53 protein-coding genes, 3 tRNA genes and 1 pseudogene are annotated in these 56,786 nt (G+C 41.5%); 30 read left to right on the top strand and 27 right to left on the bottom strand.

Features of this window, described 5'->3' with window-relative positions:
* Positions 1 to 136: 136 nt before the first annotated feature.
* A complete protein-coding gene (glmM, locus tag VB732_RS19740) occupies positions 137 to 1,609 on the bottom strand; it encodes a phosphoglucosamine mutase (protein ID WP_323232598.1) in 1,473 nt (490 codons plus the stop codon).
* Positions 1,610 to 2,179: 570 nt separating this feature from the next.
* Here glmM and VB732_RS19735 point away from each other — a divergent pair.
* Positions 2,180 to 2,896 (top strand): heme oxygenase (biliverdin-producing), encoded by a 717-nt coding sequence (locus VB732_RS19735; RefSeq protein WP_323232597.1) that lies wholly within the window; start codon positions 2,180 to 2,182, stop codon positions 2,894 to 2,896.
* A gap of 86 nt (positions 2,897 to 2,982) precedes the next feature.
* On the opposite strand, the gene VB732_RS19730 is transcribed toward VB732_RS19735, so the two are convergent.
* Positions 2,983 to 3,666, bottom strand: a complete 684-nt coding sequence (locus tag VB732_RS19730) for a tetratricopeptide repeat protein (protein WP_323232596.1) — start codon at positions 3,664 to 3,666, stop codon at positions 2,983 to 2,985.
* A gap of 102 nt (positions 3,667 to 3,768) precedes the next feature.
* Here VB732_RS19730 and cobW point away from each other — a divergent pair, with 102 nt between their 5' ends.
* Both cobW and VB732_RS19720 read left to right on the top strand, forming a co-directional pair.
* Positions 3,769 to 4,809 carry a cobalamin biosynthesis protein CobW gene (cobW, locus tag VB732_RS19725; protein WP_012407429.1) on the top strand — a complete coding sequence of 347 codons (1,041 nt, stop codon included), beginning with the start codon at positions 3,769 to 3,771 and terminating at the stop codon, positions 4,807 to 4,809.
* A gap of 104 nt (positions 4,810 to 4,913) precedes the next feature.
* Positions 4,914 to 5,378 (top strand): ABA4-like family protein, encoded by a 465-nt coding sequence (locus tag VB732_RS19720; protein WP_323232595.1) that lies wholly within the window; start codon positions 4,914 to 4,916, stop codon positions 5,376 to 5,378.
* Between the two features lie 43 nt (positions 5,379 to 5,421).
* Here the strand turns inward: VB732_RS19720 and VB732_RS19715 are convergent, their stop codons facing one another.
* The 3 genes from VB732_RS19715 to VB732_RS19705 form a co-directional block, all read right to left on the bottom strand.
* The gene (locus VB732_RS19715; protein WP_251957542.1) at positions 5,422 to 5,637 is read right to left on the bottom strand and encodes an acetyltransferase; all 216 of its coding nucleotides are present in this window, start codon (positions 5,635 to 5,637) and stop codon (positions 5,422 to 5,424) included.
* 277 nt (positions 5,638 to 5,914) lie between these two features.
* Positions 5,915 to 6,223 (bottom strand): DUF3181 family protein, encoded by a 309-nt coding sequence (locus VB732_RS19710; RefSeq protein ID WP_323232594.1) that lies wholly within the window; start codon positions 6,221 to 6,223, stop codon positions 5,915 to 5,917.
* Positions 6,224 to 6,342: 119 nt separating this feature from the next.
* Entirely contained in the window at positions 6,343 to 6,600 is a 258-nt protein-coding gene (locus tag VB732_RS19705) for a hypothetical protein (RefSeq protein WP_323232593.1), read from the bottom strand.
* Positions 6,601 to 6,721: 121 nt separating this feature from the next.
* Here VB732_RS19705 and VB732_RS19700 point away from each other — a divergent pair, with 121 nt between their 5' ends.
* Complete coding sequence (locus VB732_RS19700) at positions 6,722 to 7,393, top strand: Uma2 family endonuclease (protein ID WP_323232592.1); 672 nt, start codon at positions 6,722 to 6,724, stop codon at positions 7,391 to 7,393.
* Positions 7,394 to 7,503: 110 nt separating this feature from the next.
* Here VB732_RS19700 and moaC read toward each other — a convergent pair whose 3' ends face one another.
* Positions 7,504 to 8,013 (bottom strand): cyclic pyranopterin monophosphate synthase MoaC, encoded by a 510-nt coding sequence (gene moaC / locus VB732_RS19695; protein ID WP_323232591.1) that lies wholly within the window; start codon positions 8,011 to 8,013, stop codon positions 7,504 to 7,506.
* Positions 8,014 to 8,047: 34 nt separating this feature from the next.
* On the opposite strand from moaC, the gene VB732_RS19690 reads away from it, so the two are divergent.
* Positions 8,048 to 8,121, top strand: a tRNA-Arg gene (locus VB732_RS19690).
* A gap of 39 nt (positions 8,122 to 8,160) precedes the next feature.
* Here the strand turns inward: VB732_RS19690 and VB732_RS19685 are convergent.
* From VB732_RS19685 to VB732_RS19675, 3 genes are all read right to left on the bottom strand, one after another.
* A complete protein-coding gene (locus VB732_RS19685; protein WP_323232590.1) occupies positions 8,161 to 9,414 on the bottom strand; it encodes an MFS transporter in 1,254 nt (417 codons plus the stop codon).
* A gap of 128 nt (positions 9,415 to 9,542) precedes the next feature.
* Entirely contained in the window at positions 9,543 to 10,541 is a 999-nt protein-coding gene (locus tag VB732_RS19680) for a glycosyltransferase family 2 protein (protein WP_323232589.1), read from the bottom strand.
* Positions 10,538 to 11,260 (bottom strand): C40 family peptidase, encoded by a 723-nt coding sequence (locus tag VB732_RS19675; protein ID WP_323232588.1) that lies wholly within the window; start codon positions 11,258 to 11,260, stop codon positions 10,538 to 10,540. The genes VB732_RS19680 and VB732_RS19675 overlap by 4 nt, the downstream gene beginning before the upstream one ends.
* A gap of 9 nt (positions 11,261 to 11,269) precedes the next feature.
* Here VB732_RS19675 and VB732_RS19670 point away from each other — a divergent pair, with 9 nt between their 5' ends.
* Positions 11,270 to 12,202 (top strand): serine hydrolase, encoded by a 933-nt coding sequence (locus tag VB732_RS19670; protein WP_323232587.1) that lies wholly within the window; start codon positions 11,270 to 11,272, stop codon positions 12,200 to 12,202.
* 45 nt (positions 12,203 to 12,247) lie between these two features.
* On the opposite strand, the gene VB732_RS19665 is transcribed toward VB732_RS19670, so the two are convergent.
* Positions 12,248 to 13,903 carry a metallophosphoesterase family protein gene (locus VB732_RS19665; RefSeq protein WP_323232586.1) on the bottom strand — a complete coding sequence of 552 codons (1,656 nt, stop codon included), beginning with the start codon at positions 13,901 to 13,903 and terminating at the stop codon, positions 12,248 to 12,250.
* Positions 13,904 to 14,187: 284 nt separating this feature from the next.
* Here VB732_RS19665 and VB732_RS19660 point away from each other — a divergent pair, with 284 nt between their 5' ends.
* Positions 14,188 to 15,075 (top strand): alpha/beta hydrolase, encoded by an 888-nt coding sequence (locus tag VB732_RS19660; RefSeq protein ID WP_323232585.1) that lies wholly within the window; start codon positions 14,188 to 14,190, stop codon positions 15,073 to 15,075.
* A gap of 21 nt (positions 15,076 to 15,096) precedes the next feature.
* On the opposite strand, the gene VB732_RS19655 is transcribed toward VB732_RS19660, so the two are convergent.
* A complete protein-coding gene (locus VB732_RS19655) occupies positions 15,097 to 17,826 on the bottom strand; it encodes a zinc-dependent metalloprotease (RefSeq protein ID WP_323232584.1) in 2,730 nt (909 codons plus the stop codon).
* A gap of 718 nt (positions 17,827 to 18,544) precedes the next feature.
* On the opposite strand from VB732_RS19655, the gene gshA reads away from it, so the two are divergent.
* The gene (gene gshA, locus VB732_RS19650) at positions 18,545 to 19,684 is read left to right on the top strand and encodes a glutamate--cysteine ligase (protein WP_323232583.1); all 1,140 of its coding nucleotides are present in this window, start codon (positions 18,545 to 18,547) and stop codon (positions 19,682 to 19,684) included.
* A 143-nt stretch (positions 19,685 to 19,827) separates the two neighbouring features.
* Here the strand turns inward: gshA and VB732_RS19645 are convergent, their stop codons facing one another.
* Entirely contained in the window at positions 19,828 to 21,297 is a 1,470-nt protein-coding gene (locus VB732_RS19645) for a glycoside hydrolase family 13 protein (RefSeq protein ID WP_323232582.1), read from the bottom strand.
* A gap of 613 nt (positions 21,298 to 21,910) precedes the next feature.
* Here VB732_RS19645 and VB732_RS19640 point away from each other — a divergent pair.
* Positions 21,911 to 23,638 carry a S8 family peptidase gene (locus VB732_RS19640; RefSeq protein ID WP_323232581.1) on the top strand — a complete coding sequence of 576 codons (1,728 nt, stop codon included), beginning with the start codon at positions 21,911 to 21,913 and terminating at the stop codon, positions 23,636 to 23,638.
* 114 nt (positions 23,639 to 23,752) lie between these two features.
* Complete coding sequence (locus VB732_RS19635) at positions 23,753 to 24,049, top strand: hypothetical protein (protein WP_323232580.1); 297 nt, start codon at positions 23,753 to 23,755, stop codon at positions 24,047 to 24,049.
* 43 nt (positions 24,050 to 24,092) lie between these two features.
* Here the strand turns inward: VB732_RS19635 and VB732_RS19630 are convergent, their stop codons facing one another.
* Positions 24,093 to 24,464 carry a CU044_2847 family protein gene (locus VB732_RS19630; RefSeq protein ID WP_323232579.1) on the bottom strand — a complete coding sequence of 124 codons (372 nt, stop codon included), beginning with the start codon at positions 24,462 to 24,464 and terminating at the stop codon, positions 24,093 to 24,095.
* 146 nt (positions 24,465 to 24,610) lie between these two features.
* Here VB732_RS19630 and VB732_RS19625 point away from each other — a divergent pair, with 146 nt between their 5' ends.
* The 5 genes from VB732_RS19625 (at position 24,611) to VB732_RS19605 (ending at position 32,098) form a co-directional block, all read left to right on the top strand.
* On the top strand, positions 24,611 to 28,054 hold the full coding sequence (locus tag VB732_RS19625) for a caspase family protein (protein ID WP_323232578.1): 3,444 nt from the start codon (positions 24,611 to 24,613) through the stop codon (positions 28,052 to 28,054).
* A gap of 76 nt (positions 28,055 to 28,130) precedes the next feature.
* Positions 28,131 to 28,367, top strand: coding sequence for a hypothetical protein (locus tag VB732_RS19620; RefSeq protein WP_323232577.1), 237 nt, complete (start codon positions 28,131 to 28,133; stop codon positions 28,365 to 28,367).
* A gap of 637 nt (positions 28,368 to 29,004) precedes the next feature.
* Positions 29,005 to 30,294: a glucose-1-phosphate adenylyltransferase gene (locus tag VB732_RS19615; protein ID WP_323232576.1), complete on the top strand. Its 1,290-nt coding sequence runs from the start codon at positions 29,005 to 29,007 to the stop codon at positions 30,292 to 30,294.
* A gap of 54 nt (positions 30,295 to 30,348) precedes the next feature.
* On the top strand, positions 30,349 to 30,960 hold the full coding sequence (locus VB732_RS19610) for an AAA family ATPase (protein WP_323232575.1): 612 nt from the start codon (positions 30,349 to 30,351) through the stop codon (positions 30,958 to 30,960).
* A 118-nt stretch (positions 30,961 to 31,078) separates the two neighbouring features.
* Positions 31,079 to 32,098: a DnaJ C-terminal domain-containing protein gene (locus tag VB732_RS19605; RefSeq protein ID WP_323232574.1), complete on the top strand. Its 1,020-nt coding sequence runs from the start codon at positions 31,079 to 31,081 to the stop codon at positions 32,096 to 32,098.
* Between the two features lie 46 nt (positions 32,099 to 32,144).
* Here the strand turns inward: VB732_RS19605 and VB732_RS19600 are convergent, their stop codons facing one another.
* The 3 genes from VB732_RS19600 to VB732_RS19590 form a co-directional block, all read right to left on the bottom strand.
* Positions 32,145 to 32,810, bottom strand: a complete 666-nt coding sequence (locus tag VB732_RS19600) for a glutathione S-transferase family protein (protein WP_323232600.1) — start codon at positions 32,808 to 32,810, stop codon at positions 32,145 to 32,147.
* Between the two features lie 61 nt (positions 32,811 to 32,871).
* A complete protein-coding gene (locus tag VB732_RS19595) occupies positions 32,872 to 33,408 on the bottom strand; it encodes a peroxiredoxin (protein ID WP_323232573.1) in 537 nt (178 codons plus the stop codon).
* A gap of 154 nt (positions 33,409 to 33,562) precedes the next feature.
* Entirely contained in the window at positions 33,563 to 34,174 is a 612-nt protein-coding gene (locus tag VB732_RS19590; RefSeq protein WP_069068387.1) for a peroxiredoxin, read from the bottom strand.
* Between the two features lie 131 nt (positions 34,175 to 34,305).
* Between VB732_RS19590 and VB732_RS19585 the strand changes: the two genes are divergently transcribed.
* The 3 genes from VB732_RS19585 (at position 34,306) to VB732_RS19575 (ending at position 37,340) form a co-directional block, all read left to right on the top strand.
* Positions 34,306 to 36,480: an amylo-alpha-1,6-glucosidase gene (locus VB732_RS19585; RefSeq protein ID WP_323232572.1), complete on the top strand. Its 2,175-nt coding sequence runs from the start codon at positions 34,306 to 34,308 to the stop codon at positions 36,478 to 36,480.
* 195 nt (positions 36,481 to 36,675) lie between these two features.
* Positions 36,676 to 36,954, top strand: coding sequence for a hypothetical protein (locus tag VB732_RS19580; protein ID WP_323232571.1), 279 nt, complete (start codon positions 36,676 to 36,678; stop codon positions 36,952 to 36,954).
* On the top strand, positions 36,954 to 37,340 hold the full coding sequence (locus tag VB732_RS19575) for a type II toxin-antitoxin system VapC family toxin (RefSeq protein ID WP_323232570.1): 387 nt from the start codon (positions 36,954 to 36,956) through the stop codon (positions 37,338 to 37,340). The genes VB732_RS19580 and VB732_RS19575 overlap by 1 nt, the downstream gene beginning before the upstream one ends.
* Before the next feature lie 154 nt (positions 37,341 to 37,494).
* On the opposite strand, the gene VB732_RS19570 is transcribed toward VB732_RS19575, so the two are convergent.
* The 5 genes from VB732_RS19570 to VB732_RS19550 all read right to left on the bottom strand — a co-directional run bounded on the left by VB732_RS19570 (position 37,495) and on the right by VB732_RS19550 (position 42,541).
* Positions 37,495 to 37,713, bottom strand: a complete 219-nt coding sequence (locus VB732_RS19570; RefSeq protein WP_323232569.1) for an Arm DNA-binding domain-containing protein — start codon at positions 37,711 to 37,713, stop codon at positions 37,495 to 37,497.
* Positions 37,714 to 37,848: 135 nt separating this feature from the next.
* Positions 37,849 to 37,922: transfer RNA gene (locus tag VB732_RS19565), tRNA-Met, on the bottom strand.
* Positions 37,923 to 38,087: 165 nt separating this feature from the next.
* Positions 38,088 to 40,409: a peptidoglycan DD-metalloendopeptidase family protein gene (locus VB732_RS19560; protein WP_323232568.1), complete on the bottom strand. Its 2,322-nt coding sequence runs from the start codon at positions 40,407 to 40,409 to the stop codon at positions 38,088 to 38,090.
* Between the two features lie 789 nt (positions 40,410 to 41,198).
* A complete protein-coding gene (locus tag VB732_RS19555) occupies positions 41,199 to 41,660 on the bottom strand; it encodes a tRNA (cytidine(34)-2'-O)-methyltransferase (RefSeq protein ID WP_323232567.1) in 462 nt (153 codons plus the stop codon).
* Positions 41,661 to 42,121: 461 nt separating this feature from the next.
* Complete coding sequence (locus VB732_RS19550; protein WP_323232566.1) at positions 42,122 to 42,541, bottom strand: fasciclin domain-containing protein; 420 nt, start codon at positions 42,539 to 42,541, stop codon at positions 42,122 to 42,124.
* A 154-nt stretch (positions 42,542 to 42,695) separates the two neighbouring features.
* Here VB732_RS19550 and VB732_RS19545 point away from each other — a divergent pair, with 154 nt between their 5' ends.
* The 4 genes from VB732_RS19545 to VB732_RS19530 all read left to right on the top strand — a co-directional run bounded on the left by VB732_RS19545 (position 42,696) and on the right by VB732_RS19530 (position 44,186).
* Positions 42,696 to 42,932: a DNA-directed RNA polymerase subunit omega gene (locus tag VB732_RS19545; protein ID WP_073645038.1), complete on the top strand. Its 237-nt coding sequence runs from the start codon at positions 42,696 to 42,698 to the stop codon at positions 42,930 to 42,932.
* Positions 42,933 to 43,142: 210 nt separating this feature from the next.
* Entirely contained in the window at positions 43,143 to 43,682 is a 540-nt protein-coding gene (locus VB732_RS19540; protein WP_323232565.1) for a hypothetical protein, read from the top strand.
* A 14-nt stretch (positions 43,683 to 43,696) separates the two neighbouring features.
* A complete protein-coding gene (locus VB732_RS19535; protein WP_323232564.1) occupies positions 43,697 to 44,062 on the top strand; it encodes a DUF1818 family protein in 366 nt (121 codons plus the stop codon).
* Between the two features lie 50 nt (positions 44,063 to 44,112).
* Positions 44,113 to 44,186: transfer RNA gene (locus VB732_RS19530), tRNA-Pro, on the top strand.
* 244 nt (positions 44,187 to 44,430) lie between these two features.
* Here VB732_RS19530 and VB732_RS19525 read toward each other — a convergent pair.
* Positions 44,431 to 44,934, bottom strand: coding sequence for a HugZ family protein (locus tag VB732_RS19525; RefSeq protein ID WP_323232563.1), 504 nt, complete (start codon positions 44,932 to 44,934; stop codon positions 44,431 to 44,433).
* Between the two features lie 247 nt (positions 44,935 to 45,181).
* Here VB732_RS19525 and VB732_RS19520 point away from each other — a divergent pair, with 247 nt between their 5' ends.
* Both VB732_RS19520 and VB732_RS19515 read left to right on the top strand, forming a co-directional pair.
* Positions 45,182 to 46,666 (top strand): CIA30 family protein, encoded by a 1,485-nt coding sequence (locus VB732_RS19520; protein ID WP_323232562.1) that lies wholly within the window; start codon positions 45,182 to 45,184, stop codon positions 46,664 to 46,666.
* Between the two features lie 72 nt (positions 46,667 to 46,738).
* Complete coding sequence (locus tag VB732_RS19515; protein WP_323232561.1) at positions 46,739 to 47,086, top strand: hypothetical protein; 348 nt, start codon at positions 46,739 to 46,741, stop codon at positions 47,084 to 47,086.
* 260 nt (positions 47,087 to 47,346) lie between these two features.
* Here VB732_RS19515 and VB732_RS19510 read toward each other — a convergent pair whose 3' ends face one another.
* Entirely contained in the window at positions 47,347 to 48,165 is an 819-nt protein-coding gene (locus VB732_RS19510; RefSeq protein WP_323232560.1) for an alpha/beta hydrolase, read from the bottom strand.
* Positions 48,166 to 48,389: 224 nt separating this feature from the next.
* Entirely contained in the window at positions 48,390 to 48,767 is a 378-nt protein-coding gene (locus tag VB732_RS19505) for a hypothetical protein (RefSeq protein ID WP_322676131.1), read from the bottom strand.
* A 128-nt stretch (positions 48,768 to 48,895) separates the two neighbouring features.
* Between VB732_RS19505 and VB732_RS19500 the strand changes: the two genes are divergently transcribed.
* Positions 48,896 to 49,084, top strand: coding sequence for a hypothetical protein (locus VB732_RS19500; RefSeq protein WP_323232559.1), 189 nt, complete (start codon positions 48,896 to 48,898; stop codon positions 49,082 to 49,084).
* 17 nt (positions 49,085 to 49,101) lie between these two features.
* On the opposite strand, the gene tmk is transcribed toward VB732_RS19500, so the two are convergent.
* Positions 49,102 to 49,737 carry a dTMP kinase gene (gene tmk, locus VB732_RS19495; RefSeq protein WP_323232558.1) on the bottom strand — a complete coding sequence of 212 codons (636 nt, stop codon included), beginning with the start codon at positions 49,735 to 49,737 and terminating at the stop codon, positions 49,102 to 49,104.
* 288 nt (positions 49,738 to 50,025) lie between these two features.
* Between tmk and VB732_RS19490 the strand changes: the two genes are divergently transcribed.
* Positions 50,026 to 52,116 carry a hydantoinase/oxoprolinase family protein gene (locus VB732_RS19490; RefSeq protein WP_323232557.1) on the top strand — a complete coding sequence of 697 codons (2,091 nt, stop codon included), beginning with the start codon at positions 50,026 to 50,028 and terminating at the stop codon, positions 52,114 to 52,116.
* A 5-nt stretch (positions 52,117 to 52,121) separates the two neighbouring features.
* Here the strand turns inward: VB732_RS19490 and VB732_RS19485 are convergent, their stop codons facing one another.
* Positions 52,122 to 52,604: a GNAT family N-acetyltransferase gene (locus tag VB732_RS19485; RefSeq protein ID WP_323232556.1), complete on the bottom strand. Its 483-nt coding sequence runs from the start codon at positions 52,602 to 52,604 to the stop codon at positions 52,122 to 52,124.
* Positions 52,605 to 52,756: 152 nt separating this feature from the next.
* On the opposite strand from VB732_RS19485, the gene VB732_RS19480 reads away from it, so the two are divergent.
* Positions 52,757 to 54,313, top strand: a complete 1,557-nt coding sequence (locus VB732_RS19480; protein WP_323232555.1) for a hydantoinase B/oxoprolinase family protein — start codon at positions 52,757 to 52,759, stop codon at positions 54,311 to 54,313.
* A 318-nt stretch (positions 54,314 to 54,631) separates the two neighbouring features.
* Here the strand turns inward: VB732_RS19480 and VB732_RS19475 are convergent, their stop codons facing one another.
* Positions 54,632 to 54,847 (bottom strand): hypothetical protein, encoded by a 216-nt coding sequence (locus VB732_RS19475; RefSeq protein WP_323232554.1) that lies wholly within the window; start codon positions 54,845 to 54,847, stop codon positions 54,632 to 54,634.
* A gap of 153 nt (positions 54,848 to 55,000) precedes the next feature.
* Between VB732_RS19475 and VB732_RS19470 the strand changes: the two genes are divergently transcribed.
* From VB732_RS19470 to VB732_RS19460, 3 genes and pseudogenes are all read left to right on the top strand, one after another.
* Entirely contained in the window at positions 55,001 to 55,141 is a 141-nt protein-coding gene (locus VB732_RS19470) for a hypothetical protein (RefSeq protein ID WP_323232553.1), read from the top strand.
* A 3-nt stretch (positions 55,142 to 55,144) separates the two neighbouring features.
* Positions 55,145 to 55,300 (top strand): annotated as a pseudogene (locus VB732_RS19465) (GntR family transcriptional regulator); the annotation flags it as partial.
* A gap of 108 nt (positions 55,301 to 55,408) precedes the next feature.
* Positions 55,409 to 56,605: a PLP-dependent aminotransferase family protein gene (locus VB732_RS19460; protein ID WP_323232552.1), complete on the top strand. Its 1,197-nt coding sequence runs from the start codon at positions 55,409 to 55,411 to the stop codon at positions 56,603 to 56,605.
* Positions 56,606 to 56,786: the final 181 nt, after the last annotated feature.

The raw sequence follows: 56,786 nt of genomic DNA, 5'->3' as shown, positions 1-56,786 counted from the left end.
CGGATTTCTCTTAACATTCAACACTTTTGCCGTAGACTATATAACAATACCAATACAAACATCACAGCTTCTACGGTTAACCTTAGAAGCTGTGACAAAAAATTGGCGTTTGTTAAAAGCTGAGATGATAGCTAATTTAGTCCATCAGATGTTGCTGGACTTTTGAAACTAATTCATTTGTCCAGTAGTTGGTAAGTTCGGCATTGGCGGCTTCTACCATGACTCTGATTACTGGTTCTGTACCAGAGGCGCGAACCAGGATTCTGCCAGAATCACCCATTGCTGCTTCTGCAAGGGCGATCGCTTGTTGCACTGGTTCGCAATCTTGCCACCCCAAACGGCGATCGCGATCTACAACTCGCACGTTCCGCAAAATTTGCGGATATGTCTGGAAGCTTTGATCTACTAATTCACTAAAGAGAACACCTGCTTCTTTGACCAAAGCTGCGATATGTAAGGCTGTTAACAAGCCATCTCCAGTAACAGCATAATGACGGCAAAGAATATGACCTGATTGTTCGCCGCCTAACATTCCCCCAGTTCGCTGCATTTCGGCTTGTACGTATTGATCGCCGACGGCGGTACGAATTAAGTTACCACCAATTTGCTGCCAAGCTTTTTCAAAGCCTAAGTTAGCCATGACTGTAGATACAATCAGGTTGTCTGGTAGTTGTTGGTTTTTTTGTAAATGCCGTCCCCACAGGTAGAGAATGTAATCGCCGTTAACTTGTCTACCAGTGTTGTCTACCGCTAAGACGCGATCGGCATCGCCATCGAAAGCAAAGCCGATGTCGGCGTTGTGTTCTTGGACTGTGGCGGCAAGAATATCTAAATGAGTGGAACCGCAGTTGACATTAATGCGATCGCCATCTGCTTCGTTATGTAAGCAGATCACCTCTGCCCCCATTTCTGTAAATACTGATGGCGCTAACCCGACTGCTGCACCCCACGCCAAATCTAAAACAATCTTCATTCCCTGAAGATTTAGGTCACTGTTCAAGGGTTTTTTCAACGCATCGCCGTAATGCCCCACTAACTCAAAACGTGAGTAATGCCGTCCGCAATTACTGACTTTAGCAATGGGTGATATTTTCCCACGCAGTCCCGCTTCTATTTCTGCCTGTAATATTTGCGGTAACTTGCCACCATTCGCACCAAAAACCTTAATTCCATTATCTTCTGGGGGATTGTGGCTAGCAGAAATCATCACTCCACCGATCGCATCACTGATGCTGGTGAGATAGGCAACGCAAGGAGTAGGACATAATCCCAAATACCAAACCTCTAACCCTGCTGCTGTTAATCCTGCACTCAAAGCCATCGCTAGCATATCGCTGGAGTTTCTAGAGTCCTGTCCGAGAATGACTGGCCCTATTTGAGTAGCATGGTTACGTAAAACAATCCCCGTCCAAAAACCAACTTGTAATGCTAGGGGCGCACTTAGTAATTCTCCGACTCGTCCGCGAATCCCATCTGTACCAAATAAGGGATTTGCTGGTAGTGGAATTAAATTCAGCCCAAAACTGCTCTCAATCCCTTTGCCTAAACCTTCAACCTCGGAAGTAGAACCCCCAGGAATGCCCGATGTCCGAGTTATAGATGAAACCATATATTTAAACACTCCACACAATCACACTGAAAAATAGCACTTAAGACTTTATTCAGCAATTTTGACATGCTTTTTCTCTTGAGAAATTCATTCCAAATAAAGCTACTTTTACGTAATTATACTTAATTGATGACTTTGGAATTGTAAATATTCCATGAAGTCAGTATTAGCTTTTACGTTATCAGTAAAGTTTCCACATTTTAGCTAATTATTCCTTTTATGCCATTAACTTTAGCTTTGATTCTTATCTGTATTCGTTCACACTTTGCAATGCTATTAAAAGAAAATAGAACGTAAGAAATATTACTTAGATTTCATCATCAATGCTTTTTAGGAAAACTCCGAATGAAAGCTAAAGTTAGCTAATAACAACAAAAAGTCAAAATCCGGCAATGTAAAGTTATATTTCCATAGCTTTACCATTGTGTGTTTTTACACGACGGCAAAGCTGCTTAAAAAATTTTAATATAAATTCTCATCAAATAGTTTTAAGGTAACGTTTTAATGGCTTTTTTAGCCGTTAGTGAATTAAAACTCGGCAGTTAACTTTTTAAAGTTGAGAATTTTAGCATGAGCAGCAATTTAGCAACCAAATTACGTGTAGGCACTAAGAAAGCCCACACAATGGCAGAAAATGTAGGTTTTGTCAAGTGCTTTTTAAAAGGAGTAGTAGAAAAAAACTCTTACCGGAAACTAGTTGCTAACTTCTACTTCGTCTACTCAGCGATGGAAGAGGAAATAGAAAAACATCGCCAGCACCCAATAGTTTCTAAAATTAACTTTCCTCAGCTAAACCGCAAGCATAGCCTAGAACAAGACCTAAGTTATTACTTTGGTGCAAATTGGAGAGAGCAAATCAAACTATCTCCCGCAGGTGAAGCTTATGTACAGCGCATCCGAGAAATATCTGCTACAGAACCGGAATTGTTAATCGCCCATTCATACACTCGTTACATAGGTGACTTATCCGGGGGACAAATTCTCAAAAACATTGCTGTGACAGCGATGAATTTGTCTGATGGGCAAGGAACAGCTTTTTATGAGTTTCCAGAAATTCCTGATGAGAAGGCATTCAAAACAAAGTATCGGCAAAGTTTGGATGAATTACCCCTTGACGAGGCGACAACCGATCGGATCGTTGAGGAAGCAAACGCCGCCTTTGGCACGAACATGAAGATGTTCCAAGAATTGGAAGGCAATTTGATTAAAGCGATTGGTGTAATGGTGTTCAACAGCCTCACACGGCGACGGACACGCGGTAGTACTGAACTCGTCACTGCTGAGTAAACTTTATTAAGTAAGATTTTGTAAATTTAGGGGCAACGTCCCTGGGTTCACCTGAATAAAATCAGGCGATCGCGGGGATGTTGCCCCTACTGCTTTTGGAGTTTGTTAAGAGCTTGTGCTGCGTATTGATGACCAGGATTTAGTCTAAGTGCTTCTTGAAAAGCAGCGATCGCTTCATCGTTTCTATCGTTGTAGTGAAATAATATATAATTACCTAGTCCGTAGTAAAGACCAGATATCGGCTGCGGCTGAACTTTAGCAGCGAATTGGCGAAAAGCAGCCATAACAGAGGAAAATCCCTGCTTGTCATATATTGCTTCACCAGTAATTAAACAGGTTTGAAGGTGATAATTAAGTTCAATTACTTGATGGCAAATAGCTAAAGCTTCATCTAGTTTCCCCTGTTGTATGAGTGCTGTAGCTAACATTCTATATATTTCTTCAATACACCTATTGGGTTCAAGAGCAATTACTTGACGAAATGCAGCGATCGCTTCTTCTGGTTTTTGTATATCTAACAACCACGTTCCTAAATCAGTGTATATCTGAACACTAGGTTCGATTAGGAGGGCTTGTTGATAAAATGTCAACGCCGCTTCTGTTTTATTCTCATAAGATAATAGCTTTGCTAATCTCACATAAGCTAGAACATCATTAGGTTTTTGTTTGATTACCGATAGCCAAAGGTCTTCCGCCTCTTGGTAGTTTCTGATGTTCTCAGCATATTTTGCTTGTTTTATCAACAGCTTAATAGTTTTAGCAGAATTCATTTGCGGTAATCTTACTAATTCCTATCTACAGACTATATAAACCCTGATTTCTAATCTAGTCAGCGATCAGGGAAAATATCAAGAGGTACAATTAATTAAATAATGGCAACAAAAATTCCTGTTACAGTAATTACAGGCTTCTTAGGTAGTGGAAAAACTAGCCTAATTCGCCACCTGCTACAAAACAACCAAGGCCGCCGCATTGCCGTTTTGGTCAATGAATTTGGCGAACTCGGTATTGATGGCGAATTATTAAAATCCTGTCAAATTTGCCCCGAAGATGGTGAGGGCGACACTAATATCTTTGAATTAACCAACGGCTGCTTATGCTGCACCGTGCAGGAAGAATTTTACCCAACGATGCAAGAATTAATCAAGCGGCGGGATAGCATCGACTGCATTTTGATTGAAACCTCCGGTTTAGCCTTACCAAAACCATTGGTGAAGGCTTTTCGCTGGCAAGAAATTCGCAACGCCGCCACTGTGGATGCCGTGATTACCGTAGTAGATTGCGCGGCGGTAGCAGCAGGGACATTTGCTAGCGATCCAGATGCGATCGCAGCCCAGCGCCAAGCAGATGATAATCTAGAACATGAAACACCCTTGCAAGAACTGTTTGAAGACCAACTTGCTTGTGCAGACTTAGTGGTGTTGAATAAAATTGACTTGGTGGATGCCGAGACAAAAGCGAGAGTTGAGGAATTAATTAAGCAAGAGTTACCCAGAGTGGTGAAGATTGTCGAGAGCGATCGTTCTCAACTTGATGCATCTATATTATTAGGATTTCAAGCCGCAGTTGAAGACAATTTAGATTCTCGTCCTAGTCACCACGATACCGAAGAAGACCACAATCACGACGAAGAAATTATTTCAACTAATTTAGTTTTGGATCGTACCTTTGATCCAGAAAAGCTGCAACAGCAGTTAGAGAAATTAGCACAACAACAAGAAATTTACCGGATTAAGGGCTTTGTGGCAGTGCCAAATAAATCTATGCGTTTGGTGATGCAAGGCGTAGGAACGCGATTTGATAAATTTTACGATCGCCCCTGGAAACCCGAAGAAGCTAGGCAAACCCGCTTAGTTTTTATTGGACGTGATTTGAAGTCTTCAGAAATCGAATCACAACTTGTAGCTTTGTAAGTATAATCAGATCCCCGACTTTTTTGAAAAGTCGGGGATCTATATTCTGAGGTTAGTAGTTTTCAAAACATATAATAACTGAAAAGTCTTCACTTCACAAAAATATGACGATCTCTCAACTTTTTAATGTCGCAAACCTTTTCGTGTTGCCTTTTTGGGCGTTAATGATTTTATTGCCAAACTGGAAAATTACACGGCAGATAATGTCATCATATTTGCCTTTTGTGATTTTAGCTGGGGCGTATGTGTATTTGTTTATCAGCAGCATTACGCCAGAAAATGCCCAAGCTTTATCGAATCCCCAATTAGCTGATATCGCTAAATTTTTTGCAGATGAAACGGCTGCTGCAACAGGTTGGATTCATTTTTTAGTGATGGATTTATTCGTCGGTCGCTGGATTTATTGGGAAGGACAAAAAACAGGTATTTGGACAATTCATTCTCTTGCACTGTGTTTGTTTGCTGGCCCTATGGGATTACTGTCTCACATCTTGACTTACTGGATTGCTAAGACATTTTTCCCCAATTCTCAGCAGAATGAAATAGTTACGATAGAAGAAAAAGCGTAAAAATCAGATCCCCGACTTCTCAAAGAAGTCGGGGATCTTCTAGTTAACCATTGTCGTGTCTATAGTCGGCATCTAACCAACAGCGTGGTAAAACTTCACCTGAAGGGAAAATGAGATTTTCTTTTTTAAAAGTTTCAGGTTGCTGTTCTTCTTGACCTTCTTGGTCTTTTCCGTGAACAACATCATTATTCGGATCAATTAATTCCTGAATTTCAACGATTTTTACCAATTCACCACTATCTTTGACTTGTAAAAGCATAGAAATTGCCTCAATGAGTTTGCATGAAAGTTCAAAGCGAGTCTCAAGATCAACTCGCTTAAATCTAAACTGATTTTGAACGCGGAGATTCCTTAATTGTTAAAGGAAATTTTTATCAGACCACACAGAAATTACACGATATTCATCTATGTGTATCTGTAAAATTAGTTTTTATAAAGTTATGACAGAAAAATATTACCTAATTCAAAAGAAAAACTTGAATCAGGAAATACTGATAAATTAAATTGTCCAAGTAATATAATCTTGGTTTTAGCAACTAGAAATCACGTTGATACTTTTCCAAAATATCTACTAAAGTGACTTGGCATTGCAGGGGTAGTAAATCGATTAAAGGAACTTCACGTTTCCCGCCGCCAATTTTTATTGGAATCGCTCCCAAAATCTGTAACACTCGGTCTTCATTTACAGAGTTAGAAGTAATTAAAGGATACAGTTGCTCGGCAACAACTGTATGCAGTTTGGCATTAGATAAATAAAGATGCCATTTGGCAACGTCTATGTAGACATTTTCGCCAATTTCAGCTGCTAGGGCTTCCAGTAGTTCTGTGGTGTTAGTCTTAGCCATAAAAATAACCCTACATTAAGAAAAAGTGCGAAATCTCAGGCTTTTTTACATTATGGCTCAATTAATAGCCTAATCCTACTACCAGAAGTTACAATCGCCCCAGCATGAGTAATCCATCTTCAGGTGGATTTTGAGGGAGTTTCGGTGTAGTTAGCGATCGCACTAATATAAAGCAGATGTGCTAACACTATTCCCGTCCAACTTAACGTTACCAAAGGCAGCCACTCCCAGCTAGTGCTTTTCAAGATGTGGAAAAACCACAAGCCAGAGTTAATGGTAGCAGCGATCGCTACATGCACGGCAAAATTCATCCGGTCATCGATCTTGCGATAATCAGGGTCTTTGCGATCGGGTTTGCGAGGCCAACGAGGAGGCATAAATATTTGTTACAGAAAATACACCCTATTTATTCTAAGGTTTTTGTGGCATTGGTTGCTATTAGACCCTTACAAGCAGTCATAATTGAATTGAAAGTCAAGAGCCTGTGGGTTAAATCAGATGACTATCTTTGAGCAAATAGACCCCGATCTCCTCTATCCAGATAGTGACGGCAAACCAATGGCAGACAATACAGAACAATATCGTTGGATTGTCCTGATTAAGGAGAATTTAGAGATTCTGTTTGCTAATAATGACAATATTTTGATTGCGGGAGATTTACTTTGGTATCCAGTCCGTTCTCGGCTGATTACACCAACTGCACCTGATGTAATGGTTGTTTTCGGTAGATCCAAAGGAAAACGTCGTTCCTACCGTCAGTGGCAAGAAGATAATATTCCACCGCAAGTAGTCTTTGAGATTCTTTCTTATAGTAATGATACTAAGGAAATGGAGCGTAAACTAGAGTTTTACGATACTTACGGTGTTGAAGAATACTATTTATACGACCCTGAAAGTTTTCAACTAGATGGCTGGTTGCGGCAAAACAACCATTTGAATAAGCTATGGCAAATGGATAGTTGGGTTAGTCCCCGCTTAGGAATTAGATTCCAAACGGGGCAGGGAGAGTTAGTAATTTACCGTCCAGATGGACAGAGATTTTTGAATTCCCTAGAACTCAATCAACGGGCAGAACAGGCTGAGTTACTGCTAGAACAAGAACGCCAACGTGCTGAATATTTAGCAGCATATTTGCGTAATCTCGGCATTGATCCTGACAATCTTCCATAACTGGGGACAAGGGGACTTGTGAGAACTTGAAACAAATCTTTCCCCTTGTCCCCAATTCTCCTTGTCCCCTTGTCCTCTTCCCAGTGCCCAATGCCCCAAAATAGAGTAGCTTATTGCTCTGACACCTCATAATCTCCTGATTTTCCGCCACTCTTACTTATTAAACGAATCGATTCAATTTGAATCGACTTCTCTAAGGCTTTTGCCATATCGTATAAAGTTAGCGCAGCCACAGAAACGGCGGTTAAAGCTTCCATCTCTACACCAGTCTCAGCTTTGGTTTTGACTGTGGCTTGAATTTGATAACCAGGTAGTTGGGGATCGGGTATAATTTCGACTGCAATTTTTTGCAGAGGCAAGGGATGACACAGAGGAATTAAAGCGGCTGTTTGCTTGGCTGCCATAATCCCAGCCAATCTTGCAGTTGCTAACACATCGCCTTTTGGGACATTTCCGGCTTGGATAGCAGCGAAGGTTGCTGGCAGCATTCGCACATTGGCCTCGGCTACTGCTTGGCGAATAGTTGGTGCTTTCTCAGACACATCCACCATCTGCGCCTGTCCGTGTTGATCTAGATGGGTTAAGTTGGGAAAATTAGATGAAAAATTATCTTGCGCCATTTAGTTAGAACGTGTTAATATAGATTGTCGGTGAGGGCGTGTAGCTCAGTGGACTAGAGCACGTGGCTACGGACCACGGTGTCGGGGGTTCGAATCCCTCCTCGCCCGTTTTTAAAAAGTTAAGAGTTGAAAGTTAGGAGTGATGAGTTAAATTTCATCGCTCCTAACTTTTAAGTTTTTCAAGGCATAGGCATCTGGAGCTAGACCTATTGCAAAACGGAAGGAGTTAGATAGGTTTTTGCTCGATTGGGTGAGGAAGATGACAAGTGCAAAAGAAGTGATTGCAGCACCGTAGCCAAACATATCGCGGTAGCCTACAAGTTCAGCGATGCTACCCAAAAGAGGAGCGGCGATCGCAATTCCCAGGTCAAGTCCAGCTATACATATAGCAAAAATTTGACCCCGTTCTTGTGGCAGCGAGCGGTCTGCCATCATCGTCACCATCATGGAGATGAGTGTACCACCACCAGCACCTTCAGCGATCGCAGCCAGTAAGAAAAATATCGCGCTGTCAGCCTGCCACAACAGTATTAACGCTAGAACGTAGAAAAAAATACCAAAGGTAATAAATAAACCACGCCCAAAGCGATCGCTTGCCTTACCAGAAAACACCCTGATACTAAAACTAGAAATTGCCGCAATTGTAAAAAACAGTCCGCCATTGAAGTCTACCTGGCTGGATTTGAGGAACAACGACACAAAAGTATGTACAGCACCAACAGACAAGCCAGCTAGCAACATAACTATTGTTGGAACTCTCACCTGTGGACTGCCCAAAATTTGCCAAAAGTTGCGATTATTCCCCTTAGTTCGTTCCTGTGTTTGCACTGGCGGATTCATGACTTGTACAATCCCCAAGAAAGCAAGAAAACCCAATTCGGCGGATAACAGAAATAATATCCCGTAACCACTTGTAGCTTCTAAATATCCTCCCAAGGCGGGGCCAATTGCTAAACCAAGGGGAGTTGCGAGAGTCATGTAACCAATGATTTCGCCACGAAGTTCGGCGGGGGCTAAATCTGCGATTAAGGCACTGTAGCCAGTGGTAAAAGCGGCAATACTAATACCGTGAAAAATCCGCACCAAGATTAATAACCCGATTGATTGGGTTGCCAAGTAACCAAAGGGTGCGATCGCGGCTACTATCGTCCCAATCAGCAAAACAATTTTTCGGCCACGTTTATCGGCTAACCGTCCCAGGGTTGGGCGAGATAGCAATAAGCCAATGGCGAAACTACCCATTACAATCCCAATTTCTTGCTTACTTGCGCCTATATCATCGATGTAAAGCGGTAAGGTTGGTAAGAGTGCAGACAAACTCGACCAGAATAATAAACCTGCCGTAAATAAAATCAGCAGGTTGCCTCGCAGTTCGGTGTCAAAAGTACTAAATGCTTTCAAGGTAGATGCAATTTAATGGTTTTTTGTCATTTGTCATTTGTCATTTGTCTAGAGTCAACCAATATTTACTCTTAATTATTTGCTAATGACCAATGACCAATGACTAATGACTAATAACTATTGTTACGTTACTTAACATTTTTTGCTACTACTTCTCGCACGCGATAGATAGGCCGTCCTTGGGATTCATGATATGTACGCATGAGTAATTCTGCCAGAAGGCCGAAGCAAAATAACTGCACTCCAGTTACTAGCAAGAGAACAGCCAAAATCAGCAAAGGGCGATTGCCAATCATCTCACCTAAAGCTAATTTGACGAAAGTCAAGTAAATTCCGATCGCAGTTCCCGAAACCATTGAAATCAAGCCCAACAGTCCAAAAACGTGCATTGGGCGGGTGAGGAATTTTTTCATAAAGAGAATGGTTAACAAATCCATCAACACCCGGAATGTCCGCCAAATTCCATACTTACTACGACCAAAGCGACGGGCATGATGGCGCACGGGTACTTCAGTAATTCTAGCTCCTTCGATGTACGCCAAAGCAGGTAAAAATCGATGTAATTCTCCGTAGAGGTTCATGTCTGCCAAAAGTTCTGCACGATAGGCTTTCAGCGAACAGCCATAATCATGAATATTTACGCTAGTAGTGCGGCGAATTAACCAATTGGCAATTTTGGAAGGAAGTAACCGATTTACAGCACCATCTTGGCGATTTTGCCGCCAACCACTCACTAAATCGTAACCTTCATCCAGCTTTGCTAATAACATAGGGATATCAGCCGGATCGTTCTGGAGATCGGCATCTAAAGTAACGATCGCTTTCCCGACTGCATAATGAAACCCAGCAGCCATCGCCGCAGTTTGTCCGTAGTTGCGACGCAAAATCACCGCCTTTAAATCTGTGCGGATTTGCGCCTCTTTTTTCAGAAAATCCCCAGAACCATCTGTAGAACCATCATCCACACAAATGATTTCATAATTTACCTGACTAGACGATAAAGTAGATGCGATCGCTTCTAATAAAAGCGGCAAACTTTCCACTTCGTCATGGATCGGCAGCACCACCGAAACATCTGGGACAATAGCTGAAATCGCCCCATTCTCCTCAAGCAACCCACTCCTCATATTTCTTCGCGCCCTTCGCGTCTTCGTGGTTCGTAACTCTTAAAAACTCTACCAGCCCCTCGCAGTTGCTGATAGTACGACTGACTAACAGCATCTCCCTGTTCCGAGAGAATATCAATTCCAATTCCATCCCGTCCTTGATCTTTCCCAGAACTATGGATGTAATAACCATCCGCCAAATAAAGCCCGACATGGGTTGCTTTTTGGCTAGTTCCAAAAAATACCAGATCCCCAGCGACTAATTCTGCAATAGTAATTGGTTGGGTGAATCCTTCCTGTTGATAAGCATCTCTAGGTAGCCAAATACCTACCGAAGCAAATGCCGCCTGCATCAACCCAGAACAGTCATAATTTGGGCCAACCGTACCACCCCAAAGGTAATAATTGGATTGTTGCATCGCTTTCTGGGTAAAAGCAATAACCTCTGCTAGGAGTTTTTTAATTTCAGATTCAGAAAATGTTGCCGCCTGATAAGGTACAGTAGCAGGTTGTAATGAATCAAAATCTGAAAGCGATACCCATCCGGGATAGTCATCTTCGCACAAATACACCTCGACGGCTAAATTTTGATGATTTGATGTTACCCACAAATGTCTTCCAGATGCAGATTGAGTTGATAAACGTGTACATTCAGGAGAATCATATAAATTAAGGTCAGCGAAACACTGATACTCCCCTGATTTTGGATTTTGGATGTCGGATTTTAGATTAAAGGACATTATTAGAGAATGATTTTTTTTAATAAAGACGAACAACTCGAAAATATTGGTAATGGCATTTTAGATGCAACTTGGGCAGAATTTCCGACTTTAGCCCGGAATCAAATTGCCTTAACTTGGGTTGTTTACGATCCACCAGTGCTAGTAAATACTGGTGGGGCACTGACTCCCAAAGCTTTTTGGGATCATCCAGTCCGTGGTTTTACTTATCGCGGTGTTGAACGAATTTATCCCGCCAGTATAGTCAAGCTATTTTACCTAGTGGCGGTAAATGAATGGCTAGAAAAAGGGATGACTCAAACCTCCAAGGAGTTGGAACGCGCTTTGCGGGATATGATTGTCGATTCTAGTAACGATGCTACCAGCTTGGTTGTGGATATTTTAAGTGGTACTACATCGGGGCCAGAATTACCAATCGGGCCCTTTGAAACCTGGAAATATCAGCGTAATATCATTAACCGCTATTATCAATCTTTGGGTTGGGAAGAAATGGAGACGATTAACGTCTGTCAAAAAACTTGGGGTGATGGCCCTTATGGACGAGAACGGGCGTTTGTCGGAGAGTTACTAGAAAATCGCAATATGTTGACAACAAATGCGATCGCTAGGTTGCTGCATAGTATTGTAGGTGGAGTTGCGGTTTCTAGTGTGCGATCGCAAGCAATGATGGCTTTACTGAAACGTCCTCTCAACGATTTACCCACTGACACCGAGGAAAATCAAGTAACAGGTTTCTTAGGCGGTGGACTGACTAAAAATGCTCAAATTTGGTCAAAAGCAGGTTGGACAAGTCAAGTTCGCCATGATGCTGCATATATTGAGTTACCAGAACAACGCCCTTATCTCTTAGTGGTATTTACCGAAGGGAAAGCCCAAGCTAAGAGTCAGGCTATTTTGCCCTTTGTTTCTAATTTAGTTGCCGAAGCGATCGCTAGTCTATGAACAACAAGATCCCCGACTTCTTCAAGAAGTCGGGGATCTAAGGCTTCAGATAGGATTGCTATATTTCAACTTAAATTCATCAAACTTCAATACTTTTGAATCCGGCTTGCGAGTATCAAAGCGATAACTACTTATCGTACCTGTTCCCGTATCAAAAATACTAAAAACCGTAATATCATTACTCGCAATATAAGGCATCTGCTTACCATCTTCACCCAACAAAGGAGAAATTGTTGGCACTATTGGTTCTAAACCATTGGGATCGCCAAGCTTAACATAATCCTCTTGATATCCAGTTGGCACTTCTCGCTTTCTGTCACCCCAAGCAGCACCATAAGTATTGCCCACATTAGATGTTTCTAAAAAGTGCATTCCACTAGAACTAACAAAACGATTCCACAAATGGGAATGCCCATAGAATACTAATTGCACATTAGCCGCTTCTAATAAAGGTACAACATCGCGGATAAGATAATCTGCATCTTTCGGGTATTCGTAACGTACAGATTTGATATTATCCCCATTCCGTTCAATTATTTGAACAGGTTCTGTATAAGCAGGAACTATATTATCACCCAGAGTATGAGGCGGATGATGAAACATTACAACTTTGTATTTTGCTTGTTTAAACTCAGGGCTGTTGAGTTCTGCTTCTAGCCAATTATACTGCTGACTGCCTTTAGCAATTGGCTCATAAATTACCTGTCCATAACCCCAATCTTCAGGATTATTTAAATCTTTTTCAGCTTCTCGATATCTACCCTTAAATTTTCCATTTAAACTGGGAGTCCGCCACATATTTGTAGCGTATAGTACTACCAAACGGACATTACCAAAACTGACTGCATAATACCTTTTTCCACCCTCTTTACTTTTTGGTAAAGAGAAAATTTCTTCGTAAGTCTTAGTATTAAAAGAATTATCGATTAAAGATTTGTCTCGGTAGATTCTTTGAGCAACTGGACGGGGAATTGTATCATCAAATTCATCATTTAAACTTCCCGCCCTGGCAAAGCGCCCCATCACCTCATGATTACCAATGCAAGGAAACATGGGTGCGTGTTGAATTATTTGTCCACCAGTGTAGGTTGTCTTAACGTTGTTGTGCGTCATTTCATATTTAGCACGACCTTGTAAACCGGGAAACAACGCACCACCACCATTATCATCAAACCATTCTGAGGCGCGATCGCTAATATTGATCAAATCACCAGCAAACCATACTCCATCAACTCGTCCAATCGTTTCTACCACCTTTTGCAGATTTGCTGCTGTCATCGGCTTTAATTGATGATCTGAGGTAAGTAAAATTTTTAGTGGTGTATCTGGTTTGGGAGTAGCTGCAAGACTAAAAACATCACTGCTAATACTCGCGTCATCTTCTCGGACACTCGTCACACGATAATTTACCCGCACATCAGGAGTTAAGCCAGTTACTTCAGCTTCATGTCGCCAAATGTCACGCCAGACAGGTTTTTGATAAACTTCGCCGTCTTTGGTTTGGTTGGCAACTCTTGATTGTTGGTCTTCACGAGTGCGGCTGAGTTTGGTAGTATTTGCCTTAGCAGTTAGTTTGAGATTTTCACCATAGGTTACTGTGTGATTAACACCAGCAAACTCAGTAAACCAAACTACTTGCACTGAGGTTTCAGTTGGCAGTTGCAAAAATGGGTCGGTGAGCAGTTGGGGTGCTGATGTCATAATTGTTTGCCCAAATGAACGCACACTTACCACAGTAAAGCATATAACAAGCGCAAGTATAACCACTAAGGAAATTTTACGGCTACGTAAGCGTCTGAGCATGAGTAACATACCAAATTTTATCGGGTGTCTATGACTGAATGCAATTTTATTATTAGCTTGTTTAAAGCGGTCTATTTTTATTGCTTAATTTTGGGCTGTTTTTCGTGTTCTTTACACCCTCTGAACGCTGCTGACTAATTTTGCTTTCGGGTAAAGTGCTATTAAACTAACTCTCTAATTTTATGCTTCAGTTTCAACCTTCAGGCTTTGGACATAAACTTATCCATACATCATTAGGGGCAATGGTTTACTATACCCAAACGAATGCACCTTGGGCGGTCGCTGATACTGAAGATTTACCTCCACTACTATTTCTCCATAATTTTGGTGGTGGGGCATCTGCTTATGAATGGTCTAAAGTTTATCCGGCTTTTGCCTCTAATTACCAGATTTTAGCCCCCGATTTAATCGGCTGGGGAGAATCGGCTCATCCCGTTCGGGATTATAAAATTAGGGATTACCTCAGCACGATCGCAGAGTTTATCATCGAAACGTGTCGCCAGCCAGTGACGGTAGTAGCCTCGTCTCTAACAGCCGCTTTTGCTATCCGCCTAGCTATCGTTCAACCCAATTTATTCAAAGCACTGTTTTTAGTGTCTCCCTCTGGATTTGATGATTTTGGGCAAGGTGCTGGACGCAGACTTCCGCTTTCGGTAATCAATGCGCCTTTGTTGGACAATTTTATTTATGTTCTTGGTGCTGAAAATGAAATTGCAGTGAGAAATTTTTTACAAAGTTTTCTGTTTGCTAAGTCACAACGAGTATCTCAAGAAATGGTAAATGCTTATTTAACCTCTGCACAACAGCCTAATGCCAAATTTTCCGCCTTGGCATTTTTACGCGGCGATCTTTACTTTGATCTGAGTTTATATATCCAGCAACTGACAATTCCCACAGTCATGTTTTGGGGAGAAAAAGCACAATTTACCAACATCAAACTAGGACGACGCTTGGCAAATTTAAATCCAAGAGCAATTCGAGATTTTTATGCGATCGCAGATGCCGGAATATTACCTCATTTAGAAATACCAGAAGTCATAATTGGTCTATTACAACGACATCTTCGCTAACCAATTCCCAATTCCCAACGTCTACTTAGAAAGTAACTGCGCGTTTAATGCTTTATTAATGCGATCGCCAGAAGCTTCTAAGTGGGCTAGGGTGTAAATATCAAGGCTTTCACTAAGTTGTTTGACTCTAGCATCAATAGCTTTTTGCAGTTGGCGCAATTTATACCAAGCCAATGTCCGCCCATCTTCAGGTGTATCAGTATTACCCAACATCATCTCTAGCAAAATATTCAAATATTCCCGTTGCAGTGAACGGCGGATACTAGAAATTGGCTGTGGTTCTCCTGGGGTTAAAACTTCTGTCCAGATGCCTGTTTGCAGACTGTCAAACAGTTCTGGCATAGAAAGGGCTTCCCCAGGCAGAGTTTTTAATTCTATATCCTGTAAACGATTTAAGCGATCGCTGTCTAATAGCGATCGCAGCACCGCACTTTGGAACTTTAAAATATTTTCGTGAATTGGATAATCAAGGCGGTTGTTAGGCACTAAACTACCCCAGTGTTCCCAGCGTGGCGGCGCTAGTTGATTGAGCAATTGTGGGGAAAAGCTAAAAGCATCTTCAGCAAATACATACTTTTGCAAATTTGTCAAAGCTTGACGTTGTTTTAAAAGTGAAACAGGGACAAATGTCCAAGAAGCATTATCACTAGGGTGGAGACGCAGAAACGATTGTCCACCAATGTATTTAGAAAGCAAAGTGGCGTTCCGAAAATAATATTTAAGCACTCTATTGAATGAGACGCGCAGATTACTATAGCTTTCTCCTTTCGATAGATAACCCTTATCAAGGCGTTGCCACATAACACGGGCATTATCCATTTGCCACTGTGAATAAAGTAGTACATCACTACTTATATCCCAGACGTTGGCTAAAGGATTAATGTCCCAGATATCCTCATCAGTTGCATAAGATAATTCTGGTTGAGGTGACGCTAGTGCAATCTGCTCTAAAAAACTTTTTTCTGATTCTGGAATGATTCTCTCGATTGCTGCTGATGGGCTTGTTTTATAACCATACTCAATTGCCCATTCGTCATAAGGCCCAACAACTCCTGGAAAATAGTCACCTTGTTGTACTCCCTGTGGTGCTATATTCACAGGCAGATAGTCCATCACCGAACTAACTAAACCTTTGGTGTGAGTGATTTCAGTATTATTTAATTCTTCAGGCGATAACATTGTGCTGCCATGAAAATTGTGACGTAAACCGAGAGTATGCCCAACTTCGTGAGCGATGAGAGAACGCAAATATTGATGCACATACTCCTTCATCGTTTCACTACTAGATGTAGTATTTGGCAAAATTGACAACGCCAGCGCCCCCATCGCGGCTTGATTTGAAGACTCCATACCATAGCAGAACTCAGAGTCTGAAGGCAGATAATTATTAGCTTTTAGTTTTTGACTTCCCCAAAGGGCTTGACATGAGTTTTTGCCCCCTAAAGATGAATTTGCTTCCATCAATGCGTGATATTCTTGCTGAATTGAACGCACCATATTGGCATCTACAATAATGTCTGCATCCAATATTTCGCCGGTGAATGGATTGACACGCGTCGGCCCTCTGGCAAAACCGGCATCTAAAGAGTTGAACCAGCGAATAGTATTGTAATGTACATCTGCGGGTTGCCAATCAGCATCATCTGGCATTTGCTGCACTTCAATGGCATTCTGAAATCCGGCTTTTTCAAATGCTTTATTCCACATCAAAATGCCTTCACGAATTGCATTGCGGTACTCTAGTGGTACAGCATTTTCAATCCAATATACAATTGGCTTTTTGGGTGGAGATAAGGGAACGTTAGGATCAGATGGTTCTAGATGCCAACGATTGATGTAACGGACAAATGATTCGTGAGAATTATTATTAGATAAGTCTTGAAAAGCAGTAATAAAATATCCCACTCTGTCGTCGGCGAGTCTGGGAATATAACCATTGTTTTCTCTAAGTTGAGAAAAACTGTAATGTACCTTCAGAGTGAGTGCCCTGCTATCGGGTACGGTAACTAAATTTGCTCCTTCTAATGCTGAAAAACCGTAAATAGAATCAATCTCTATATTTTCTGGAAAGCTGTTAACATCACCAAAATATGACTTGCGTATATCCAAGTGGTAATCAGCCTGTAAAGAATATTTTAATATGGTACTTAATCCCGGAAAATCCTGCATTAACAGTTCATTTAAGCTGATCAGAATATTTTCATTCTCTGGATCAATATTGGCGATTTCGAGAGAATAAAGAACTGAGTCGCTAAATGAACGAGCAAGCGATCGCTGTTCCGGTTTACTTTCTGCACGGAATTTTACATTACGTACAACAAAGTGCAATCTATTGTTTACTCGTTGGAAGTAAAAAAGAAAATCAGAAAGAGGTAATCCACTATAAATACCACTTTCCCCAACACCCGATTCTAATGTCACTATCGCTAGATAGTCTTTATTTAGCTGCTCTGGTTTAATTTCTAAGTAAATTTTTCCCGAATTATCAGTGCAATAAAGTGTGAAGAGTCCTTCTAATATATCTATCTCTTTAACAATCTCATTCAACCGACAAAAACCTTTCTTTCTATTTTTAGTAAGGTCGTTGTCAGTACTTACTAAATTTTCAACTACTGGAAGTGCATTTACTTGTTGCACATCAACATCAATATTGGAAAGTTGGTTTGCTCCTGCGTAATCAATTGGTAGAAACAAACTATACAGTAATACTATAAATATAAATATTATTAATTTCCTTATCCAGTATTTCATCCTTTAACTTTCCACCTGAAGCAGTTCTCGTATTGAGGAAAAAATGGGGATTAGTTTTTCGTCTGTAAGCCCTGCAAATATTTAGGGACTACGGTATAAATCCACTCAGCTAGACAAACAATGTCCATAGCCTAAAAGTTGTGTGGCTATCATTACTCTTGGTGGCTCTTTAGGAAGTCTCCATTAAACATCTATGTTCTAAAATAGATATTTTATCCAACTAAAGATACATGCATTTTTTAGTTGTATATGTATTAAAAGCCAAATGTAGCATTAAAAATGTATTTAGTGCTACATTTGCAAGCTGAAGTAATCTCAAGCATGTTTTATAAACAAAGAGTGAGACTTTTAGTAAAGCTGTTATTAAGCCTTTAAATGGTTTTTTCAGATGAATTTTGGAAGTTTATGCTAATCTCAGCTTTTCTGTTACATGGTTAATTGCTTCTTCTCAATGGTCTTCAAAGCGAAGGCAACGCCCAAAGCAAAATCAGCTTTTCTAACCTAATCCTGCTGTTAACCTTCATTCCACACCTATGGAGTCGAACGTACCCTCAAAGATTTGATAATTTTTTGGAGAACATCCTAGAAATCTGTCATCCTAATTTCGGGTGAATTGGCAATAAAATTATTCTTAACCTTTGATTGGCTGCAAGATAGATCCAGATATGCGTCTAATTGGATACAATTTATAAGCAAGAGAGAGCCGAAGGAGAACAAGGTGGTCTTATTGAAAGGCTTTGAGATTGAGATGTATACTGGCACGCCTCAAGGTGAAATCGTCGGTCTCTCCGACAAGATTGTTGCAGCTTTGGATGGGTTTATGCGGGAGCCAGATAGCCGCAACGTCGAATACATAACCCAACCATCCCATAATTACGAGAATTTATTGTGTGCGTTGCTGCGTCCCCGACGGGAGTTGCGAAACTACCTGAATCGCTTGGGCGATTACACCTTGATACCGGGAAGTACTTTGTCTTTGGGTGGAGGCGATCGCTTTCATCGCTCCGATCCAGCAAATCCTTATCATGATTATATTGAGAAAACCTACGGGACGAAAGTAGTCACCGCCAGCGTACACATTAATATAGGCATCAGCGATCCAGAAGTATTGATGCGGGCATGTCGAGTGATTCGTTTAGAAGCACCTCTATTTCTTGCCCTCAGCGCCTCATCTCCCTTCCTTGAGGGCAAAACTACTGGCTATCACTCCACCCGGTGGGGCCTATTTCCGCAAACGCCTAGCCGCGTGCCGTTATTTGCCAGCCACGCCGATCATATTCAGTGGGTGGAAGACCAACTTGTTGCCGGAACCATGCAAAATGTGCGGCATTTATGGACATCAGTACGGCCAAATGGCGATCGCCGTCCTTACGATCTAAATCGGCTAGAATTGCGAATTTGCGATTTAGTCACAGATCCCATTGCTCTGCTAGCCATTACTGCCTTATTAGAAGCGCGTTTGTTGCAAATAATCGAAAATCCCAGCATTGATTCATTAACCCAAAGTACCTTTTCTGGCGAAGAACTGATCACCCTAACTGCTGAAAACGAAGCGGCGGCGGCGGCGGCTAGTCTTGATGCTCCTTTGAGACATTGGCAAGATGGTAGGAGCATCTTGGCCAGAGATTGGATTTCGGAAATGTACCAAGATGTTTGGGCGATCGCAAAACAACAAGGCTTTAGCTGTTTCCTTTCTCCATTGCACAAAATCCTCCGAGAAGGCAATGAAGCTCAACAGTGGTTGCAGTTACACAAAGTCGGTTTTGACACCCAGCGCGTCGTCACTCAGGCTATTCTCGCCACCCAAGAGCGCGAAATCGAACTCGAAGACAAATTGTGTTCGTCCCTGCTGGCTTAACTGAACAGGCAAAGAGGCAGGGGAGAGGTTGCAGTGAGCCTTTCCCCTTTTTAGCGACTTCCAAGAAATAAATTATCCAATTTCACCGAATCAAAACCATTTTCTCTCCCCCTGCTCCCTGCCCCCTGCCCCCTGCCTTTTCCCTACTCCCTACTCCCCACTCCCAAAATGCAACCACTCCGTGCGGGAAGAGTTAATGACAAATGCTGAGTTTCCCCTTCACCATTCCACTCAACTTCAGCAGTACCATATAACAGCTTCTTGGGTTGAGTATGCAAACCAACCACATCTGCATTCGCTGTTGCTGAACTTGTACCAGCGTTGACGGCAATTATCAATTCCTCTGTTCCTATTCGCGCAAAGATATAAAGTTGTCCTTGAGCATAGAGGACTTGGTAATCGCCTGTACGCAAGGCTGGGTAAGTGTGACGTAGGGCAATTAATTGACGGTGAGTATTGAAAATTTCTTGATTCCAGTTAGCCTCTAAAGGAAAGCCGCGACGTGAGTCGGGATCGATTGCACCAGGTAAACCTACTTCATCACCATAGTAGATACTGGAAGCACCGGGAAAGGTCAGGAGGAGTAAAGTTGACAATTCTACACTTGCTACATCACCGCCTGCAATACTCATCAATCGGGCTGTATCATGACTTGCTAGCAAATTAAGTTGAGTTAGCTGAATTTCCCAAGGATAAAGTTGCAGTAGTTCTTGGATTTTGGTGGCGTACTCGGCGGCAAATAAGGGCGGGTAGGGTTGATAGTCGCGGCTTTGGACTTGTTCTAAGACTACGCGATCGCCTGCGGTAAAGGCAATTGTTGGCCCAGTAAATAGATAATTCATCACGCCGTCAAATTGGGTTCCATCCAACCACTCGCGGGAATCTCCCCACACTTCGCCCACAATATAAGCTTCGGGATTGATGGCTTTAACGCGATCGCGGAATTCTTGCCAAAAACCAGGAGTTTTGATTTCAAATGGTACATCCAATCGCCAACCGTCGATACCGAATTTAATCCAATATTCGGCAATTTCCATAATGTACTCCCGCACTTCTGGATTATCGTGGTTAAATTCTGGCAAGGCGCGATTTCCCGCCCAACCACTGTAGTTAGCAGGAAAATCACCATTGTATGCTGAAAGCGGCCAGCCTTCAATTTTGAACCAATTTACCCAAGGTGAATGAGGGCCGTTTTCTAAAACGTCGTGGAAGAAGAAAAAACCCCGACTAGAATGGTTAAACACGCCATCTAGAACAACTTTGATATTGCGTTCATGGGCTGCATCAAGCAATTCTTTAAAAGCTTTATTGCCCCCTAACATGGGATCGACTTGGTAATAATCGTGAGTATGATAGCGGTGATTGCTGGCAGATTGAAAAATGGGTGTGAAATAAATCGCGTTAATTCCCAAATCTTGGATGTAATCTAAACCTTCCATGATGCCCCATAAATCCCCGCCTTTATAACCTTGGAGGGTTGGCATAGCATCCCAGTCTTCCCATCGGGCTTCGTGCAATAGGCGTTTGTGTGGCTGTTTGCTTCTGGCAAAGCGATCTGGGAAAATTTGGTAGAAAACAGCGTGCTTTACCCAGTCTGGTGTTTGAATTTGCATGAATAACTCTTTGTACGTTCAGAAGCGATCGTTGCAAATATTAGCTTCTTTATGGCTCCTACTTATGATAGAGAATTTATTATTTACCAGTAGTTGTTTGTTACTTAATTATTCTTAATTTTATTTTCTTTACTTCGTCCGTAATTATTTAAGCAGACAATGGATTAGTTGAATAGCTTCATACAAATTACTTCTTACTCCAGTCTTGGGTAATTATTAGATGCAGCTGCTCAAAGAAGTCTCATGAGTACAAATCGGGAATATGAGCTATGAATTAGTAATTGTCTTAGGAATAACTTTCCGCCTCCTAAGCTTATTTGATGTTATCTATGAAAAATAATAGATAACTATAATCGCATCAAATAATTAAGGCAAAAAACTACATAGTCTGCACCAATGCTAGAGCGACTGATTCTGATAAATTAACGTGAGTTCGATGAACCTCTCCCTCCCAGCCTCCCTCTCCGAAATGGAAAGGGAGGAGCAACGAAAAATTAAGCTTTTTGCTCCCCTCTCCGTGTCGGAGAGGGGTTGGGGGAGAGGTCAAATAAGACTTGTCGAACTCACGTTAAATTACTTTGCTTCCACCCAATAAATCGAATTTGAGGTAAAAATGAGACACGAAAAACTTTCTCCCGGACTACTTTTGGCTTTTCAGGACTATCAAAATGAGGGAGATCAAGCTTTAGTTACACACAAGCGATCGCTTGGCATTATTGCCCACAAAAGCCCAGTCAAGCCGACAAAGAGCGTCGTTTTTATCTACTGCGACCCTGATGCAGACTTAAGTTATTTATCACAATATAATATTGAAGTCAATCAAAACTCTGGGAGTGTACGGACGGCTTTCTTACCGATAGAGAGTTTAGATGTCCTATCTGAAGAAGATGTGATTCACTGGATTAAGCCATCACGCAAACTTCATTTGAGGATGGACACTGCAATGGGAACAGTCAAACTACCGGAGTTTAAGAACAAAACCGGACTGACTGGCAAAGGAGTAATCATCGGCATTATAGACAGTGGCATCGATCCAAAACACCCCGCCTTTGCCGGACGAATTTTACACATTTGGGATCAAACACTGCCAGGGCCAGGAGTCACAGAGGGCGGCTACGGGGCTGAATTGACGGGAGCGCAACTGACAATTTCTCAGGATACTAGTGGTCATGGTACTCATGTTGCAGGAATTGCCGCCGGTGCTGATACTAACTATGGCGGTATCGCACCAGAAGCCGAATTAGTTATCATCAGGTCAGATTTACAAGATGCTCATATTGCCGATGGTGTGCGTTACATTTTCCGAATTGCTAGAGAATTGGGACGTTCAGCTGTGGTCAATCTCAGCTTGGGTGGACACGCTGATGCCCATGATGGCAGTGATTCCTTATCCAAAGTCATTGACGCAGAAACTGGCCCTGGAAGAATAGTTTGCTGTGCTGCGGGTAATGAAGGAAACGACAACATTCATGGCCAAGCGAAAATACCCAGTGGACGCACTCGTGGTATCCGCTTTAATGTTCCTTTGAATCAAGTAGGCATAGTTTGGTTAAATGCTTGGTATTGCAAAGATAGTGAATTGGAAGTGTCCGTGCGGAGTCCTAACGGTTTTGTCACTCCTTTCCAAAAAATAATTGCTGATGAGAATGCCGCACAAGATTACCAGTTACCAGATGCACGGGTACAATTAGCAACCCCAGCACCGGATCAAGCCAACGGCGATCATAATTTCTTTGTGCAAATCCGGGGTATTGGCCCCTCGCAAGTCATGGGGGGCATTTGGCAGCTACGAGTCCGCAACACCTCTTCAACTGACGCACGTTTAGATGTGTGGACACTAGATGACACTTCGTCAGTGTTTTTCACAGGTAAAAGTGTCAAAGATGCGGTAAAAATTGGTTCACCAGGAGCCGCCAGCAGTGCAATTACAGTTGCCGCCTATACAACTAGAACCAAATACACAGATATTGATAGCCAAGTGCGAGAAATGGGCTTAGAATTGCATACTGTTTCAGAGTTTAGTAGTGAAGGCCCACTACGCAATGATGGACACAAGCCTGATATAGCAGCACCAGGAGCAATGATTGTTTCAACCCTTTCCGCCGATGCCAGTTTTGACCGCTCATCAATGATTAATTCCAAGTTTGTGGTAATGGCTGGTACGAGTATGGCGACACCTTTCGTCACTGGGTTGGTGGCGCTACTGTTGCAGCGCGATCCTAATCTCGATCCGGCTGCTATGAAAGACCTGTTACGTAAAAATAGCGCCATTCCCGGAAAACCCGCAGGCACATTTGATGATAAATGGGGTTATGGAGTAATTAATGCTTTGAATCTATAATTAGACTGAGAAAGGTAGATATTATTTCTGCACAAGGGTAGGCGATAAAAATCTATAAATTTGATAGGTTAGGGTAGACAATTTTTGCCTACCCTTTTTACCAAGGAATTACTGATGAATTATCAGAAATTAGATGCCGCTCTTGCTACAGCGCTAAATGAAGTTCAATCAGAAGAACAGAGTTTGGGGATTTTCATCCATACTGAACCACTTTTAGATTCTGCTGCAATTGCTGTTTTAAAAAGTTTAGGAGTTAGTGGTGTTACCAGTGACAAAGATATTTTTACGGCAACACTGTCACCAAATGCCATTTCTCAGTTGTCAGAGCAATCTTGGGTGAAGTATTTGAAGCGATCGCAGCAATTGCATTTGGTTAGTAGGAGAATAAATACACCGAAGTTGGGTGTTTAATGGGCATTGCCTACCCTTACAATGTGGAGATAATTTTTTGTAGTTACTGTGAATCAGATTTTAGTTTTTCTGCAAACTTACACTTCACTTCAATTTGCAGATTACTTTCAGCTGAACCTTCGGTAATGTAAGGAATGCCTGCTTTACCACCCAACTTAATGCCAAATGTAAGTTTGACCTCCTCAATCTCAGCAGTATTGAAGTCTTTAAAAGCACTAAGAGCATAAATAGTATAAGAGCGGATCATTTGCCGAGCTTGTTGCATCCGAGCGATCGCATCTGTTCGCACATCCTTGTATTCTATGCCATCATCCTCCTCCTCAATTTCCTGAGTTATTTCAGTAGCAGTCAGGTTAATCTCAATCTGCTCAATCTCCCCGTCTGCTTGGAAAAATAGTTGCTGTACTTCTGACATAAGCTACCCCGATTAAAGTTTTGTAACGTATCTGAATAAATTTCAGCTTGCTTGCTGAAAAATAACAAATGGTGTTGTTTCTAGTAACACAGCCATCATTGTGTCTGTCAAGATTATTCCGCATTTTCTAACATAAGGTGTGTTAAATGGCACGATACGCGCTTGTTATTGGCATCGCCGAGTATGTCAGCCCATCATTACCGCGTTTACCCAAGACTACAAATGATGCTGAAGCGATCGCGCAACTCCTAGAGCAATATGGTGATTTCCAGTCTGTGCAAAGACTACCACAGCGCTGGAACAAAGATAAAAATGGCTATGAAATGGCAGCGTCAAAAGTTACCGGCGCTCAACTTGGCCAAGGTTTGAGAACTTTTTTACTAGAGCAAGCTGCTAATAATGAAGCGTTGATTTATTTTAGCGGACACGGTTTTACTATTTCCGACAATTTGGGGCAACAAAAGGGATATTTGGCAAGTTCCGATTGTCAGATTGAATTTAAAGAAAACGAAAATGTTGAGCAAAAATATGGTATTCCTCTAGATAGCCTCAATGATTTAATTCGAGAGTCGCAATTGAGTAGTTTGGTAATGTTACTCGATTGCTGTCATAGCGGCTATTTTTTAGAAAGACAGTTAATAGAAAGAACTCTTAACGCTTTCAGTTCGCAAAAGGATTATTACTTAATTACAGCTTGTCGTGGCTTTGAACGTGCCGCAGTGATTAAGAGTGAAGAATATAGTATTTTCACAGGTGCAGTTGTTAAGGGATTGGCGGCTGACAATGTAGGTAGCAGTAGGCGGATTAGTGGCGATCGCTTGTTTGATTTTGTCAGCAGCGAACTTAAAGGTTCCGTACAAGAGCCGATTCGGATGGGTTGGGGACGTTCCATTACTCTGGTAACTTATCCCCAATCAGATATTCCTACAGGTGAAAAAGTTGCTTTCAAGCAGGAAAATCCCTATCGGGGACTTTATGCTTTTGAATCAGAGCAAGCGCAATATTTTTGTGGGCGGGATGAAGCAGTTCGTACCTTAATTTCGCGTTTAGCAGAGAGTCGATTTTTGGCTGTAATTGGCTATTCAGGTAGTGGTAAATCTTCTTTAGTAAAAGCCGGTTTGTTGCCGCAACTGAAAGGCGATCGCCTCCCTGGAAGCAGTGAATGGGCGATCGCATCTTTTACACCAGGAGAACACCCTTTAGGTAAATTAGTTGATATTTTAGCTCGACAACAGCAGCAAAATAAACCGCATCTATTATTTATCGATCAATTCGAAGAAGTATTTACACTTTGTCAAGATGATGAGGAACGCAAAGCTTTTATTCGCTTAATAGCCCAGGAAGTAAAAAAAACTGAGGCAGAAACGCGGATAATTTTGACAATTCGCGGTGATTTCTTAAATCGTTGTGCTGACTATTTAGAAATTATTACTCTCATCAATAGCATTCCTCCCACATCATTCATCGTTACACCAATGTCTTTTGTTGAGTTAGAAGAAGCAATTGAAAAACCAGCAAAATTGCATGGTGTAACATTTGAGGATGGTTTAGTTTCGCAAATTTTCGCTGATGTAGTCAACCGTCCTGGTGCATTACCCATACTACAATATGCGCTTAAAGAATTGTGGCGAGTTTGCATTGAAGAGTCTGAATCGCCAGAGCCGCTTTTAACTCGTAAAGGTTATGAAGAAATTGGCGGGGTTAAAGGAGCTTTAGACAAACGAGCGACAATTTTGTATGAAAGTTTAACAACTATAGATCAAGCCTTTGCGCGTCGCTTGTTTATGGAATTGGTGCAGCTAGGTGAAACTGGAGAAGTGACGCGGCGGCGTGCTAGCTGGGAGAGATTAGAAGCAATTTCAGATTCTCCACAACAATTGCAAAAGGTTGTAGGATTGTTAGCAGGTTCTCAACAACGTTTAATTATCACTGATGAAAAGACAGTTGAAGTTGCTCATGAAGCGCTTTTATCTGAATGGAAATTATTAAATACTTGGATTGCTGAAAATCTGGAGAATATTCGTCTTAGTCGTTCTTTAGAAGAAGATTGTCAGGAATGGCTACAAAGGTTTAAGAAATCGGATGATGCACTGTTGGCAGGTGCAAACTTAGCTGTAATTTCTGAGTGGGTAAATAAGACTCAGCCAAGACTTACCCCATTAGAAGCAGAATTTTTGCATAAGAGTTTAGAGAGGCGCGATCGCCAAAATCAGGCAGAATTAGAACAAGCCAAAAAACTCCAACAGCAAGCAGAAGCTAAAGCAAAAGCTGAATCACAAAGAACTAGATTTGCGATCGCTTCTGCAATACTTGTAGCCTTATGTGGGGGATTGGCGCTACTGCTGCAACAACAGACAGTACAGAAGAAACAAGGGGATGGGATCGCATCTGGAGCATTAGTTGCAAAATCTGAGCAACTTTTAGCTACAGGAAATCAACTTGAGGCAATGATAGCAAGTGTACAAGCACTCAAGCAATTTAAAGATTTAAGTATAGACAATACTGATGTACTCAACCGACTCAAATCAGTAATTGATGGCGTACAGGAACACAATCGCTTAGAGGGACATACAGATTCTGTTAGCAGTGTAAGTGTCAGTCCAAAAGATCCACTTATTGTTTCTGGAAGTAAAGATAAAACTGTGAAGCTTTGGAAAATGGACGGTACTCCAATTAAAACCCGTTTCCCTATGACACATGATGGTGCTGTCCGAAGTGTGAATTTCAGCCCTAATGGTGAATATATTGTCTCTGGTGGTGACGATAAAACAGTCAAACTATGGAAAAAAGATGGTACTTTTCTTGATTCTGCTAAAGAAAGTGAGAATAGTATCCCTTTCGTAAATTTTAGTCCTGACGGTAAAACTATTATTTCTACTAGTCATGATGGAACTGTAAGATTATGGAAAATAGATAATCTTTCATCAAAATTATTAAAACCATCACGTATCCTTAGTCCAAAAAATCGAATTAACACAGTTTGGAGTGCAGAATTCAGTCATGATGGTCAAATGATTGTCACTGCTTCTGATGATGGGCATATTAAAATATTGACAAAAGATGGCAAGGTTATTACTACTTTTCTAGCACTTAATGCCGCAGTCAGTTATGCAGCTTTTGGTCGTGATGATAATACTATTATTTCAGCTAGTTATGATAATACAATTAGAGTTTGGCAAAAGGAAAAGGACAAAGATAACTGGTCAAACTCCATAACAAGAAGTGCCAACACTCCTTACAAAGTAAAATTTAGTCCGAACGACGAAGCTATTGCAGCCACCAGTATTGATGGAAGCATCCAACTATGGAAAGATAATAAACTTACTAAACAATATTCTATAGGACGACATAAAGACAAAATAATTGATTTGAGCTTTAGCCATGATGGTAAAGTGCTTGTTACTGCCAGTCGTGACAAAACTATTAGGGTATGGAGTTTAGATTCTGACTCTGAATATATATCCCAGACAAATACTGCTAGTTTATTAAAAAAAGGCTGTAGTTGGCTATCAGACTATTTAAATAATAATGATCAGGCGCGCAAAAAATATTTTGAGGTTCGTCAGATTTGTGAAAATACTAAAAAATAACTAGTCATTAATATGGAAGAATACATAATTTAGCTGTATAATAATGCTCAGAAATAGAAATATAAGAATTTAAAAGATGGATAACTTAGATGCTAATTCCAAATCCACCCAGCCTGAAACTCAAAATACTGGAGGAAATAAACCCAAGCCCAAACCTACACCAGACCCTGAAACCAAAAACCCTGGAGACCCTGGAACCAAAAACCCTGGAACCAACGATCAACCTCCTGTCGCTAGTAACTCTGCATTTGTGTCCAGTACACGTCCAGAAGATTCTGGAACTCACAACCCTAACGACCCTGGGCGCGCCTGAGATCCTGGAACTAACCACTCTGGCCCCATCGGAGAGCCTAAGTCAAGCCCAAGGTAAAATTTATAATAAGTAGCGATCTGATGATCTAAGCAATACTGAGTGAAAGTGGTTAACCACAGTAGAGATATCAATTGTCTGATTCAGTAAACTCTTCTCATACTTTTCTTTTTGGAGGAAATTTTATTGCTTAACTAACTCCAAGCAATCGCCTTAATCCATAACCATAACTAGCAAATGGGTTATTAGCAAATAGACCTCTTGCAAAAGTCAAAAAATTAAAAATGTCATTCTGAGCGGAACGCAGTGGACAGAAGAATCTTACTACTTTGTTTAGCTCCGCTCAATATGACAATTTAAGCATTTATGCAAGAGGTCTAATTTCTTTAAGCTTATGTTTTTTACCATAACCTGAAATTTAGTTATGTCTCTCAGCATTAAGTGTAGTAAGTGCGATCGCACCCCATTCTTCATCCCAATTAATACAAATGTTCTATATTTCTACTTATCAGCAGCATCATCCATACACTACCAGCATTCTCTAAAATTCATCCCAAAGAATCAGACGATCCCCCTTACTTGTGGTGGCAGACAGTCCTAAACTGAGAGTGAGAGTTGAAAGGCAGCTGGGAGAAATTTTGTGAAAAAAGTTTTATCAATCATTCTTGGTGGTGGCGCGGGTACTCGGCTTTACCCGCTAACCAAACTACGCGCTAAACCAGCAGTACCAGTAGCGGGGAAGTACCGCTTAATCGATATCCCTGTCAGTAACTGCATAAATTCCGAAATATTCAAAATCTACGTCCTGACACAATTCAACTCAGCTTCTCTGAATCGCCATATCGCCCGTACCTACAACTTTACTGGCTTCAACGAAGGCTTTGTGGAAGTGCTAGCGGCACAACAAACACCAGAAAACCCTAACTGGTTCCAAGGTACAGCCGATGCTGTACGTCAGTACCTATGGTTAATGGAAGAATGGGATGTAGAAGAATATCTAATTCTCTCAGGCGATCACCTCTACCGCATGGATTATCGCCACTTTATCCAGCGCCATAGGGAAACGGGGGCTGATATTACTCTCTCAGTTATCCCCATAGATGAGCGCCGCGCCTCAGATTTTGGTTTGATGAAAATCGATGACTCCGGTAGGGTAATTGATTTTAGCGAAAAACCTAAAGGCGAAGCGTTAACCCAAATGCAAGTTGATACAAGCGTACTGGGATTATCAAAAGAACAAGCCAAGCAACAGCCTTACATCGCCTCAATGGGGATTTATGTCTTTAAGAAAGAGGTTTTGTTCAAGTTGTTGAGAGAAGGTACAGAAAGGACTGATTTCGGTAAAGAAATTATTCCAGATGCCTCTAAAGATTACAACGTTCAAGCTTACCTTTTTGATGATTACTGGGAAGATATTGGAACAATTGAGGCATTTTATCATGCCAATCTAGCCCTAACTCAGCAGCCCCTGCCACCTTTTAGTTTTTACGACGAAAAAGCACCAATTTATACCCGCGCTCGGTACTTACCTCCGAGCAAACTATTAGATTGCCAAGTAACAGAATCAATTATTGGCGAAGGTTGCATTTTGAAAAATTGCCGCATTCAACATTCTGTGTTGGGAGTGCGATCGCGGATTGAATCTGGCTGCGTCATCGAAGAATCTTTGCTCATGGGTGCAGATTTTTATCAACCTTCTGTGGAACGCCAATGCAATGTAGAAAAAGGTGACGTTCCTGTAGGTATTGGTACTGACTCGATTATTCGCGGTGCCATCATCGATAAAAACGCCAGCATCGGTCACGATGTCAAAATTATTAATAAAGATAACGTGCAAGAGGCTGAACGCGAAAATCAAGGTTTCTACATCCGCAGTGGCATCGTTGTCGTGTTGAAAAATGCTGTAATTCCCGATGGAACCATCATTTAATAGTGCTGAGTGCTGAGTTGTGAGTGCTGAGTTAAGATTTATAAGTTATGAGTTATGAATAAAACTTCCAATCACTCTTCACTCCTAACTTCTAACTCAGCACGGGCTAAACGCCCCGCTACCGCTAACAGCACTCAGCACGGGCTAAACGCCCCGCTAACAGCACTCATTTTGCTGATTGGTCTTCCAGGTAGCGGTAAGTCAACTTTTGCAAAAAGAATACTGGCAGAATGCCCCCAGATGTCGCTGATTTCTACGGATGTCATCCGGGGGCAATTGTTCGGTTCCCAAGCCCTTCAGGGGCCGTGGCTGCTGATTTGGCACGAAATTGAGCGGCAATTTCAACAAGCTATTTCTACAGCAAATACAGCCATTTTTGACGCTACCAATGCCCAGCGCCGTCATCGCCGTGAAGTCATTGCTTTAGCCCGGGGATTGGGCTTTACCCAAATTACGGCAATTTGGGTAGATACACCTGTCTGGCTGTGTTTAGCACGGAATAAAAAGCGATCGCGCCAGGTTCCTGAAGAAATTATTTTGCGAATGCACCGTCAACTCCGGGATGCTCCCCCAAGCCTGGAAGAAGGGCTAGACAACCTGATCCGCTTATCAGAAAAATCGGAGTACGGAAATTGCGATCGCACGGTGAGCAAGAACCACACTTGATTTTCTATATTCTTTGTTAATTTAAAATCAGATTCTTTTGCTTGGCACTATACCTAGCAATTAAATATCTGTGATCTTAAAAAAAAACATAACAGTAATTTCTATAGGAGGCTAGTAGATGGCTGCAACCGACTTCAAAGACTATTACGCAATTTTGGGAGTTAGTAAGACTGCCACTCAAGACGAGATTAAGCAAGCCTTTCGTAAACTAGCCCGGAAATATCACCCCGATGTCAACCCAAATAACAAACAGGCAGAGGCACGCTTTAAAGAAGTTAGCGAAGCCTACGAAGTTGTTTCAGATGTAGATAAACGCAAAAAATATGACCAATTCGGTCAATATTGGAAGCAAGCTGGCGAAGGTTTCCCATCCGGCGGTGGCGTTGGTGCTGATATGGGTGGCTTTGACTTCAGTCAATACGGCAATTTTGATGAGTTCATTAATGAGTTGCTAGGACGCTTTGGCGGTGCTGCGCCTCGTGGTGGAGGTGGGCGGCAAAGTTACTCACAAAGTTACTCTTCTTATCGCCCTCCTACAGGTGCTACAAGTGGTTTTGGTGGCTTTAACGATTATGGGTTTCAAGATCCAGGCGCGGGTACTTCCCAGGATAGCGAAGCTATAATCACCCTAACTTTTGCAGAAGCATTTAATGGTGTGCAAAAGCGTTTCAGTTTAGGTAACGAGACAATTGATGTTCGTATCCCATCTGGGGCTAAACCCGGTACTCGCCTGCGTGTGCGGGGTAAAGGTCAAATAAACCCGATGACTCAACAACGAGGCGATTTATACTTAAAAGTCGAACTTCAGTCCCACTCGTTCTTCCAAATGGAAGGCGATAACTTGGTGTGTGAAGTGGCAATCACACCAGATGAAGCTACGCTGGGAGCGTCTATTGATGTACCCACTCCCGATGGTTCAGTTAATGTCAAACTACCAGCCGGAGTGCGTTCTGGACAATCGCTGCGTTTGCGTGGCAAAGGTTGGCCTCTTGCCAAGGGTGGACGTGGCGATCAGTTGGTGAAGGTGGCGATCGCACCACCAAAAGACCTCAGCCAACAAGAGCGGGAATATTATGAAAAAATCCGGGCTATACGTACTTATAATCCCCGCAGTCATTTGCAGCAAGTCAAGCTGTGAAAATTTCGAATTGTAGAAACGGTAAATTTTACCGTTTCTACATTGATTAGGTCTGAGTTTGTCGCGTATTTCTCGCTACAATAACAGACTTAAACGCTTCCATTGCCTCTGGTGTAGACTCGGTAGCTTGCCACGATGGACGTAAAATTAAGCGATCGTGCCAAGCATTTAATTTTGGATATTCACTTAAGGAAATTCCAACACTTGGCAGTACATCTACTACAGTTCCAGCCACAACTTCGGCGAGAGTGAGGTTGTGACTAGCGAAATAAGGGCGATCATCTAATAAATTTTCAAAAAACTTCAGCACTCTGGCAATTCTACGCTGTGCCTTCTCGATTTTTTCTGGATCTGCTCCAGGCAAACCTAATATCTGAGGTAAAAACGTCGTGGCTGCTGGCAAAAGCTCATTTACAGTTACCAGTTGTACCATGCGTGCGATCGCTAAATCCTTGGCATCTTTAGGCAACATCGCAGGCGTGGGGTACTTTGCCTCTAAATAGTCCAGAATTGCCAAAGATTCCACTACATTAAAGCCATCATCCACCAAAGCTGGAATGTGATGAAAAGGGTTAATTGCCAAAAACTCTGGTGTAAACTGTTCCCCATCCAGCTTTATATCTACTAATTCAAATTCAAGTCCTTTTTCCAGCAGAGTAATCCAAACACGGCGGGAGTTAGGAGAAATTGGCGAATGGTAAAGGGTTAACACCATAAAACCTCACAGTTTTATCAGTAGGGTGGGCATTGCCAATTAATTTTACACCTTATACTCAATTAAATTGTTCTAACAAAGTCTCAATACTAGCATTGTGATCCAGAAAAGAGAATAAATGCCAGTAGTTAAGTTTGCCTTCTTTATCTAATACAAACTGGGCTGGTAAAGGCGCTCCTAGTGCTTGTCCTACTTGATAGGTATGAAATACTCGACAACTAGGATCGCTCAACAATGGCATTTTTAAGCCTAAATCCTTCACAACAATTTGACTCTGCCGTTCATCGGTACTAGTAATCATTAAAACTTCTATACCGCGATTTTTAAACTGCTCATAATTCTCATTCAAGGCTTTGATATGAGGAAAACAAAAGGGGCAATATTGTTTTTCAGTAAAGATGCGGGTAAAGGCGAGTAATACTGGTTGCTTGCCTTTATAATCAGACAATTTTACTAAAGTTCCGTTGGTAATATCTGGCAGTTGAAAATCAGGTGTTCCTACTCCCAACCTGAGTTGATGTCTAGCTGGAACTGGTAAAAAATTGCGGAAGAAGCGCTCATTTAATAAGCCACTAAAATCAGTTGAAGTCAACATATTTTTAACCCTAATTATTTGAATACTATTTTAATAAAAAACCACAGATACATACAGAGGTTGACACTGTTTCATGTGTATCTCTGTTTATCTGTGGTTTTCATTGATTTTGCTCTCAACTCCAACAACTTGGATTAGAGTTTGCTAACGAAAGTTAAACAGCAGAGAAGTAAACTTTAGACTTCACTGGATCAGGATTCATTGTCTTATCACCAGGTTGCCAACCAGCTGGGCAAACTTCATCGGGGTGAGATTGAACATATTGAATTGCTTGTAATGTCCGCAGGGTTTCGTCAACGCTGCGACCAAAAGCTAGGTTGTTGATGGTAGCGTGCTGTATGATACCATCTTTATCGATGATGAACAGACCACGCAAGGCAATACCAGCTGCTGGATCAAGAACGTTGTAAGCGGCGCTAATCTCTTTCTTGATGTCTGAGACTAGAGGATAATTTAAGTCGCCAACACCACCAGACTTCCGATCTGTTTGAATCCAAGCTAGGTGGGAGAATTCACTGTCAACGGAAGCCCCAAGGACTTCGGTATTGATTTTCTTGAATTCTTCGTAGCGATCGCTAAATGCTGTGATTTCAGTAGGGCAAACAAAGGTAAAGTCTAGTGGGTAGAAAAATAGGACGACATACTTACCGCGATAATCGGAAAGTTTTATTGTCTTAAATTCCTGATCTACTACAGCCGTTGCTGTGAAATCGGGAGCTTGTTGGCCAACGCGGAGGCTTCCTTCGGTTCCGTAAGTAAGGGACATTAACCTAATTCTCCTTTATCGGTTTAATAGCGTTGAAATACGGGTCAAGTAAAACTCGCCCATCCACGCTCTCACAGTTTAATTACGATCTGTTACGACTATATCATACTCATAACGATTTTGAGTAGCCAATGCCTGATTTAGATACAAGAGAATGGTTGCTTACCAATGGCTTAGGAAGTTTTGCCAGTGGAACAATTTCTGATGTCCGCACACGCACTTATCACGGTTGGCTATTTAGCGCTACAAACCCACCTTCTGGGCGAACTCTGCTGTTTTCACACCTAGACGCTAGCTTAGAAGTATCCAGGAGCGTTGTAGCACTGGGGACAAATGTTTGGGGTAACGGTCAGATTGAACCGACAGGCTACGAACTGTTGCGTTGTTTTGATATTAACCCAGTTCCGAAATGGATTTGGGGTCGAGATAACTGGCAATTAAGCAGGCAATTGGTGATGCCTTATGGATTAGTGGGGAGCAGGGAGCAGGGAGCAGGGAGCAGGGAGCAGGGGGAAAATTCCTTTCTTCTGCACCCTTCCCCCCACCCCTCTGCCTCTTCTGCCCAATCCCAATTATCCGATCGAACCTTAATCCAATATTGCTATGACGGAAGTGAAACAGCAATTTTACGGCTGCGACTGCTGATAGCAGAACGTGATTTTCACCACCAGCAAACTGCTAGTTCAGGATTACAATTCTCAGAATTGCTTGGACAACAGCAAGTCTGTCTGCAAGCCAAAAAATCAGACAATTTCGGTATCCCTTGGCACTTGCGCTGGACGCAAGGCAAATATCAACCAGATGCAGTTTGGTATTGGAATTATGGATTTTCTGAGGAGACAAAACGAGGATTAGGCGACAAGGAAGACCTCTACAGTCCTGGTTACTTGATAGTCGCACTGCAACCAAGAGATGTGGTAACACTAGAAGCGCGAGTAGGTTTCCCCGACTCAATGGCAGGTGTTCTCACCTCCGCAACCTTTGCAGAAGCCGTGGAAGCCGAGCAAGACCGGCTCTCCCAAATTTTTGGATGGAGAGAGGGAGGCAAAGAAGCAGAAGAGCGAGAGACGCAAAGGGAAGGGTGTAAAGGAGAGGAATTTTCCCCCTGCTCCCTGCTCCCTGCTCCCCTGCTTCTTCCCCACTCCCCACTCTGGCAACAACTACTTAAAGCAAGCGATCGCTTTATCGTCTATCGAGCCTCAATTGCAGACCCCAACCCCACAATCATTGCTGGTTATCACTGGTTTAATGAGCGAGGACGCGACATATTAATCGCCTTACCTGGGTTGGCACTAGTTCCACAGCGCTTTGAACTGGCAAAAAAAGTATTACGGAGTTTTGGGCATTACTGTCGCCACGGTTTGATGCCTAATGCCTTTCCTGATGCCGATGGTGAACCACTTTATAACAGCATTGATGCGGCGCTGTGGTGGATTGAAACTTTAGGGCTTTATTTAGAAGCGACTGAAGACTGGGAGTTTTTGGCAGAGCAATTCCCCATAGTCCAACAAATCCACAAAGCCTTTGTTGGTGGTACACACTACAATATCCAAGTTGATGCTATTGATGGGCTAATTAGTTGGGATGCTCGTGGTGTAGCCCTCACTTGGATGGATGTAGTAATTGGGGCACACCCTGTTACTCCGCGTTACGGTAAGCCAGTGGAAATCAATGCGCTGTGGTATTCAGCTTTATGTTGGCTGAGTCAGTGGGCAGAACGCTTAAGCCAGCTTAATTTTGGCGATCCCGTGCGTCTCACTAAGCAAGCACAGCGTTATGCTTTACAAGCACAAAAGGTTAAAACCTCGTTGCAAAAGTTCTGGAATCCTCAGCTGGGTTATTTGTACGATACTATTGAGCCGGACGATCGCCGGAATTTTCAAATTCGTCCCAATGCGGTTTTAGCGCTGTCGCTGCATCATTGTGGCTTTTCTGTACAGCAAGGATGTCAGGTACTAGATTTGGCAACTATCAGCTTACTTACCCCTTATGGTCTTCGTAGCCTCGATCCAGGAGATCCTGAATACAAAGGCAGATATGAGGGTAATCAAGAGCAACGCGATCGCGCTTACCACCAAGGCACTGTTTGGGCTTGGCTAATTGGGCCATATATTCGGGCTTGGCAACGTTTTTATCCACAACAATCGCTGCCTTTTGATTGGCAACCTCTGCTAGATCACTTCTTATCTAGCGGTTGTCTTGGTTCTATTTCTGAGATATTTGATGGTGATGCACCTCATACACCCAGAGGTGCGATCGCTCAAGCTTGCTCAGTTGCTGAAGTAATTCGCCACATACAAAAATAATTTGTAATTTTATGATTGGCTGGAGTTGTGGCAACAGGGAACTGAGCCGTTTTTAAATAATTATTTACCGTGTTAACGATTAACACTTTTGATATTTTTTAATCATTATTCATCGTCCAATACTATTCAAATTCATCTTCAGTGAGGCTAGATTTTATTGGTTATAATGCTGATAATCAGGAGAGCATAAGCCAAATGTCACCAAAAACTTTTGATATTGCTGACTTATCTGATAATTTAGCTGATTTATTGTCAGATATCCAAAATAATGTTGAAGTTACCCTAACTCATCAGGGTGTCCCTTTGGCAAAAGTTTTGCCTTTGACTCAACCTGACCCTACAGTTACTAAAGTTGATTTAAATGATGCCTTAAAGCCAAGAATTGCGGGTTTTTGGCAGGGAAAAGTTAAGATTGCTAATGATTTTGATGAGACTCCAGAAGAAGTAATTGCAGCGTTTTATGGGGATGAGTAGTGAGTTTTTTGTTAGATACTCATATTTTATTGTGGTTTTTAGAAAATGATTCTAAATTGTCAGATCGGGTGCGAAAAATAATTGCTAATCCTGAAAATGTAATTTTCGTCAGTGCGATTAGTGCTTGGGAGATTTCAATTAAACAGTCTTTAGGAAAGTTAATTGCTCCTGGTAATTTGGAGGAGGCTTTGCGCTTCAGTCAGTTTGAGATTTTGTCTATGACATTGGCACATGGAATAAAGGTTGCTGATTTGCCTCTACACCATAAAGATCCTTTTGATAGGATGTTAATTGCTCAAGCTTTGGTAGAAGGTTTAACAATAATTACAGTAGACCAAAAGTTTAAATTTTATAATGTGCCATTATTCTCTGATGATTTCGGGTAGCTCAAATATGCCAAAACTTCAGAACTCTAGCTTTCTCTAGAATAACTGCTACAGGTTTACTTCATTTTGCTAATTGTTTTTTGGTGCGTAGGCGTAGCCCGTCGTAGACATCGCAATTTTGTCAGAGTATTTGCTCTTAAGTCTGCCTACTTTATCAGTATAGTTTAAGGATGAGCATCATTAAATTATAATTGTCATCAAAATGACCAGATAGGATATCTAACTCAGCTTGATGCGCCTTAATTTCAACAACCACTCTATTTTCGGGAGTGTCAGCTAAATTCAAAGATAAGTATTTCTGATTACCATTGAGCAGAACTCTAGGAAATCTTAATCTTAAACGACCTTGCAAGGCTTCAATTCCAACTTTCATGACTATCACGCTGTTGAATGATCATAGTCATTTCATAGTCATTGGATAGTCAAAGGAGAGTTAAAACAAAGATTCAGCTTCTATGATCACCAATGTACAGAAGCTGAAACTCTTAATATAATCATTCTTTTAAAGTGGCTCAGGTTGGAATTGAACCAACGACCTCAGGCTTATGAGTCCCGCGCTCTAACCAACTGAGCTACTGAGCCATGTATCTTCAAATCATAGACTAGTGTAGCATACAAATTTGCTCAAGACTAGCCCTTTTGCAAATTTCTTACAGCTTTCATTCCTGTTAAGGTCATGAAAGGCAAAAGAGGGAGGTAAACTCCCTCAATTAACAAGGTATAACTTAGTTACAGAAAGCCAAGAAATTATATGCGATCAGGCAACATCGCTATTGGGTTAACAGCACCCTTGCCTGATTTATGGATTTCAAAGTGGGTGTGTGGGCCAGTACTGTGACCGGTGCTACCCATTAAAGCAATTGTTTCTCCTTGATTCACCTGCTGACCAGGTTGCACGAGAATTTTGCTGTTATGAGCATAACGAGTCGTGCTGCCATCAGGATGGCGGATTTCGACTAAGTTGCCATAACCACCATTATTCCAGCCTGCTTTTTCTATCGTACCCTCTGCTGAGGCGACAACTGGCGTACCAGTGGAGTTAGCAATGTCAATTCCTTTGTGCATTCTACCCCAACGCCAGCCATAACCAGAGGTAAGAGTACCTTTTGCCGGCCATGTGTGAGCTACGGTTGAGGAAGATGGAGGAGGTGTAAGTTCGTCAATTGGTCTGGGCAAATACTGATCCACTGCTGCCAAAGGCGGTAATATCTGTGGAGTAACTGTGGTTCCTCGCATCTTTCCTAAAGAGTCAGAGGCATTTACTCTTCCAGAAGGAGTTGCAACTCTTGTGGCAGATTGAGTGCGAGCAGGAGTCCATTGACTAGCAGAACCGAGATTAGGCAAGAACTCTGGATTTACCGCTTCTGTAGGACGTACAGTTGTACGGAATTGGGGCTTAATTGGTTGAGCGCTATAGGTAGCTCTAATAGGTGTAGGAACTGGAATTGGTATTGCTACACTATTTGAACGAGCCACAGTGTTAGGTACTGGGACATTAGGCGTAGAAACAGGAGTAAGCATTGCAGCATTATTAACTTCGCTAGCTGCTGGCACAACTAAATTACCAGCCTGTTGAGCGCGATATTTCTGCTGTAATCTTTGAATTTCCGCTTGCAAGCCCCGCAAACGGTCATTGTTGTTTCCCCTTGCTATCCTATTTGCTGGTGTTTTAGGCTGTTGCATTTGGGCAAAAGCTGTTGGCACTGGAATGTCACCACCAACACCATAAGACTTAGGAGCGGTAGGAGCTACTTCTAACTCGGTGGTACTATTTGCCTGAATCTCATTGTTCGCAATTACCGGTGTAGGGGCGGCAACGCTGCTATTATCGGCAATAGGAGGTGATTGAGGAGTAGGTAGATAGGAGTTGGCACTACCGATGTTCATAGGAGAGGTAGCTACTTTTGGAGTTTTGTTGGACTCTACAAAAGTAGGTTGACTCGCTACAGTGGGTTGAGCCACTATAGTGGGTTGACTTGCTACAGTTACCTCAACTTGACCGGCAGGAATAATTAGTTGTTGACTAATTTTCAGTTCATTTGGATTATTGAGGCTATTTGCCTTAACTAGTTCCGATACTGAAGTATTGTATCTGCTGGCGATCGCTGCTAGTGTATCTCCAGGCTTAACTTCGTAGGTGGTTCGAGCCGAGGACGCAACAACTGTTGGTGTTGCTGGTACTGGTACAATTGCGCTCGTTTGATTCTTCTGTTTTAACTTCGATATCAAGTTCGCTTTGCTTGCATCGTCAGAAGTAATGGGCTGGGCTAATGCAGTTTTCTCAACTCCAGTCGTCGCCTGCGCTAAACCAATATCAGCTTGTGATAAGTTTTCAGTCTCTCCAGACTGCAACTGCGCCAAACTTTTTCTTAATCGATTAGATTTTTCTTGTAAGCGATTCAGTGCAAACTCTTGCTGCGCCTTAAGTTGTGCATTTATTTCACTGTTGACTGCACCAGATGTTGCTACTGTTTGTGGCTGGGCATCCAATAATACGTTTGTACTGCCAACACCATCAGTACTATAGTCGGACAAATTATTGACTGTTGGGAAACTAGTCTCAGCTAATGTGTTGTTCAATCCTTGTGCCACTTGCGGCTTCAGGTTGGTGGAATTTTTATAACTCGCTGTTGCTGGGGAAAATGTTTCTGATGCTGGAAGTTGCAAAGACATTCCATTTGCCGCGACTTGCCATTTAGCTTCAAGCCCAGGCACTTGTGAGACTGCCGTTGGTTCCACGATCACAGGATTTTCCGGCACGCTCGCTGATGAGACTGCTTGGGACTCCAGCTTTGTGGAGGCGAATTTCACCTCAGTGTCAGGAACAGCAGGAATCGTTGTTGCCTTTTGGCTGCCTACTGGCACTGCTGCTTGGGCTTGATCGCTTTGTCGAGTCACCAAAAGGCTGGTTGCTCCCATAGAGATTGCCAAGCCAATCATGGCGGCTTTTGTCCGCACCCGGCGGTTAACTTTTGGATTCATCACATTTAGCAGTTCTACCGGGGCATCATCGCTGTTGGGGTTATTGTTCAACACAGCTTTTACTCTCTTTTTTAATGCTCGTTTCAAAGACGACCTCCTATGATCACTAGCGCTTAACTGACCTTGATTTTTCAGTTGGATACTAGTCAATGATTTAGATCACAACAAATGATAGATCAAGATCACATTCACCAGAGATGCTTACGCAAGATTAACCTGCTTCTCTGATTTAGACAAGTTTACTTGTATTAGCAAAACTTAAAGTTTGCTATGTCTACTTGTCCGAACCACTCCTAACACCACTTAGGACGTTTTACTCTTTACCATTATCCGCGCTTGTCTTGCGTCAATCACGGGGACTAGACAAATGATTTGCCAAGTCCATAGTCGCTGCTGAGAATTAAAATGCTGCGACCCCTGGAAAAGTTATGCCCCCTGCTGTAGATATCTTCAAGATATTTCTACCCAATCAGTCTTCTCAACACGAGACTTTACGTTGATTATTCCCTAAAAAACAACCGTATTAACTATGGGCTACTTTTTAGTTGCTTTCGAGCGTCTTTCGAGCTAAAAAGCTCAAGTGCAGTACATGACTGGACTTTAGCCTTTTTGTTCCTCTTTGAAGATGCTTCAAATTCATCAAAATCTATCATTCAAATTTGGCATTATCTCAAGTTTTATATATAAATTTCTTATAACAACCTTCCTTTCTTTGTAAGTATCTTCCACTACAATTAGCGAATAAAACCAATTTATAGTATATTCTTTTACATATTTTGCCGTAAACAAAAAATCTTCGCTGCCACAATTCTCTTATTGAGATAGATATCTGTGGGTTCTGTAAGTAAATATACTTATAACTGTGAAGGTAAACAACTATTGTAGATAGCCTAACTGACGACGGGTTTCAAATAAGCCAATTGCCACACTCACTGACAGATTCAAGCTGCGAACCCCTGGTTGGCTCATGGGAATATACAGAGTAGCATCGCAATCTGACAAAATTGTTGGTGGTAAACCTGTAGTTTCACTACCAAAAAGTAGCCAATCATCGGCTTGAAATTGAAAGCTGACGTAACTACAATTCCCACCAACGGTATAACCTAGCCATCTGCCACCACGCTCTTGATGTACGATTTTAAAGGCTTCTAGGGATTCATGATAATGCAGCTTGACATAAGGCCAGTAATCCAATCCGGCTCTTTTGAGGTAGCGATCGCTAATTTCAAATCCCAAGGGCCCTACTAAATGCAACTCCGTACCTGTTGCGGCACAAGTACGGGCAATATTACCTGTATTAGGAGGAATTTGTGGGTTAACTAAAACTACCTGGGGCATTGTCCGTATAATCTGCGTATTGTATAAAAAAATTTATTCTTAATGTTAAATCTACCAAAGGGTAGAGGCTATTCATAGGTTTTGTTAATAATAATCAAGCATCATCTATCGATTAGATTTTTAAAACAATAACACAAACCCTCCCAGAGCAATGCCTGAGAGGATATTTAGCTAAAATTGGTAAATATTAAGTTTTGTGTAGAAAACCTAAGTGCTTGTATTTTTTAGGGCTAGTGTCTCCCATAAAGTCAGCATTGTTAAAGACATGAGATGCTGACAGGAGTAGGAAAGAGGCAGAAGGCATGGGAGGTAAAAAAGGTAATGACTTACTGCAACTTCTCACCTATAAAACTAGGACTTACGCAAAACTATATCTGTAGAGGCAATTTATGAATTGTCTTAAAAAGAAAATTTTCTTTTCGGCTATTGTTATGCGTCAGTCCTAACCTACTCCCCTACTCTTAACTCCCTGCTACCATTGCAGGCATCAACACCGCATCAATAACATGGATCACGCCATTGTCTGCCAAAATGTCTGTTTTGAGAATATTCGCGTTATTCACCTTAATTTTGCCGTCGGCAGATTCAATGCCTACAATTGACCCCTCTAAGGTTTCTGCCTCATTAATCTGTAGCAAATCATCAGACCTAACATCCCCACTAGCGACATGATACGCCACAACTTTCTGAAGCTTGGGGATATCTTTGAGTAGCGAATCTAAAGTTCCTTCTGGCAGATTGGCAAAGGCTTCGTCAGTTGGTGCAAATACTGTGAAAGAACCAGGACTCTTAAGAATTTCTAGGAGATTTGCAGCTTTAGCAGCCTTCACCAGAGTATTGAAGTTTCCCGCACTGAGAGCAGTTTCCAGAAGGTCAGCCATAAGTTATGTGTCAGGTAGTATTATAAGTAACTTATAAATTGACTGAAAGTTCTTAGCCTCTATCAATAGAGAGGTGCTGGCGATTAATTAAATATAAAGCAGCAGATTTATCAGTACTGCTACACTGGGGAATGACCCCAAGAACCACTGAATTATGCTAAAGCGTTCTAAGTTCGAGACAACTCAGTCTCAGATTATGCATCGTGCTGAGGATCTGATTAGTGCAGCCTCAAATCGTTACCGCATTACGGTTCAGGTGGCAAATCGTGCTAAACGTCGGCGTTATGAAGACTTTGAAAATAACGAAGATGCGATGATGAAGCCAGTGCTAAGGGCAATTATCGAAATGTCCGATGAATTGACTCAGCCAGAGATTATTGGCGAATTATAAAAACATAAACGAGTTGAGAGTGCTGTTAGCGTTAGCGGGGCGTTTAGCCTCGGCTGAGTAAAAATGCAATTTGATAGCACTCTCATTTCAAAATATCGTTCTATGAGCAAGAAAAAAATTCTACCTAGATCAATTCTCTCAAAACTCGTAACTCAGCACAGGCTAAAGGCTCCGCTACTGCTAATACCATTACTACTTTCCTTAATGGTAATGAGTGTAATTGTTTTTGGTTCAGGGGCGGATAAATCACTACATAGAAATTTATTTAGTATTCAACCTGCTTCTGCTCAAAGAATCACTCCTAGCGATGTTTGGCAGGTTGTTTATCAGCAATTGCCAGATTTACCACGGGAAAACAAGTATATCAGTAGAGAAAATGGGAAAGTTGACGAAAACAACACCCTAGCAAATCGTTTAATTAGATATCACGTTTATACCAAAGGGCGTGCCCCAATTTATCGCTTGGATTGGAAGCTGACTTTAGCTGATTACCTGGGTGCGAATGAAATTATGTATGATACTACCTATCCGGGGAATGATTCACTACGGGAAAATCCTATTAATGGTGATAAAGCTGCGATCGCACGTCTCAACCGCAGTCAAAGAGATGCCCTAGTGCAAGTCCTAGTTAATATATTTAATCCTACTTCCCAAAATACCCAATCCCCTAGCCCTAACACCGTACCTATTCCTAGTACATCGACTACCCCACAGTTACCCCAACGAGGAGGTGCTGAACTACTGAAATAGTGGAATTAGAAGTTATGGAACGTGTTATAAAAACCGGATCTGGTTGGCGTATTGGCTGGAATCCTGATGCAACTGAATTTCAAGGTTTAGTTGGTACAGATAATTGGGCAATTGAGTTAACCGAAGCCGAGTTGAATGATTTTTGCCGTCTGCTGGCACAGTTAGCAGACACTATGAAGCAACTCGCAACTGAATTAATGGAAGAGGAAAAAATTGCTTGTGAAGCTGAAAGCGATTTATTATGGATGGAGGTGGAAGGCTATCCTCATGATTACAGTCTGCGTTTCATCTTGAATACTGGGCGAGGTGTAGAGGGTAAATGGGATGCTTCTGCTGTTCCAGATTTGCTGCAAGCTGCTGGGATGCTTAAAGTTTTTTAAAGTTGCCTATTGATTTTCCTAGAGTTTTGTTATATGATAGTAATTCTGACCGGGGCGTAGCGCAGCTTGGTAGCGCGCCACTTTGGGGTAGTGGAGGTCGTGGGTTCGAATCCCGCCGCTCCGATTGATGATAAGCCATGCCTGCTAGTCTTTTCAAAAGATTAGCAGGTTTTTCAATATCTACAAGACGCGATAAATCGCCGTCTCTACAAGGGTTTTGGTCTTTTCTAAACTGTATTGACATAAAATTAGGATTTATATCATATCCGAGTAATTAGTTGTCATTACGAATGAAGTGAAGCGATCGCAACTCTTGGAGAGGCTACGCGAACGTTCTACTTGGTTGCGATCGCAGTCACATATCATCTCTACTTTTTGTCAGCATCTCCTGTGATCTGAACGAGTTGATGGAGGTTATCACCACTGATGTGATATGCTCCGCCAAAACCAACTACAAAACGACCTTCAGTAGGAGTTAGCTGGAAAATCCGAAAGTCAGGCAAGCCACGCAAAACCTCGATAATTTGACCAAACCGCCCTTGAAATTGCCCGACAATTTGATTCCACTTGTCGGTTTCACGCTCGATTAAAGTTGCGGTACAATCAAAACTCAAACGACGACGGGCAAAAATTAGATTACTCTTGGCTTCATCTTCGATAAATAAGACACTAACATGAGGATTAGCATAGAGATTTTTGGTATGAGTTGAAAGACCACTGACGTAAATATAGATATTCTTGGAATCATCCATTACAAAGGGAGCATAACTAGCATTAGGTTGTGCTTGAGCGCTTACAGTACTAATAATTACACTCTCAAATTCTTCGGGAAACTTTTCGTACTCAGCTTGAATGTCTTCAAGTTTGCTCATAAGTAAATTACCGTTTGATTAGGAACACATAATTAAGTATCCTACGTAATTGAGTGATTCTGGAGTAATGAGTAATGAGTAAATACCCATTTTTCATCCACTCATTACTCCTTACTCATTACTTTAAAGCCCTGCTGGAAACACGAGGTTTTAAACCCATTTTTCTGATAAAGCAAAATTCTGAGTACCGGAGGATTTTGAGAAACAGACATTGGGCTAGACTTAAGAAAGTTATGAGGACGCAAATATGACTGACAAAAATCGTTCTCAATGGGATTTAGGCAGGTTTATCGAAACCCTGACTTACTTTGAGGTAATTCCTTTTCTTAACTGGGTACAGCAGTTAATCCAAGGTCGTCCCAAGGATAATCAAGATAGACCCAATGGAGGGAGAAACGTGGGTGTAATACTTGTAGCAGGTGCAACAGGTGGTGTAGGTAAACGAGTGGTGCAGCGATCGCTCCAACAGGGTTATAAAGTTCGCGCCCTAGTTCGAGATATTGACAAAGCGCGGTCAATTCTTGGTAATGATATAGACTTAGTAGTTGCGGATATCACACAACCAGAAACCTTAACTCCTTTAGTTATGGCTGATATTCAAGCTGTAGTTTGTTGCACAGCAGTGCGCGTACAACCAGTAGAGGGAGACACACCAGATAGAGCCAAATATAATCAAGGTGTTAAATTTTACCAGCCAGAAATTGTTGGCGACACTCCAGAAAATGTCGAATATCAAGGTGTCAAAAACTTAGTCCAAGCGGCTGCAAAATATCTACCCCAAGCAAACGAAAAATTAATATTTGATTTCACCAAGCCATCAGCAGAATTGAAAGATAACTGGGGGGCGTTGGATGATGTCGTCATGGGTGGCGTGAGTGCTAGTAATATCCAATTAGTAGAAAATAAAGCTTTATTTGCGGGTAATGTCTCCACCGCTAATTCTGGCGGATTTGCTTCTGTAAGAACTAAAAATTTTGATCCACCTTTCAACTTATCAGGTCATGAAGGTGTGAAATTGCGCGTCAAAGGTGATGGTCAGCGTTATAAAATCTTCCTACGAACAGATACAAAATGGGATGGTATTGGCTATAGCTATTCTTTTGATACAGTAGCTAATACCTGGATAGATGTTCACATTCCATTTGCAGATTTGATTCCCGTCTTTCGGGCAAAAACTGTCAAAGATGCGCCGCCAATTGAGCAGAGTAGAATTTGTTCATTCCAACTGATGTTGAGCAAATTTGAACATGATGGGGCTTTGAATCCAAAATTTTCTCCAGGTGGTTTTACTTTGGAGTTGGAATCAATTAAAGCTTATGGCGGGACAACTTTTCCACAATTTATTTTAGTCAGTTCAGCAGGCGTGACTCGTCCTGGCCGCCCTGGCATTAATTTAGATGAAGAACCGCCAGCAGTGAAATTAAATGACCAATTGGGAGGAATTTTAACTTGGAAGTTGAAGGGAGAAGATAGTTTAAGAGAAAGCGGAATTCCTTATACGATTATTAGACCTTGTGCTTTAACTGAGGAACCAGGGGGTAAGGAATTAATATTCGAGCAAGGTGATAATATTAAGGGCAAAATCAGCCGTGAGGATGTGGCAGAACTTTGCGTGCAAGCGCTTAAACTAGCAGAAGCTTGTAATGTCACTTTAGAGGTAAAACAGGCAGAGTATACTGTTAAGTATATCGATTGGCAGAAGCTATTTTCTAATTTAGTAAAGGATAAATAAGTTAAGTGGCTATAGATCTTTACTCTGTAGCCATACTAACAGATGCTGTCTAAATAGATTAAATAGATTGTTATGAAAAAAATCCAAGTGCTAATACTTGCTGGGATTTTAGCAACAATTATCTGGGGTGGGTTATTGGGAAACACTGCTTCATCGCAGCAAGTGAACTCCCGCATCTACAACCTGGAAGCGGACTTGAATCGTGTCGAGTCACGATTAAATCAGATAGAGTCTCAACTCGGTCGAGGTCGCCAATCTCCATCCCGAAGAACAACACTTACCCCACGACAATCAAGTGGTTCCAGAGGGAATTTATCACAGCAAGATCCGATGTTTGATCGGTTGGCAACTTTGGTGGTTGAATTGAAGCAACAAGTCAATAAATTAGAGGCGCGAGTTGCTAAATTAGAAACTCGCTGAATATTTCAATTCGTAATTCATAATTTTTAATAAAAGATGGGTAAGGATGATCGATTTTTAGTAGTAGGTTGGGTTGAGCGGCAGCGAAACCCAACAAACCCTAACTGTACTGTATTGTTTTATAGAAGCAGTTTTATTGATTACACAGTGTAATACCAATTCTGTATGAAGATGCGCTTAATAGTGCAAGAAATAAAGAACGAACCGCCAAGTACGCCAAGTACGCCAAGAAATAAGAAATTAAGAGATTTGGCACAGCTTCACAAAGAAACGGTGTAAGCTGGCTTCAATTTTCGCAGGAAGTTAAGCATGGCTGAAATCACAGTATCCGGCGACTCAATTAAGAAGCCATGACCCCCACGTTCGAGGATTACAAGTTCAGCGTTAGGAATGCCTTGAGCAAGTTGCCGGGAAAATTTTAGCGGGGTAAGAATGTCTTGTTTCCCAACTAGAACTAGGGTAGGACAATGAATTTGTTGAAGGCGGTCTGTTGTGTCGAAGTCAAGCATAGCTCGGCTGTGATGATGGAGTGAATGAGCCTCTGGTGGGAAAGGATATCTGATTGCAAATTCAATTAGACCTTCAATCATTCCAGGAATCGAGTAGAAGGTATCTGTAAATATCCAGGGTAAGATGACTTTTTCGTAAAGTTTCAAGTCTACATTACCGCAGAGATCGCCCCAAGTCTCAATGATGCTGTTAAATAATCCATCACCTTTTGCCAAGGATGAAAGTAGCATCAGACTTTGTACTTTTTCAGGATGTGCTAACACTAACTCTTGCGCTATCTGACCACCCATTGAATGACCTGCTAAATGCACCTTATCGATCGCAAGATGATCGAGCAATGCAGCAACGTCATTAGCCATCTGCTTCAGATTATAGGGCGTTTCGGGGGCAGAACTTCGCCCCATACCTCGGTTGTCTAAACGAATAACTTGATATTGCGAAACTAGCGATGGCATGAGCAGTGACCAATAGGCATGATCGCAAAGGAAGCCAGCTATTAATAGCAAAGGCTCACCCGTTCCCTTAATGTCGTAGAACAAATCAATCCCGTTAATCTGAATCTTTGGCATAGTCAATAATTTTTTGCAGTGGCTGCGATCGCCATTAGTTCCCCGAACATGGTACCATCCATACTTTGCGTAAATGTAGATGCTATATACAAGTCGGATAATCCTAGCTAGCCTGAACAAGTTGTGTAGCTTCTGGAATTTCAATCAATGAATAAGTTTCACATCGCAAAAAGTCCCCAGCTTTAGGTTGCTAGGGACTAATTACTTTCGGTTCGTCAACGGATTTACTGATTTAGCAGCCCGATAGCCATCTCAAGGTGCATTTTAGCTTTGTGCAAGTTTAGTAAACTCTCTTGGTCATATCGGTCAGGGTAGCTCATAGCTTTGCGCTCTAAAGTTATCCTAATTAGTGCCGCTTGTTCATCAGTGGGGGAGTTCATCTCATCTACGACCCCTTCGAGGAATTGAATTACACTGAAGCCTGGTGATTTTAACCCTCGTCCTTGCCTTAATTGAGAGAGTGCTATCTGTGGGAATGCCATCAAGGTGACAATCCAACTAGTCTTGTACCCTCCATTCCCAGTAGGCTTTAATCCGTAACGCCTGCACAAGTCTCTCAACTCAGCAGTGGTTTTGATTTCGAGTTCTGACCTTGTGAACATAAAATAGAATTACCCATTTGTAAAAGTGGTATCGGTGGATGCAAACTTTACCAGGGTGAACATCCACCAACTAAACATTTTCCACTGGTAGGCATGTGGAAAATCTTATTATTTATATTTCTATACAAATGACCAAGAATAAGGGCAAGCCAGAGAATCTAAAACCGTTCACTACAGACAGAGAAGAAGCCTTAACCGAAAGATTAAATTTACGTATCACTAAGACAATGAAAGAAGAAGTGCAGCAACAAGACGACCCTCCTGAGTTTTGCAGAGAAGCTATTCAGAAAGCACTGGATGAGAAAAAAGGTAAGTAGTGAAAGTTTATTTCTGCCTACTTCGCCAAGTGCAGATGTACGCGCAAAATTCCTTGAATCACCTCTTGCACAGCTTCTTTACTCAAGCTGCCATCTACCCGAACAATTCGTGAGGGATGGGATGCTGCTAAATGTGCGTATCCTTGCTGAACGCGGCGATGAAAAGCGATCGCTTCTTGTTCAATGCGGTCTAATCCTACTCCATCTCCCCGTTTGCGGGAAAGTCCGACTTCGACATCGACATCTAACCAAATAGTTAAGTCACTTTCTAAACCACCAGTGGCAATATTATTAAGCTGATTGATTAAACTCATATTCAGACCGCGACCATATCCTTGGTAGGCAATGGTAGAGTCAGTGTAGCGATCGCATAAAATATATTTCCCTGCTGCGAGATTTGGCTTGAGTTCTTGTTCCACGTGTTGCGATCGGTCAGCAGCATATAATAAAAGTTCTGTCACTTCTGCAACTGGTTTATCCTCTGCCTTCTCTAGTAGCAAGCGGCGAAGATGTAAGCCTAACTCCGTTCCCCCTGGTTCACGAGTTACCACCACAGAAACACCCAAACTTTCCAACCACTGGGAACAAAGCTGCATTTGGCTGGTTTTGCCGCAGCCTTCCACCCCTTCAAATACAATTAATTTGCCACCCATGCTTTTTAAAGTTCGCTGACGCTTGATCAAGAATAGCGTGAAGTGTTACAGGCGGATGAGATGCTTATCCCACAATCAGTAGTTATAGCGCTTCTCGAATGCAAGCAATACATTTCATCTCTCCTTTTAGGCTACGGTGTACACACAAGTCTCTTGATCTGCACGTTTGTTCTACCGTAGCCTTTATAAAGGGAGGGGTAAGAAATATTTGATACATCAATTACGACTTTTCAAACATCCTCTTAGAGCTATTTCGTAAATTTTGATGATTATACAGGAAACAGAGTAATGTTGAAGGTTTTTGCTGACCGTGGTGGTACATTCACAGATATTGTTGCTGTTACTAATAATCAAGCAATTATCGATGGAGTTTCAAAATATCCCGAAAGTTTTTTAATTGTCCCTCTGCCTAATCAGCAATGGATTATAGTCTACAAACTACTTTCAGAAAATCCCGAACAATATCAAGATGCAGCCATCCAAGGTATTCGAGATATTATGGGTATTGCTAGCAACAAAGCCATTCCTACTGAAGCGATAGAAGTAGTAAAAATGGGGACAACGGTAGCAACAAATGCTCTGTTAGAAAGGAAAGGCGATCGCGTCGTTCTTCTCATCACTAAAGGCTTTAAAGATGCGCTACGAATTGGCTACCAAAACCGTCCTAACATCTTTGCTCGTCATATTGTTTTAGCAACCATGCTTTATGAGCAGGTGATTGAAATAGATGAACGTTATGATGCTAATGGAATTGAATTAATACCCATAAATATTGAACAAGTCAAAAGTGACCTACAAGCAGTTTACCATACAGGGATTCGCAGTTGTGCTATTGTTTTTATGCACAGCGATCGCTATCCCGATCATGAACAAAAAATAGCCCAAATCGCGCAAGAAATCGGCTTTACACAAATATCTGTATCTCATCAAGTTAGTCCGTTAATGAAATTAGTTAGCCGAGGAGATACAACAGTAGTCGATGCTTATTTAACTCCGATTCTACGCCGCTATGTAAACCAAGTAGCGAGTCAGTTACCTAGAGTAAAATTAATGTTTATGAAATCTGACGGCGGTTTAGTTGCAGCACAACAATTTCAAGGCAAAGATAGTATTTTAAGTGGCCCGGCTGGCGGTATCGTCGGCGCAATTCAAACTAGTAAAAGAGCAGGTTTTGACTCAGTTATCACATTTGATATGGGAGGGACAAGTACAGATGTCGCCCACTTTAAAGGAGAGTATGAACGACAACTAGATTCCGAAATTGCTGGGGCGCGGATGCGAGTTCCTGTATTAGCAATTAATACGATTGCGGCTGGAGGCGGTTCAATTCTCTCTTTTGATGGTTCTAGTTATCGTGTCGGCCCTAAATCTGCTGGTTCAAATCCTGGCCCTGCTTGTTACCGACGCGGCGGGCCATTAACGGTTACTGATGCTAATGTGATGTTGGGCAAAATCCACCCACAATATTTTCCCTCAGTTTTTGGCATTGATGGGAATTTACCTTTAGATAAAGATACTGTCATTCAGCAATTTACCCAATTAGCCCAAGATATTCAAGCCGCCACATTCAATCATTGTACTCCCGAACAAGTAGCGGCTGGATTTATTGCGATCGCAGTGGAAAATATGGCGAATGCAATTAAAAAAATCAGTCTGCAACGGGGTTATGATGTTAGCCTATATGTGCTTTGTTGCTTTGGCGGTGCAGGCGGACAAGTTGCTTGTTTAATTGCTGATACCTTGGGAATGAAAAAAATATTTCTTCACCCTTATGCTGGTGTTCTCTCCGCTTATGGAATGGGATTAGCTGATGTTCGGGCGATTAGAGAAGGAGGAGTAGAACAGCCTTTAACCCAAGCATTAATTTCTAAATTAAAGCAGTTAATGGAATATTTAGAAACTCAAGCTAGAAGTGAAATAAATGAAGTTAATGCTCAAACAGAAATAGTAAAAAAAGTTAACTTAAAATATGAAGGAACTAACTCTACCTTAACCGTTAACTTTGCCCATGATGTGGTATTGATGCGGCAAAAATTTGAGAATGAACATAAATCACGTTATGGTTTCATTCAATTAGATAAAACTTTAATTATCGAATCAGCCTCAGTAGAGGTAATTCAGAAAATGGAGACACCCGAAGAACCCTTAATTACTCGTACACGTTCTCTATTTCAACCCCCCGAAGCCGTTGAGGTAGTAAGGATGTTTACTGCTAATAGATGGTATAATACGCCTGTTTACCGACGAGAAGATTTACAACCAGAAGATAGGATTAATGGGCCTGCGATCGTTGTTGAAAAAATTAGCACAATTGTAGTGGAACCTGATTGGCAAGCAATATTAACTGAATATAATCATCTAATTTTACAGCGTCTATAAACTGCTTATACAGCAAGTATTTGTGGTGTCCAGGTTAAAAAACAGCGAGTACCTTTTTGCTCTGTAACTTTTGCACCTAGCCTATCATAAAAACTAAGTCCGCGACTGTTGCGAACATCAGCATTCCAGGCAAGATGGGTACAGTCATTGTCCTTTGCAACTTGAGCTAAATAATTCATTAATGCGGCTCCTGCTCCCTGACTTCTCATATCTTCGTCTACATACAAATCATCAAGCCAGATACTCGGTTGTCCTACAAAAGATGAGTATCTAAATCCATATAAAGCAAACCCAACCACACACTCTGAGGTTTCTGCAAATAAAACATAAGAGAAAGGCACTGTTCCAAAAATTGTTTTACGTATTTTATCCTCAGTAACTTGAAGAACACCAGAATAAGCACCAATCTTTCTATCAAATTCAGACTTCTTTTGGATAAAGGAAAAAATTAGGAATATGTCATCAGGTGTAGTAGACCGAATTTTCATTTAACTACTTTTAATCACTTTAGTAGATAATCTTAGCAAATACAGGACTTACGCAAAATAATGGAAAAACGAACCGCAAAGGCGCAAAGGACACGAAGGAATGAGAGTTTCAGAGAGTTATTTCGTAAGTCCTAAAATAATAGGAGTCAAATATGTACATAACAACTAAACCCGATCCCATTCGTCTAGAAATCTTCAAAAATCTCTATCAGTTTATCGCCGAACAAATGGGAATTGTTTTACAAAATACAGCAACATCTGTGAATATCAAAGAAAGGCTAGATTTCTCCTGCGCTATTTTTGACTCATCGGGATTACTAGTAGCAAATGCACCCCATATTCCCGTACATTTAGGCTCAATGAGTGAAAGTGTCCGCAGTTTAATTAATGATAAAGGCGACACCCTAAAACCAGGAAATGTCTATCTATCTAATAATCCCTATAATGGCGGAACCCACCTTCCCGACGTAACTGCAATTACCCCTGTTTTTGTAGAAAGTAATGAAAATAATCCATGCCCCATACCCCTATTTTTTGTTGCTTCTCGTGGACATCAAGCAGATATCGGTGGAATTACCCCCGGTTCAATGCCTCCTCACAGTACCACAGTAGAAGAAGAAGGAATTCTTTTTGATAATTTTCTCTTGGTTGAAGATGGCTGTTTCCGAGAAGCCGCAGTAAGACAGCATCTTTCAAATCATATTTATCCTGCTCGTAATCCTGACCAAAACATTGCTGATTTTAAGGCACAAATTGCCGCCAACGAACGAGGAGGACAAGAGCTTTATAAAATGGTTTTACAATATGGAATTGAAACTGTTCGAGCTTATATGAAGTTTGTCCAAGCAAATGCTGAGGAGTCAGTCAGAAAAGCTATCAATCTTCTTAAAAATGGCTCGTTTACTTATGAAATGGATAATGGAGCAATAATTCAAGTAAAAGTGACAATTCATCAAGAAAGCCGCAGCGCTACCATTGATTTTACTGGCACTTCTCGACAACTAAATAGTAATTATAATGCTCCTAAAGCTGTTACTCAAGCCGCAGTCTTATATGTCTTTCGGACTTTGGTTGATGATAATATTCCTCTGAATGCCGGGTGTCTTAACCCTCTAGAAATTATTATACCGAGCGGCTGTATGCTGAATCCAATTTATCCAGCAGCAGTGGTAGCGGGTAATGTAGAAACTTCTCAAACAATTGTTGATGCTTTATATGGCGCTTTAGGTGTCATGGCTGCTTCTCAAGGAACGATGAATAATTTTACTTTTGGAAATGAGCAATATCAATATTATGAAACTATCTGCGGCGGCTCAGGAGCAGGAAGTGATTTTGATGGAACTGATGGTGTTCATTCTCACATGACTAACTCCCGTTTGACCGATCCAGAAGTTTTAGAAACCCGTTATCCTGTACTTTTAGAAAGCTTTAGTCTTCGTTCCAATAGTGGTGGTAAAGGGCAATATTCCGGTGGTAATGGAGTTGTCCGCCGCATCCGATTTTTAGAACCTATGACAGCTAATATTCTCTCAGGACATCGAGTTATGCCTCCCTTTGGATTAAATGGCGGAGAGACAGGAAAAGTAGGACGAAACTGGATACAACGTCTGAATGGAATTGAAGAGAATTTAGACAGCACAGCAACAGTAGAGATGAAACCTGGGGATGTTTTTGTAATAGAAACTCCTGGAGGAGGAGGCTTTGGGTAATTCGTAATTATAGGACTTAGATAAAATATCTCTCAAACTCTTATCTCTCTGTGTTCTCTGCGCCTCAGTGGTTCGTTACATAACTTTTGCATAAGTATTAAATTACTCTTATATCAGGGTTTTTGATATTTCAAAAGGGTAGCTTATTTACGCTGTGCTGTACTAAAGCAATCCTATTTAAATTGTGAAAACTATCGAACCGCCAAGTCGCCAAGATGCCAAGAAAAGAAACAGAGAATTTCACAAATGATTTAGGATTGCTATAGCAACTTTTTACTCTCAAAATTATCTATTTATGATACTAATGGGCAAGATATTTTATCTGTAATAACACTTGTCAATCCAAATTCGTATTTCTTCTTCAGAACCAAAACAGGCAGAGCGTCCTGTTATTGGATCGTAGGCGTGCCAACAAGAAATGTTACCACGTCGGTCTGATTCCTGCCATACTTGCAGATCAGAACCACTAGCCATCCAATTAACAAAATGTTGCCAATATTTTTGTAAATTTAACAAAACATTAAATTTATTCATAGTGAAAGCACCTGATAAACAGTGAACTATTAGTTTTACTTTTACGTAATAATTGACAACTGAGAAGGTACAGTTTTGGCAGATTTAATCTAGTACAGTTAAACCGCATTCCAGCTGGTATAGTAAAAAAACTCTCAACTGTACTAGGTAAAGTTGGTAGAAATAGTTTATATTGCCAATATTGATGATTATTTAGTCATTGACAAGTGCGCCATAATGAACATTTTATTAGAACGGCAATCACCAAAACCGATTTATTTGCAGATCCGCGATGCCTACGGCGAGCTACGCTAACGCATCAGTCATCTCATTAAATCTGGCGCACTCAAAAGTGGCGATCGCCTCCCTTCTATCCGTTCTCTGGCAGAAAGTTTACAAGTTAACAAACTTACGATTATTGAAGCATATAACGTTTTAGAAGCAGATGGAATTGTTTCTGCTCGTCAAGGTTCAGGATATTTTGTCAGCACCATTTCTCTCAATAGCGCCAACCTAGAATCTAAATTTGCTCCAGCGCAAAATGTCATAATTACAAAATCAGGAAAGTGTTCTTTTTATGATATGTACACTCCACTGGTGCAAGCACAAACACAGCCAGGAATAATTAATTTTGGCTATGGTTATCCTCGTCCACCAAAAGATATTAACCTCATTGCTAGACGAGCGCTAAGACAAGATGATGCTGATATTTTCTTTCCTCACGAGATGCCTCAAGGACAACTAACTCTGTGCAGACAAATTGCTCAAATGCTAGTACATCAAGGATTAGAGGTTTTTCCCGAAAATTTAATTATTACTAATGGCTCTCAGCAAGGGTTGTCATTAGCGATGAATTATTATGTCCAACCTGGTGATTGGGTGATTGTGGAAGCTCCCACTTATTATGGTGCAATTTCTATTTTAGAAAACTTAGGAGCTAAGATTATTGGTATTCCCATGACTGCGGAGGGAATGAATTTAGATTTATTAGAGCAATATCTCCACAGCCACCGCCCGAAATTAATTTATACGATTAGTACGTTTCACAATCCAACTGGATTGACAACTACACAAAATCATCGTCAACAATTACTAGCATTAGCTGAAAAATATGAATGCCCAATTTTGGAAGATAATGCTTATGAAGGAATAAATTTTGATGCAGTACCAGCACCAATTAAAGCTTTAGATAAAAATAATTTGGTGACTTATTTAAGCACCTTTTCTAAAACTTTAATGCCTGGATTACGAGTTGGCTATATGGTTGTTACAGGGAAGCATTATCAGGCAATTATTGAGCGGAAGTTGCTCCACGACTTGCATACATCCAGTATTTCGCAAACCATAGTTAGCGAATATCTCGCTTCAGGACATTATCGCCGTCACCTCAGCCGACTTCGCACAGATAATCTGCAAAGTCGTAATACCATGCTGCAAGCTTTGGAACGTTATTTTCCTGAAGAGATTCGGTGGACAGTTCCCACGGGTGGATTATTTCTCTGGGTACAGTTACCAGATGATTTCCCGATTGGGACAATTCGTAACGAAGCCTTTGCACAAAATGTTTACCTGGCGTGTGGTTCGGCGTTCTTCCCCGATAAGCAAGGTTATCCAGCGATGCGTCTAACTTTTTGTCTCTCGCCAGAGGAAATTGAGCAAGGTATTTCGATTGTGGGTAAGTTGCTGAAAAAGTATATTTCTAGAGAATGCGTAGATACAAAGCCGCTTGTCGTCAACCGTCGCATATCTCATTATCAACCGCTTGTTCACAGTTCGTAGGTTGCATAGATGTCCTAATGTACTTTGTACTACACATTTTGTAATGATAAATTACTGCTCTACATTTGTTTTTGTAGTAGTAAATATGATGCGTTAAGTATAGTATAAACACATCTCTACACATGATATAAACCGTGGTTTAAATTTTAAATCTCCCTTTAAAAGGGAGATTATATCATGT

It is taken from the genome of Nostoc sp. UHCC 0252, from assembly GCF_034931145.1.
Classification (GTDB): Bacteria; Cyanobacteriota; Cyanobacteriia; order Cyanobacteriales; family Nostocaceae; genus Nostoc.
Note: the sequence above shows the minus strand (reverse complement) of the source record. Positions and strands in the feature narration are given on the sequence as shown.

Coding starts and splice junctions, on each gene's coding strand:
- VB732_RS19515 (WP_323232561.1), top strand. CDS start 46,739: ATGAAAAAAATCCAAGTGCTAATACTTGCTGGGATTTTAGCAACAATT.
- VB732_RS19500 (WP_323232559.1), top strand. CDS start 48,896: ATGACCAAGAATAAGGGCAAGCCAGAGAATCTAAAACCGTTCACTACA.
- VB732_RS19535 (WP_323232564.1), top strand. CDS start 43,697: ATGGAACGTGTTATAAAAACCGGATCTGGTTGGCGTATTGGCTGGAAT.
- VB732_RS19670 (WP_323232587.1), top strand. CDS start 11,270: ATGATTTTTTTTAATAAAGACGAACAACTCGAAAATATTGGTAATGGC.
- VB732_RS19730 (WP_323232596.1), bottom strand. CDS start 3,666: ATGAATTCTGCTAAAACTATTAAGCTGTTGATAAAACAAGCAAAATAT.
- VB732_RS19720 (WP_323232595.1), top strand. CDS start 4,914: ATGACGATCTCTCAACTTTTTAATGTCGCAAACCTTTTCGTGTTGCCT.
- VB732_RS19595 (WP_323232573.1), bottom strand. CDS start 33,408: ATGTTGACTTCAACTGATTTTAGTGGCTTATTAAATGAGCGCTTCTTC.
- VB732_RS19675 (WP_323232588.1), bottom strand. CDS start 11,260: ATGTCCTTTAATCTAAAATCCGACATCCAAAATCCAAAATCAGGGGAG.
- VB732_RS19520 (WP_323232562.1), top strand. CDS start 45,182: ATGACTGACAAAAATCGTTCTCAATGGGATTTAGGCAGGTTTATCGAA.
- VB732_RS19635 (WP_323232580.1), top strand. CDS start 23,753: ATGAATTATCAGAAATTAGATGCCGCTCTTGCTACAGCGCTAAATGAA.
- VB732_RS19555 (WP_323232567.1), bottom strand. CDS start 41,660: ATGCCCCAGGTAGTTTTAGTTAACCCACAAATTCCTCCTAATACAGGT.
- VB732_RS19590 (WP_069068387.1), bottom strand. CDS start 34,174: ATGTCCCTTACTTACGGAACCGAAGGAAGCCTCCGCGTTGGCCAACAA.
- VB732_RS19505 (WP_322676131.1), bottom strand. CDS start 48,767: ATGTTCACAAGGTCAGAACTCGAAATCAAAACCACTGCTGAGTTGAGA.
- VB732_RS19710 (WP_323232594.1), bottom strand. CDS start 6,223: ATGGCTAAGACTAACACCACAGAACTACTGGAAGCCCTAGCAGCTGAA.
- VB732_RS19610 (WP_323232575.1), top strand. CDS start 30,349: ATGAATAAAACTTCCAATCACTCTTCACTCCTAACTTCTAACTCAGCA.
- VB732_RS19550 (WP_323232566.1), bottom strand. CDS start 42,541: ATGGCTGACCTTCTGGAAACTGCTCTCAGTGCGGGAAACTTCAATACT.
- VB732_RS19715 (WP_251957542.1), bottom strand. CDS start 5,637: ATGCTTTTACAAGTCAAAGATAGTGGTGAATTGGTAAAAATCGTTGAA.
- VB732_RS19665 (WP_323232586.1), bottom strand. CDS start 13,903: ATGACATCAGCACCCCAACTGCTCACCGACCCATTTTTGCAACTGCCA.
- cobW (WP_012407429.1), top strand. CDS start 3,769: ATGGCAACAAAAATTCCTGTTACAGTAATTACAGGCTTCTTAGGTAGT.
- VB732_RS19620 (WP_323232577.1), top strand. CDS start 28,131: ATGGATAACTTAGATGCTAATTCCAAATCCACCCAGCCTGAAACTCAA.
- VB732_RS19655 (WP_323232584.1), bottom strand. CDS start 17,826: ATGAAATACTGGATAAGGAAATTAATAATATTTATATTTATAGTATTA.
- VB732_RS19585 (WP_323232572.1), top strand. CDS start 34,306: ATGCCTGATTTAGATACAAGAGAATGGTTGCTTACCAATGGCTTAGGA.
- VB732_RS19580 (WP_323232571.1), top strand. CDS start 36,676: ATGTCACCAAAAACTTTTGATATTGCTGACTTATCTGATAATTTAGCT.
- VB732_RS19460 (WP_323232552.1), top strand. CDS start 55,409: ATGTACACTCCACTGGTGCAAGCACAAACACAGCCAGGAATAATTAAT.
- VB732_RS19540 (WP_323232565.1), top strand. CDS start 43,143: ATGAGTGTAATTGTTTTTGGTTCAGGGGCGGATAAATCACTACATAGA.
- VB732_RS19605 (WP_323232574.1), top strand. CDS start 31,079: ATGGCTGCAACCGACTTCAAAGACTATTACGCAATTTTGGGAGTTAGT.
- VB732_RS19490 (WP_323232557.1), top strand. CDS start 50,026: ATGTTGAAGGTTTTTGCTGACCGTGGTGGTACATTCACAGATATTGTT.
- VB732_RS19510 (WP_323232560.1), bottom strand. CDS start 48,165: ATGCCAAAGATTCAGATTAACGGGATTGATTTGTTCTACGACATTAAG.
- VB732_RS19705 (WP_323232593.1), bottom strand. CDS start 6,600: ATGCCTCCTCGTTGGCCTCGCAAACCCGATCGCAAAGACCCTGATTAT.
- VB732_RS19660 (WP_323232585.1), top strand. CDS start 14,188: ATGCTTCAGTTTCAACCTTCAGGCTTTGGACATAAACTTATCCATACA.
- VB732_RS19475 (WP_323232554.1), bottom strand. CDS start 54,847: ATGAATAAATTTAATGTTTTGTTAAATTTACAAAAATATTGGCAACAT.
- VB732_RS19545 (WP_073645038.1), top strand. CDS start 42,696: ATGCTAAAGCGTTCTAAGTTCGAGACAACTCAGTCTCAGATTATGCAT.
- tmk (WP_323232558.1), bottom strand. CDS start 49,737: ATGGGTGGCAAATTAATTGTATTTGAAGGGGTGGAAGGCTGCGGCAAA.
- VB732_RS19625 (WP_323232578.1), top strand. CDS start 24,611: ATGGCACGATACGCGCTTGTTATTGGCATCGCCGAGTATGTCAGCCCA.
- VB732_RS19525 (WP_323232563.1), bottom strand. CDS start 44,934: ATGAGCAAACTTGAAGACATTCAAGCTGAGTACGAAAAGTTTCCCGAA.
- VB732_RS19640 (WP_323232581.1), top strand. CDS start 21,911: ATGAGACACGAAAAACTTTCTCCCGGACTACTTTTGGCTTTTCAGGAC.
- moaC (WP_323232591.1), bottom strand. CDS start 8,013: ATGGCGCAAGATAATTTTTCATCTAATTTTCCCAACTTAACCCATCTA.
- VB732_RS19735 (WP_323232597.1), top strand. CDS start 2,180: ATGAGCAGCAATTTAGCAACCAAATTACGTGTAGGCACTAAGAAAGCC.
- VB732_RS19630 (WP_323232579.1), bottom strand. CDS start 24,464: ATGTCAGAAGTACAGCAACTATTTTTCCAAGCAGACGGGGAGATTGAG.
- VB732_RS19645 (WP_323232582.1), bottom strand. CDS start 21,297: ATGCAAATTCAAACACCAGACTGGGTAAAGCACGCTGTTTTCTACCAA.
- glmM (WP_323232598.1), bottom strand. CDS start 1,609: ATGGTTTCATCTATAACTCGGACATCGGGCATTCCTGGGGGTTCTACT.
- VB732_RS19485 (WP_323232556.1), bottom strand. CDS start 52,604: ATGAAAATTCGGTCTACTACACCTGATGACATATTCCTAATTTTTTCC.
- VB732_RS19480 (WP_323232555.1), top strand. CDS start 52,757: ATGTACATAACAACTAAACCCGATCCCATTCGTCTAGAAATCTTCAAA.
- VB732_RS19680 (WP_323232589.1), bottom strand. CDS start 10,541: ATGAGGAGTGGGTTGCTTGAGGAGAATGGGGCGATTTCAGCTATTGTC.
- VB732_RS19700 (WP_323232592.1), top strand. CDS start 6,722: ATGACTATCTTTGAGCAAATAGACCCCGATCTCCTCTATCCAGATAGT.
- VB732_RS19570 (WP_323232569.1), bottom strand. CDS start 37,713: ATGAAAGTTGGAATTGAAGCCTTGCAAGGTCGTTTAAGATTAAGATTT.